Here is a 57,671-nt window from a genome sequence, read left to right as displayed (position 1 = left end):
TATTACGAGCGCTACGGCTGGATTCCTGTGATTGTCGGCAACGACGAGCGCAGCCTGTGCGGCCGTTACGCCGTGTACTACGTCATCTCCATGGAGGGGGAGGACCCCGGCTGGGTTACCGTGCGCACCGAGGTCGATCCCGCCAAGATGACGTTCCCGTCCGTGACGCCGTTCGTCCCCGCCTGCGTGTGGGGCGAGCGCGAGCTGCGCGACATGTTCGGCCTGATCCCCGAGGGTCTGCCCGACCGTCGCCGCCTGGTACTGCCCGATGACTGGCCCAGCGGCCTGTACCCGCTGCGCAAGGACTCCATGGACTACCGTTTCCGTCCCGCTCCCGCGAGCGACATGGAAAACTACGAGTTCTTGGCTGATACCAAGGGCAAGGAGACCACGCTTGTCCCCATGGGCCCGTTGCACATTACCTCCGACGAGCCCGGTCACTTCCGCCTGTTCGTCGAGGGCGAGACGATCGTCGACGCCGACTACCGTCTGTTCTACGTGCACCGCGGCATGGAGAAGGTCGCCGAGACGCGCCTGAACTATGATGCCGTGACGTTCCTCGCCGACCGCATCTGCGGCATCTGCGGCTGCGCCCACTCGGTGGCCTATGCCGAGGCCGTCGAGCGCGCCCAGGGCATCCATGTCCCGCCGCGCGCCCAGTACATCCGCGCTATCATGCTCGAGGTCGAGCGCCTGCACTCTCATCTGCTCAACATTGGCCTGGCGTCTCACTACACGGGCTTCGACTCCGGCTTCCAGCAGTTCTTCCGCGTCCGCGAGAAGTCCATGGACCTGGCCGAGAAGCTCTCCGGTCACCGCAAGACCTACGGTCTCAACGTGATCGGCGGCGTGCGTCGCGACATTTTGGCCGAGCAGAAGCTCTCCACGCTCACGACCATCCACCAGCTGCGCTCCGAGGTCCAGGAGCTCGTCGACGTCTTGCTCTCCACGCCCAACTTTATTGAGCGTACGAGCGGCATCGGCATCTTGGACCGCAAGATTGCACGTGACTTCTCGCCGGTCGGCCCGCTCATGCGTGGCTCGGGCTATGCCCGCGACGTGCGCTTTGACCATCCCTTCGACGGCTACGCCGATCCGGACATCCAAAAGATGCATGCCGCCACGGCCGACACCTGCGATGCCTTCGGCCGTACCGCCGTCCGCATTCAGGAGGTCTACGATTCGATCGACATGATCGAGACCATGCTCGAGAACTGCCCGTCGGGCCCCATCCTCACCACGGATTGGGAGTACACCCCGCACAAGTACGCCATTGGTGCCACCGAGGCGCCGCGCGGCGAGGACGTACACTGGGCCATGCTCGGCAACAACCAGAAGTGCTACCGCTGGCGCGCCAAGGCAGCTACGTACAGCAACTGGCCGGTCCTGCGCTACATGTTCCGCGGCAACACCGTGGGCGATGCGGCGCTGATCGTCGGCTCGCTCGACCCGTGCTACTCCTGCACCGACCGCGTGACGGTGACCGACGTCGCCGCCAAGCGCGACCATGTGCTCGACAAGGAGCAGTTCGAGAACGTCTGGCGCGACAAGTCGCCGCTTGCGGGCGAGGGCACCATGGCCGCTCCGCTCGATGAGGAGGCGCTCTAATATGCTGAAGCTTTGGAAGGTCAACGCCAAGGCCGGCGACGCGACGGTCAAGTACCCGTTTGTGCCGTTCCCCACCAACAAGGACATGCGCGGCAAGCCCGAGCACAACGCGGAGCTCTGCATCGCCTGCGGTGCCTGCGGCGTGGCGTGCCCGGCCGATGCCATTCGCATGGACACCGACCTTGCGGCCGATACCATCACCTGGTCGATCGACTACGGTCGCTGCATCTTCTGCGGCCGCTGCGAGGAAGCCTGCCCCATGGAGGCCATCAAGCTCACCGAGGAGTTTGAGCTGGCCGTCATGAGCAAGGATGACCTCACCAGCAAGAGCGTCTATACGCTCGAGCACTGCTCGCGCTGTGGCAAGCCGTTTGCCCCGCATAAGGAGATCGACTACGCCAAGCGCCTGCTGCAAAAGACCGGCGGCATGGAGGCCATCCAGGCCGCCCGTACTGTCGGTATGTGCCAGGAGTGTAAGCGCGAGCTCGACGCCCTGCGCGCCGCCTCGGCCGTAAAGACCGGCAACGCGCGCGGCATGGCTGCCAACGAGACGCTTGCGTCCGGCGAGCCCCAGGGCCCCGGCATGGAGTATCTGGGCGGCCACGGCGTGAACCCCGAGTATGTCGACCGCGAGCTCAACCCCGATGCGCCCGAGATTCCCGCCGGTCCTGCGCCGGTCGAGGGCATCATCATGGATTTTGATACGAAGGAGGAGTAACCATGGCCGAACCCACGCTTTTACCCGAGCGGCTTCAGTACCGCCCGACCAAGATCGAGCTCGACGAGAGCATCGAGAAGGCCAAGGCGACCCTTCTTAAGAAGATCAAGCGCTCGGTGTACGTCTACCGTGTTGACTGCGGCGGCTGCAACGGCTGCGAGATCGAGATCTTCGGTTCCATCACGCCCGTCTTCGACGTCGAGCGCTTTGGTATCAAGGTCGTGCCCTCGCCCCGTCACGCCGATGTGCTGCTGTACACCGGCGCCGTGACGCGCGCCATGCGCATGCCGGCGCTGCGCGCCTTTGAGGCCGCACCCGATCCCAAGATCGTGGTGTCCTATGGCGCGTGCGGCTGCACCGGCGGCATCTTCTACGACAACTACTGCGTCTGGGGCGGCACGGACAAGATTCTGCCGGTCGATGTCTACATCCCCGGCTGCCCGCCCAGCCCCGCGCAGACCGTCTACGGCTTTGCCATGGCACTTGGCCTGCTGGACCAAAAGCTCCATGCCGAGACCACGGTGGAGGCTACCGGCGAGCAGGCCGATATCCTGCACCCCGGCGTGCCGTACAAGCTGCGTGTTGCCATTGAGCGCGAGGCTCGCGCCATGAGCGGCTACCGTTACGGCCGCGACCTGGCCAACGAGTTTATGGATACGCTCGAGGGCGCACCCAAGGGTGATATTCGCGGTGCCATGGCGCTGCTCATCGATAAGCAGGACGATCCGCGCCGCGTCGAGGTGTACTCGGCGCTGCAAGATCTGGTGCTGGCCGGAGGCCGCTAGATGGAACTCACGGACCGCTCTGGTTACTTTGCGGGCCCCGGTATGCTCGGTGGCTCCTTTGGCGATGCCTCGCGCGCAAGCGACGAGGCCGCCGAGGGCGTCGCCGACCCCTGCCTGGGCCATGCGCCCGACCAGGTGGTCTTTTACGAGCTCACGCGTAAGTTTGTGGAGACCGAGGAAGACGTTCCCCAGGAGGCCTGCGACGTGCTGTACTACACACTCGCCGTGGGCCACCACACCGGCGTACTCGACTGCTTTGAGCCGCGCCTGTCGGTGCCGGTGGATGTGTTCTATTCGCTCGTCGACGCGCTGTCGGAGGGGGAGGCCAAGACCAAGTTCGAGGCCATCCGCTCCTTTGGCGAGTGCCAGCTCGACAAGGCGGCGGTGCCGTCGCTGCTCGAGGCCTGCGATGCGCTGCTCGACGAGCGCGGTTTTCGCGGGTCGGCCAAGGCCGGGATCTCGGTGTTCGACGACGACTTTGGCCTGCATGCCCAGCAGGTCGCGTTCTTAATGAAGTTTCGCGATCTGGTTGAGCGCGTGCGCGATGTGTCGGGCGTGTATCTGACGGGAAGGTTGCAGTAATGGGTCGCGTTGTAGACGGTCGTGTGAACGGCGCCCCGTTTGCGGGTATCGTGCTCACGGCGGGAAGCGTGCTGCGCGCCGACGATGCCGCCGGCCCCGTGCTCTCCAAAAAGATGGAGGACGCACCCATCGCCGGTTGGTACACCATCGACGGTGGCCAAACGCCCGAGGACGACATCATCGAGGTCAAGCGCGAGCGTCCGCCTCGCCTGGTCTTGGTCGATGCCGCCGACATGGCACTGCCCGTCGGGTCCATCCGCTTGCTCGACAAGCGCGATGTGGCCCGTAAGTCGATGTTCACCACGCATTCGCTTCCTTTGTCGATTCTGATCGAAGAGATTGAGCAATCGTGTGATGATATCGTCTTCGTTGGGATTCAGCCGGGCGACACGGAGTTCTACAGCCCCATGTCCCCGGAAGTCTTTGACGCCGTCGACGCCGTGTATGACGCCGTGGCCGCCAACGACTTTTCCCACTTTGTCCGCTTGGGGCAAGAGCAATAGGAGCGCTTGTCTCTGCTGATTAGGAAAGAAGTGATTGACATGGCAGATTCCAAGGTGGAGTACCCCGCTCCCGATTGCCTGGCGCCCGCTGCGATCGAGGCCAAGACCGAGGCCGCCGGCGTGACCAAGGCCAACCTGCCGGTCGCAAAGGCCTTTCTGTTGGCAATGTTCGCCGGCGCGTTCATCGCCTTCGGCGGCCTGTTCTTTACGGTGTTCTTGAGCGATAGCACGCTCGGCTGGGGCGCTCAGCGCGTCGTGGGCGGTCTGTGCTTTTGCCTGGGCCTGGTGCTGGTGCTGGTGTGCGGCGCCGAGCTGTTCACCGGCAATTCTCTTATGGTCTGCGCGCTCAAGAGCAAAAAGATCACCCTGGCTCAGATGCTCAAGGCCTGGGTCGTCGTGTGGGTCGGCAATTTTGTCGGCGCTCTGTTCATCGTCTTTTTGGTGTACATGGCCGGCATTTACAAGCTCAACGGCGAGGCGGTCGCCAATTCCATGGTGAGCGTCGCCGCCGGCAAGGTGACGATCGACTGGGTGACGATCTTCTTCCGTGGCATCCTGTGCAACATCTTTGTGTGCCTGGCCGTGTGGGTTGGTACCGCCGGCAAGACCGTGGTCGATAAGGTTGTGGGCATTCTGCTGCCGATCGCTGCCTTTGTGGCCTGCGGTTTTGAGCACTGCGTTGCCAATATGTACTTTTTGCCCATGGGCGCCGTGATGCATGCATGCGGCTATGGCGCCGACGTCGCCGGCGCCGATGCGCTCAACGCTGCGGGCATTGCGTTTAACCTGTCCGCTGCCACGCTGGGCAACATCGTGGGCGGCGCGGTTCTGGTCGCGCTCGGCTACTGGTTTATCTACGCCAAGAAGTCTGAGGCGTAAGGTATCGTCTGTTTGACGTTAGGCCTCCCGCGGGGCGTTGCCGTGCGGGGGGCTTTTTGGGTCTGGGGCTCGTTGCCGGGCTGTTGGCCTGTTGTGTTTGGCTGGTGAAAGGGGTAATCGAGATGGCATCTGCTGTGAAGCGTGACGGTCGCGTCGTGGTGACCACATGCGGGGGATGCTATGCCGATTGCGCCTTTGCGGCCCATGTTGAGGATGGGCGCGTGGTGGCCGAGTTGCCAGTGCCGGGGCATCCGTGCGCGGCGCGTGGCCTGTGCGCCCGCGGACGGCATCGCCTGGCAATGCCGTTTGACGAGCGCGACCGCATCGTGCACCCCATGCGACGTCGCCAGGATGGCTCGGGGTTCGATGCGATTTCGTGGGACGAGGCGTTCGCGCAGATCGCAGCGCGCCTTGGGGGGATTATTGACGAGTGTGGTCCGCGCGCGCTGGGTATGACGCTCGGCGTGCCCTCGTTCGACCGCTACTGGGCCTTTCGTTTTATGCATGCGCTGGGCTCGCCCAACGTATACGGAGCCGACGGTGCCTGCGAGGTAAGCCGACTTACCGGCTGGGAGCACAGCCTGGGCTACAGTCCCGCCTCCGACCTGGCACATACCGATTGCATCATGTATTTGGGGCGTTCCATTGTCGATTCGTCGACGATGGGGGCCGTTGACGCGCTCAACGATGCCCGTCGCCGTGGGGCGAAGATTATCGTGGTCGACCCCCGGCGCAGCGGCTCGGCTGCACTTGCCGACCGCTGGTTGCGCGTGCGCCCGGGCTGCGACTTGGCGCTGCTGTTGGGTATTGCCCATGTCTTGATTGCCGAGGGCCTGTATGACCACGAGTTCGTGACCCGCTATACCACGGGCTTTGACGAGCTGGCGCAGGCGGCTAGTGCTTGGACGACCGAGTGGGCCGAGTCGATGTGCGACGTGTCGGCCGCAGAGATTGCCGCCACGGCGCGCGATCTAGCTGCCGCCGCGCCCGCCGCTGTGGTGGATGCGGGCTTTCATGGTGGCATCGGTATCGCGTATGCCAATAGCACCCAGACCGCGCGCGCTATCTGCATGGTCGATGTGCTGCTGGGCTGTATTGGACATGCGGGCGGCGCGCTCAATCCGCCCACACCGCTTGTGTTGGGCGACCTCGATCCCACGCGCTTTGCGACGCCGCCGGTGCCGCGTGGGCCCAAGCTGGGGTCCGAGCGCTATCCACTGGTCGATCCGGTGCGCGGCCTGTGCACGACCATTGGTCAGTCGATACTGGCCGGCGATTTGCGTGGGCTCATCGTCTATGCCAGCAATCCCGGGGCAGGCTATGGCAACGCCGGAGCGTGGTTGGGTATTTTGCAGCAGGTCGACTTGCTCGTGACGATTGATATCCGCTGGTCCGAGACAGCGCGCGCTTCTGACTTCGTGCTGCCCGATGTGACGTATCTGGAGGCCGACCGCGGTGTGGGCACAGTCGTGGGTGCCAACGATTCGCGGGTGTTCTACCGCAACGCCGTGCTGCCTGTGCAGCATGACGACACACGTCCCGGTCGGGAGATTTTTGCCGGTCTGGCGCAGGCGTGTGGGGCTGGCGAGTACTTCCAGTTTACGTCTGACGACCTGCCGGCTGCCCAGGTGGCGCCTTTTGGGATCGATCTGGACGAGCTCAAGGAGCGCGGCTGGGCCGACACGGGTGTTGTGTTGCCGTCGCGTACGGGCGAGCCGGCGATTCCCTTGGATGGCGGCAAAATTGCGCTGGCAAGCGACGTATGGGAACGAGCCGGCCTGGGTCGTGTACCCAACTGGATCGCCCCCATGGTGGAGCCGGGCCTGGGGATGTTTCGCCTCATTAGCGGCAACCGTCCCTTTGAGTCGCATACCTCGCGAAGGCTTGCAGCCCAAGGTGCCGCCGAGGCTGGATCGGACCTGGATGCCGTGCAGATGAATGCCGATGCCGCTGCGCACATGGGTATCGCCAATGGCGAGGTCGTCGAACTCGTGAGCGACTTGGGCCGCGATCGCGTGCGCGTGGAGACGACGCCGTATCTGCATCCGGCGTGCATCTTTACGTCGGCCGCCCCCGGCGGGCGTTCGCTTGGCGCCGATGCCGGTGGCGCTCAAGCCTTGGGAGTGGGCCCGCTCGACCATACGCCGTTGCGTTGGGACCCGTTGACGGGTGCCGCGCTCACCCAGGAAAACGCCGTTCGCGTGGAAAAGATCGTCGCGCGCGGGGATAATGACGAGTAATTGACTCAGCTGATGTATTCGACTGGTCCACGTTTCTTTTGAAAGGCCGCACATGAGCGATAGCCAGAACATGTCCGATGAGGTGCGCGCCCGCCTGCGCGCCATTCCTTCCGTCAACGAGCTGCTTGCCGAGTGGCCGGTGGTGAAGGCGGCGGGGGAGACCTGCGACGCGGTGGTCCATGCTGCCGTGACGGCCGAGCTCGACGAGGAGCGCGCCGCCATTCGCGCCGGTGCCGTCCCGCGTTCCAAGCGCGAGCTGGCCTCGGCCATCGAGTGGCGTGCGCATCGCTCCGCGCTGCCGAGCCTGCGTCCCGCCGTCAACGCCACTGGTGTGGTTATCCATACCAACCTGGGCCGCGCCCCGCTCGCGGAGTCGGCCGCCAAGGCCGTGGCCGAGGTCGCGCGCGGGTATAGCACGCTCGAGTACAGCGTCGACACCTGTTCGCGCGGGTCGCGCAAGGAGCACGCCGCGCAACTGATCCGCTCGCTCACCGGTGCCGAGGACGCGCTGGTCGTCAACAACAACGCCGCTGCGGTGCTGCTGGTGCTGGCAACCCATGCCGCGGGCAAAGAGGTCATAGTCAGCCGTGGCGAGCTTGTCGAGATCGGCGGCAGCTTCCGTATTCCCGACGTCATGGAGGCCTCGGGTGCCAAGCTCGTCGAGGTCGGGGCCACCAACCGCACGCATCTGGTCGACTACGAGCGTGCCATCACGCCCGATACGGCGATGATCCTTAAGGTCCATCCTTCCAACTATCGCATCGAGGGCTTTCACGAGGAAGTGAGCTCAAGGGAGCTCGCCGCACTGGCCCATAAGCACGGCCTACTGTTCTATGAAGACCAGGGATCGGGGGCGTTGTTGCCTGACGACATCCTGGTTCGTGGCGGCGAGGAAACCACGCCGGCTTCGGTTTCGGCGGGGCTCGATCTGGTGTCGTGCTCGGGCGATAAATTGCTGGGCGCGGCACAGGCGGGTATTATCATGGGCCGCCGCGATCTTGTCCAGGCCTGCGGCGCACATCCGCTCATGCGCGCTCTGCGTCCAGGCAAACTGGCTCTGTCGGCGCTCGAGGCCACGCTGCGTATCTACATGGACGGCGCCGATGTTGCCCATCGCGATATTCCGGTGCTCAGCATGCTTACGCTGCCGCAGGCTCATCTGAAGCGTCGTGCCCGCAAGCTGCACGATCGTATGGTCGCCGGCCTCGATAAGGCGGGTTGCCCGTGCGCCGTTCAGGTGGAAATCGTCGAGGAGTCGTCGACTCCCGGCGGTGGCTCGCTGCCCACCGTGGAGCTGCCCACGATGTGCGTGGCCGTCTGCCCGGTCGACGGGCGCCTGTCCGTCGATGCGCTCAAACGCTCGCTCGTTCAAGACTTCGATACGCCGGTCGTCACGCGCGCCTCGCACGACCGCATTCTGTTTGATGTGCGCACGCTTGTGGGCGAGCGCGATATCGAGACAGCGGCATCGACGCTCGTCGCGTGCGTTGAGAAGGCGATTGTTCGATGAGTGAGGTTCAGGCGCTGGTGGAGTGTCCCGTTATCGTTGGCACGGCGGGCCACGTCGACCACGGTAAGTCGGCGCTGATCGAGGCGCTGACCGGCAAGAATCCCGACCGTCTGGAGGTTGAACGCCGTCGCGGTATGACCGTGGAGCTTGGCTTTGGCGAGCTGGCGCTGCCGAGTGGCAAGATCGTCGGCCTGGTCGACGTGCCGGGCCACGCGCATTACCTGCGCGCTATGGTGCAGGGCGCCACGGGTATCGACGTGGCCGTGCTGGTGGTTTCGGCCGTCGAGGGCGTGATGCCGCAGACCCGCGAGCACGTGCATGTGCTGGAGCTGCTGGGCGTTACGCATATGGTGGTCGCGCTGACGATGTGCGACCTGGCTGATGCCGAGATGACCGAGCTTGCCGAGCTTGATGTCGATGACTTTTTGTCGGACACCGTGTTTGCGGACGCGCCGATCGTGCCTGTGTCGTCCAAGACAGGCGAGGGGATCGAACGACTGCTCGCCGTGCTCGACGAGCAGGTGGGTGCCCGCTGGGATGCCTGTCGCGAGCGTGCCGAGCGGAGCGATGCCGCGCCGCGCCTGCCGATTGACCGCTGCTTTACGATCAAGGGCGTCGGCACCGTCGTGACGGGAACGCTGCACGATGCGCCGGTTGCGGTGGGCGACGAGCTGATGGCTTTGCCGTCGCGCACGGTCTGTCGCGTGCGCGGGATTCAGGTGCATGGCGATACGCCGCGAGCACTGCCTGGACAGCGCGTGGCACTCAACTTGGTGGGCGATGCCGTCGCCGCGCTCGATCGCGGTGAGATGCTCGGTGTGGCGGGCCGCTTTGGCCAGACGATGCGTTTTATGATGACGTTTACGTATTTGGGCCGCGAGGGCGCCAAGCCGCGCGTGCTCGAGTCGGGCGCGCGTGTGCATGTGATGGCCGGCACGGCCGAGGTCGTCGGCCGCATCATGCTTTTGGAGGGCGAGGCCCCCATGGCGGTGGGCGAGACCCGTACCGTACAGGTGCGCTTGGAGGAGCCGCTGCCGCTGCGAGCCGGGGACCATGTTGTGGTGCTGTCCTATTCGCCCGTGATGCTTATTGGCGGCGGGCGCGTGCTGCTTTCGCGCTGCCGTCGCTCGCGCGAGCTTTCGGCCGGCGAGCGCGCGCTGTTTGCGGCGCTCGAGTCCGGCAATATCGCGGGCGGTGTGGGCGCTTGGCTGGCGCTGCAGACGCTGCCGGTTACGGCGATTGATGTTGCCGAGGCTTTGGATCTTGGTGTCGGCGAGGTCGATGCCGCACTGCGCGGGTTGGTGGCGCAGGGCTCCGTTCGCAAGCTTGCCGTGGGTGATGCGGACCTCTTGGCGGACGCCGTGGTGCTCGACGCCGCGATGGATGCACTGGCGGCGACCCTGTCAGCCATGCACGCGGCGGCTCCCAAGGAGACAGGCTTTACGCCCGGCGCCGTTGCCCATGCTGCGTGGCCTGCCGCTGATGAAGGCGTTGCCGCGGCCCTGATTTACGAGGGCTGCTCGCGCGGCGTGTGCGCCGCCGAGGGCGCCGAGGTATTCGATCCGCATTCGGCCACCGCGGCGGCACGCGTGGTGCGAGAGGCTTGCGAGCGCATCGTTTCCTTGCTGGACGAAGCTGGCCTCGATGCGCCGACGTTGCCCGAGGTGGGCGAGCAGTTGCAGCTCGATCGCGACACCATGACGCGTGCCCTGCGCGAGCTTTCGCTCAACCGTTCCATCGTGAAGGTCGAGCGCGACGTTGCCTTGTCCGCCACCGTGGAGTCGAATGCGCGCGAGCTTGTCGCCGCTGCTATCGAGGCTGCCGGGGGCGCTGCCACCACGAGCGCCCTGCGCGAGGCCCTCGGTGTGTCCCGCAAACGTGCCATCAGCATCTTGGAGCACCTGGATGCCGTGCGCTTTACAGTGCTCGACAAGGAAGCCGGCGGCCTGAGGTCCCTACGCTAGCTAGCCCGCTCGGTTTGGTAAAATACCGCCGCACTTGGGAACGGATGGGCTCCGGTGGGCTCCGCGGTCCTCAAAACCGTTGCGAGGCGTGCAAAACGTCTTGGATGTGTTCGATTCACATACGTTCCCGCCATACGCTACCAGCGCTTTTGTGCTCGCGGTCTTGCTGCGTGCCGCAAAGGCGCTGTTTTGTTTTTGCACGAGCTTTTCGTAGCGCCGCTATTTCCGCGGCGGTATTTAGCTTCGTGCGCCGGGTTTTGAACGTGCCGATGGAGGTGTTTTGCCGTATGACTACCGTAAGACGTGCCGATCTTTCTTGTGTCGTCCAGGCGGGCGGGCTGTCCTCGCGCATGGGCTGCGATAAGGCGCGCATGGCGTTTTGCGGCGAGCCGCTCATCGAGCGCGTGCTGGGCCGGCTGGCGCCAGTTGCCGGCGAGTTGGTCGTGACGACTTCGCGCCCCAGCGAGCTGGTCTACCTTGAGAGATGCACGTTTGATGGCCTGTTCCCTCGCGTAGTCATGGACGTCGACGGTCCCGCCGGCGCCATGCGCGGCATCGCGAGCTCGTTGGCCGCGGCCCGATTGCCGCTCGTGGCTATCGTCGCCTGCGATATGCCGTTTGTCTCGCCGGAACTCATCGGCGCGCTTGCCGATCGTGTTGAGGCCGAGGCGCTCGATGTGTGCGTGCCGCGCGAGGAGCGGGGGATTGAGCCGCTTTGCGCCGTCTGGCGCCGTGACGCGTGCGCGCCGGTTGCCCAAGAGCTGCTCGCCTGCGACCGCCAGCGCATTCGCTGCCTGATCAATCGCGTTCAGGCTGGTTATATGGATGAGCTGCAGATCGTTAAGGCCGCGGGCTCGACGCTCTGCTTCGAGAACGTCAATACGCCCGAGGAGTTTGCGGCGGCCGAGTTACTCGCCTAGACGATGGGAGTTGCCATGTCTCACGATATTTGCCCCGATACCGGGGAACCTTGCACTTGTGACGGGTCCGAACCCTGTACCTGCGGTTGCGGTGGCTGTGGACATACCGCGGAAGAGGAAGCGGCCGCCGCGGCGTATCGTGAGGCACACCGCGGCGGCCCGTCCGGTGATGCCCTCGACCACGAACGCAAGATTATCGTGTCGTTCGACAGCACGTTTGATGTGATGGAATGCGAGCAGCTGTGCCTGGATGTCGGCGTGCCCGGGCGCATTATGCCTTTGCCAGGCTCCATTACCGCCGGCTGCGGGCTGTGCTGGGCCATGCCGTTCTCGGGCGATGCGCTCGCCGCCTTCCGTGCTGCCACCGAAGGCCGCATAACCCCCGCCGACTATCATCAGCTCATCCTCTAGCCGTCAACACCACCACAAAGGCGCCTGTCCTCAATGTGGTGGTTTGGAACACGTGGACGAAACAGGTTTGAAACACGGGTTTTGCACGTCAGGCACTCAAAAACGCCTCTACCTGCATCGTAATCAAAACGAAACATCTGCTCGTCTGCTTATGCGAAACTTTCCCGCAACAGTGCGATATTATCCATACACGATAAAGTTCGCGGCGCACAGGGTGCCGCGACCGACACTTTTCGTTTCCCATCATTGGAGGAAGCATGAGCTACACGCAGAAAGTTCTCGACGAGCTCAAGGCCCGCTATCCCGAGCAGCCTGAGTTCATCCAGGCCGCGACCGAGATCCTCGGCACCATCCAGCCGGCTCTCGACGCCCATCCCGAGTACGAGGAGGCCGCCCTGCTTGAGCGCCTCGTCGAGCCCGAGCGCATCGTTATGTTCCGTGTCCCCTGGGTCGATGACCAGGGCAAGGTCCAGGTCAACCGCGGCTACCGCGTCGAGTTCAACTCTGCTATTGGACCCTACAAGGGCGGCCTGCGCTTTAACCCGACGGTCACCCTTGGCATGCTCAAGTTCCTGGGCTTGGAGCAGATCCTCAAGAACAGCCTGACCACCCTTCCCATGGGCGGCGGCAAGGGCGGCTCCGACTTTGATCCCAAGGGCAAGTCCAACAACGAGATCATGCATTTCTGCCAGTCCTTCATGACCGAGCTCTATCGCCACATTGGCCCCAACACCGACGTTCCCGCCGGCGACCTGGGCGTTGGCGGCCGCGAGGTTGCCTACATGTTCGGTCAGTACAAGCGCCTGACCAACGAGTGGACCGGCGTCCTTACCGGCAAGGGCCTCTCCTTTGGCGGCTCGCTCGCCCGTACCGAGGCCACCGGCTACGGTCTGGTCTACTTTGTGGACGAGTACCTCAAGAGCCGCGGCGAGTCCTTCGAGGGCAAGAACGTCGTCGTTCACGGCTCCGGTAACGTCGCTATCTACGCGGTCCAGAAGGTCGCCCAGCTCGGCGGCAAAGTCCTGGCCTGCTCCGACACCCACGGCTGGGTCGAGGATCCCGACGGCATCGACTACACCGTGCTCGAGCATGTCTACAACAAGAAGCGCTCTGGCCACGACAAGGGCGTCACGCTCGCTATGTACGTCGACGAGAAGCCCAATGCCGTGTGGCACGAGGGTGACGGCCGCGGTGTGTGGCAGCTTCCCTGCGACATCGCGCTGCCCTGCGCTCGCGAGAACACGCTGCTGCTCGAGGACGCCCAGGCGCTCGTCGCCAACGGCTGCAAGGTGGTCGGCGAGGGCGCGAACATGCCCACGACCATCGAGGCCACGACCTACTTCCAGGAGAACGGCGTCGCCTTTATGCCCGGCAAGGCTGCCAACGCCGGTGGCGTGCTCGTGTCCGGCCTGGAGATGAGCCAGAACGCCGAGCACCTGTCCTGGACCTTCGAGGAGGTCGACGGCAAGCTCGAGCAGCTCATGCGCGGCATGTTCCACAACGTGGACGATACCGCCAAGGAGTACGGCGAGGAGGGCAACTTCGTCATGGGCGCCAACATCGCCGGCTTCCTGAAGGTCGCCGACGCCATGCTCGCCCAGGGCGTCTGCTAAACCCTGCCTGACATAGCATGTAATGAGGCTCTCGGCTCAACGCCGGGAGCCTTTTTTGATCCGCATGCGACGGAGGAAAACGGATCATTTCCCTCGGCCCTCTGCCGGCCGCCCCTTAAGTTGCGGTGAAATACGGACTGTTGGGCGCCCTAAGCCCGACAAACAGTCCGTATTTCACCGCAACTTATGGATGGGAGGGAGGTTTTTGTGCTGTGGAAGGTTGCGGTCCCTCGTTTGGTACACTTAAAAGTACTGGACAAGTGAAGAGATGGGGGAGAACGTGCTCAAGTTCGGTACCTACGTCCGTGTTGGAAACGCGGCCGAAGCCTATGAGCTCTTGCAGAAGAACCGCAACAACAAGATTGTGGGCGGCGGCATCTGGATGCGCCTGGGTTCGCGTCGTGTGGCGACGGCGATTGACCTTTCGGCCTGCGGACTCGATCAGATCGAGGAGACCGAGACCGAGTTTCGCATCGGTGCCATGTGCACCCTGCGCCAGCTCGAGCGCCATGCCGGGCTCAACGCGCTTGTCAACAATGTCTTTGAGTTCGCCGTCCACGACATCGTGGGCGTGCAGCTGCGCAATACCGCCACGGTGGGCGGCAGCATCTACGGCCGCTTTGGCTTCTCGGACGTTCTCTCCGCCTTCCTCGCGCTCGATTCGTACGTTGAGCTGACGGGGGCCGGCCGCGTGCCGCTCGCCGAGTTCGTGGACACGGGCTACGTGCGCGACGTGATCGAGCACGTGGTGGTCGTTAAGCACGATTACCGCGCAAGCTACGAGGCCGTGCGCAAAGCCGCGACCGACTTCCCCTCCTTAAACGTTACCGCTGCCTGGTGGGACAACAGTTGGCATGTCACCGTGGGCGCCCGTCCGCTGCGCGCGACCCTGCTGCAGGGCGAGGTATGTGGCCTTACTAGCGAGCTGCCTTCCGAGGACGAGCTGCGTGCCCTGGCCGCGTCCGTACGCGCGCTGAGCTACGGCACTAACCTCTGGGGCTCGGCCGACTACCGCCGCCGCGTCTCGGCCCCGCTTGCCGTGCAGGCCGTGCGCCGCGCCGCCGGCATCGAGCTTTCGGCCGCGCTTGCCCGCGAGCTCGAGGGCGTGCAGATCCCTAAGTTCGCCACAGACGAGTATTCCTGCCGCCGCGTGCCCGGCGTCGATTCTAGCGAGGTGCGCTAATGGCTGCCAAACTCATCGATCTTTCCTTTACGCTCAACGGCCGCAAGGTCAAGGTTCAGATTGCCCCCGACACCATGCTCTTTTCGCTTTTGCGCGAGCAGGGTTGCGCGTCGGTGCGCTGCGCCTGCGAAACCACCAACTGCGGTTTGTGCACGGTGTGGCTCGACGGCGACCCGGTGCTGAGCTGCTCGGTTCCCGCCGCCCGCGTTGAGGGCCACACCATCACCACGCTTGAGGGTCTCAAGGCCGAGTCCGAGGCACTGGCTCGCGCAATGGCTGCCGAAGGCGCCGAGCAGTGCGGTTTTTGCGCCCCCGGCCTCATCATGAACGTGCTGGCGCTCGCCCGCGCCGCCAAGGAGGACCCGAGCCTCGTCGCCACGCGCGAGGAGCTCTCGCGCCAGCTGGCCGGCAACCTCTGCCGCTGCAGCGGCTACGAGAGCCAGCTGCGCGCCATCGTGCGCTTCCTCAACGAGTCCGGCGTGCAGGTGGGCTTTGAGATGCCCGAGCTGCCGGTCAACGACACCAGCTGCGACGGTGTCTCGTACAAGCAGATCACCCATAAGCAGCCCAAGAAGGACTCGAAGGCCCTGCTCGAGGGCCGTCCCGTCTACACGGGCGATATGGTGCCCGCCGGCGCGCTCATCGTCAAACTCAAGCGCAGCCCCTATGCCCGTGCCAAGATCCGTTCCATCGACACCTCGCGCGCCCTTAAGGTGCCCGGCGTCGTGGGCGTTTACACCTACGAGGACGTGCCCAAGCGCCGCTTTACCATTGCCGGCCAGAGCTATCCGCAGCCGAGTCCCTACGACCGCCTGATCCTCGAGAACCTTGTGCGCTATCAAAACGAGGAGGTGGCGATTGTCGCTGCCGAGACCGAGGAGGCCGCCGACAAGGCGCTCAAGCTCATCAAGGTCGACTACGAGGTGCTCGAACCGCTGCTCGACTTTACCCAGGCACTCGATAACGACATCGTGGTTCACCCCGAGGGCGACGTGACCTTTATGTTCCCGCAGGGCGGCGACGTTCCGCGCAACCTGGTGTGCAGCGGTACCAGCGACTTTGGCGACTTGGACGAGGCCTTCGCTCAGAGCGACATCGTCTTCACCCGCACCTACACCAGCCAGGCCACGCAGACCGCGCCCATGGAAACCTTCCGCGCCTTCGCGACGACCGACGCGTTCGGGCGCATCTCGGTGACCTCCTCCACGCAGGTGCCCTTCCACGTGCGCCGCATGGTCGCGCAGTCGCTCGACATTCCGCAGTCTCAGGTGCAGGTCATTAAGCCGCGCATCGGTGGCGGCTTTGGCTCCAAGCAGACGGGCTGCTGCGAGATCTTCGTTGCGTTCGTGACTCAGCAGACCGGCCGTCCGAGCTACTGCTGCTACACCCGCGAGGAGACCATCACCGCGGGCAACTCGCGCCACCAGATGCAGATGACCGTTAAGCTGGGCGCCATGAACGACGGCACCATTACGGCCATCGATCTGCACACGCTGTCCAACGCCGGCGCGTACGGCGAGCACGCTACCACGACGATCGGCCTTTCGGGCCACAAGAGCCTGCCCATCTACAACCATGTGAAGGCGAGCCGCTTTAGCTGGGACGCCGTCTACACCAATACCAACCGCGGCGGCGCGTATCGCGGCTACGGTGCCACCCAGGGCCAGTTTGCCGTGGAGAGCGCCGTCAACGAGCTCGCCGACATGCTGCACATGGACCCCGCCGACCTGCGCCTTAAGAACATCGTGCGCGAGGGCGAGATCATGCCGCAGTACTACAACGAGAAGCTTAACGCCTGCGCACTCGACCGCTGCTTGCTGCGCGCGATGGACATGATCGGCTGGCGTGACAAGCCGCTGGCCGTGGACCTGGGCGACCGTGTGCGCGCCCTGGGTTGCGCGCTCACCATGCAGGGCTCGGGCATCTCCAATGTCGACATCGCCGGCATCGACATGCGCCTGGAAGAGGACGGCTTCATTACCATCGGCACCGGCGCCACCGATAACGGCATGGGCGTCGATACGATCTTGGCACAGATTGCCGCCGAGGAGCTGGGCGTGGAGAGTTCGCTGATCGTGGTGCGCGGCGTGGACACCGACGTGTCGCCGTTCGATGCCGGCTCGTACGCGAGCTCGGGCACGTACGTGACGGGCCTGGCAGCCAAGAACGCCGCGACCGAGCTGCGTGAGAAGATTTGCGCCAAGGCCGCCCAGATGTGGGACGTGGACGCCGCCGATGTGGTCTTTGATGGTCAGTATGTGCGGCTGTCCGACGAGCGTGCCGCGCGCGAGCAGAACCGCTACCTCACGCTGCGCGACTTTGCCAACTTGTGCGTCAAGAACATCGCGGGCGGCGACGCACTCACCTCGCATGCCTCTGCCTGCCTGCCCGTTTCGCCTCCGCCGTTTATGGCCGGCATTGCCGAGGTCGAGGTCGACAAGGCCACCGGCAAGGTGACCGTGGTGGACTACGTGGCGGCCGTGGACTGCGGTACCGTGATTAACGAGGCGCTCGCGCGCGTCCAGGCCGAGGGCGGCATTGCCCAGGGTATCGGCCACGCGCTTTACGAGATTGTCGAGCACGATGAGCGCGGCCGCCTGCGCACCGGCAACTTTATGAGTTACAAGCTGCCCACTCGCTTGGATATTGGTAGTATTCGCGTGGCCTTTGAGCCGAGCTACGAGCCGACGGGTCCGTTTGGCGCCAAGTCGATCGGCGAGGTCGTCATCAACACGCCGCTCGCCGCCGTGGCCTCGGCCGTGGCACACGCCACCGGCCATCAGGTTCGCTCGCTGCCCATCACGCCCGAGAAGGCCCTGCTGGGGGAGTAGCGGGTCAGCGAACAAGTCGTAATGGGCGGGGCGGGGCAACTCGTCCCGCCTTTTGCACTCGTGGTGAGGTCGTGAGCCTGTAAAACGTGTGCGTGCGCTTGTCGCTCGTATCTGCTATCATTCCTAGTCTGTGCGCTCATGCGGGCGTGGCGGAATTGGTAGACGCGCCAGATTTAGGTTCTGGTGGGATTCCCGTGAAGGTTCGAGTCCTTTCGCCCGCACCATCGCACCTGCGTCGGCCCTGGCCGTCGCGACTCTTTGTTGCATAAAGGTACCAGCACCTCAGATAAGCTGGGCAGTATGAGGAGGAACGTGTTGAACATCACCGCTTCTGACGTCAAGGACGCCAAGCTCACCGCTACGGTCACCATCCCGGCCGCCGACGTCGACGCCGCGATCAAGAAGGCCTACAAGGACACCGCCAAGAAGTACCGCTTCCCGGGCTTCCGTGCCGGTAAGGCTCCCCGTCCGGTCATCGATTCCGCTCTTGGCGCCGAGGCTACCCTCGCTCAGGCCACCAACGACCTGATTGCCGCCAACGAGCCCGCCGTCCTCAACGAGCTGGACATCGTCCCCACCAAGAACGGTGACTACAAGGAGCTCGACCTCGCCAAGGATCACGAGGACTACACCTACACCGTCGAGTTCTCCCTGCGTCCCGCCGCTGAGCTCTCCTCCTTCGACGCTGTCGAGATCGAGATGCCCCCTGCGGAGGTCACCGAGTCCGAGATCAACAACCAAGTTGAGATGCTCCTCAACTACCGTGCCACCTTCGAGGACGTCGAGGGTCGTGCCGTCGAGGCTGACGACTATGTGACCGTCGACCTTAAGGCCGTCGAGAACGCCGATAACTTCGCCGCCGAGGGCCGTATGCTCATCGCCGGTAGCGACAGCAACCCCGCAGAGTTCAACGGGGCCCTGATCGGCGCCAACGTTGACGACGTCAAGTCCGTCACCTGGACCGACGAGGCCGAGGAGGGCGAGGAGGCCGAGACCCACACCGTCGAGGTCACCGTCAAGGGCATCAAGGTCCGCAACACCCCCGAGCTCACCGACGAGCTCGTCAAGTCCGACTTTGGCTTCGACAGCATCGACGCTATGCGCGACGCCATCAAGCTCGAGATCGAGCAGGACAAGGCTTCCCGCCTCCCGGCCGAGAAGGAGAACCGTTGCGTCTCCGCTCTCGCCGAGCGCCTGCAGCTCGACGAGATGGATGCCGACTACGAGCAGTCCGTCTTTGAGGAGCTTGGCCAGAACTTCCTGTCCAACCTCGCTGCTCGCGGCATGACGCTGGACACCTGGCTGCCCGCTTCCGGCCTGACCATGGAGCAGTTCATCGGCGACCTGCACAAGCAGGCCAACGACGTTGCCCGTGAGTCCTTGGCGCTCGACGCTCTCGCTCGTGAGCTCAAGATCGAGGTCACCGAGGACGACATCAACGCCGAGTTCGAGAAGGCCGGCGTCAAGGACGTCGAGGCTTCTAAGGCCGAGTTCATCGCCGATGGCCGCATGCCTGCCGTCCGCGAGTCCATCCGTCGCTCCAAGGCCGTCGACCACCTGGTCGAGAACGCCAAGGTGACCGAGGTCGACGAGACCGCCAAGGACGCCGAGTAATTCTCGCCACCTTTCCCACGAGCGCATGTGTGCGCCCGTGATGGGGTAAAGTTATACACCGGTTATCCGGTTGCTTCGTACGGTGCCAGCCAATGCATAGCATGCGGGCACCGTACGTTTATCTAGAACCAATTTGGTCCGTAAGAGAGAAATGGAGATGCGTATGATCGCTAAGTTCGATTCCGCCCTCGTGCCATACGTTATCGAGCAGACGCCGCGCGGCGAGCGCAGCTACGATATCTATTCGCGCCTGCTCAACGACCGCATCATCTTTTTGGGCGAGGAGATCAACTCCGTCAGCGCCAACCTGGTCGTTGCCCAGCTGCTGCATCTTGAGAGCCAGGATGCCGAGAAGGATATCTCGCTCTACATCAATTCGCCCGGCGGCGAGGTCTACTCCGGCCTGGCGATTCTGGACACCATGAACTTCATCAAGCCGCAGGTCTCCACCATCTGCGTCGGTATGGCCGCGTCCATGGCCGCCGTGCTGCTTTCGGCCGGCGCCAAGGGCAAGCGCTTCTGCCTGCCACACTCCAAGGTCATGATTCATCAGCCCAGCGGCGGTGCGCAGGGCCAGCAGACCGAGATTGAGATCGTGGCCGAGGAGATCAAGAAGACCCGCCGCGAGCTCAACCAGATCCTGTCCGACGCCTCGGGCCAGCCCATCGAGAAGGTCCAGGCCGATACCGAGCGCGACAACTACCTGACCGCTGCCGAGGCCCTCGACTACGGCCTGATCGACCGTATCGTCACCTCGCGAGATCTCGCCGCGAAGGATGCCTAGGATGGCAGGTAACATGCAGGACAACTTTGACGAGAACGGCAACCCCATCCGCTGCTCCTTCTGCGGAAAAGAGCAGGGACAGGTTCGTCGCCTTGTTAAGGGTCCGACCAACATCTTTATCTGCGACGAGTGCGTTGCCGCCTGCTCCGAGATCCTTGAGGAGTCGCTGGCTTCGGACTTTATGGACGCTGCCCGCAACGGCAAGCTGCCGGGCTTCCTCAACGACCACGGCCAGGCTGCATCCCAGCCCGCCGTGGACCCCGAGACCGAGGGCTTTGAGCTCGAGGACGACCGCCAGGTCATTACGCATGTGCCGACGCCGCACGAGATCTATGACGAGCTTTCGGCCTATGTTATGGGTCAGGAGGACGCCAAGCGCGCCATGTCGGTTGCCGTGTACAACCACTATCGCCGCGTGATCGAGGGCGGCGCCGCGGTGTCTGCCTTTGACGACGGCATGGGTTCGCAGTTCAACGACGATATGGACGAGGTAGAGCTCGCCAAGTCCAACATTCTGCTGCTCGGCCCCACCGGTACCGGCAAGACCCTGCTCGCCCAGACGCTCGCGCGCATCCTCGAGGTGCCGTTTGCCATCGCCGACGCTACCGCGCTTACCGAGGCCGGCTACGTGGGCGAGGACGTGGAGAACATCCTGCTCAAGCTCATTAATGCTGCCGATGGCGACATTGAGCGCGCGCAGGTGGGCATTATCTACGTGGACGAGATCGACAAGATCGCCCGCAAGGCCGAGAACCTCTCCATTACCCGTGATGTTTCGGGCGAGGGCGTTCAGCAGGCACTGCTGAAGATCCTTGAGGGCACGGTGGCAAGCGTTCCGCCCACCGGCGGCCGCAAGCATCCCCAGCAGGAGCTGCTGCAGATCGATACGACCAACATCCTGTTCATCTGCGGCGGTGCCTTTGTGGGTCTGGATAAGATCATCGCCGATCGCGTGGGCAACAAGGGCGTGGGCTTTAACTCCGAGATCGCCGGTCCTACCTCGGTCGACGAGAACGACCTGCTGCGCCAGGTGCTCCCGCAGGACCTCAACGCCTTTGGCATGATCCCCGAGTTCGTGGGCCGTACGCCCGTCGTCACCCAGACGCAGGCGCTCGACGAGGACGACCTGGTGTCGATTCTGACCGAGCCCAAGAACGCCGTGGTGCGCCAGTACCGCAAGATGTTCCAGCTCGAGGACGTCGATCTTGAGTTTGAGGACGCGGCCCTGCACGAGATCGCCCGCATGGCGCTCGCCCGCAAGACCGGCGCCCGCGGCCTGCGTTCCATCTGCGAGGACGTGCTGCAGCAGACGATGTTCGACCTTCCCAGCGAGGAGGGCGTCGCCAAGGTCGTCGTGACCGAAGCGGCGGTTAAGGGCGAAGAGCAGCCCCAACGCATCTACGGGTAAACCAGCCTAAAACGTGCTTGCAAATAGCCTCCGGCCACCCGCGGTCGGAGGCTATTTTATATATGCGCAATAACCCCAACTACCTGTGTTATTCTGTGTGTTTGTTTAAGCCTCAGCGAAGTCATATCAGACTGAAGTAATCGATACCTAAGGGGAGGAATGCAGACCCTGGCGGGCCTACATTCCTCCCCAATGGGCAAGGGAGAGATATATGGAAGAGATGCCCAAGAATTACGATCCGTCGACCAACGAGCCGGCGATCCTACAGAAATGGCTTGACGGCGGCTACTACAAGCGCCGTGAGGGCGTGGGCGACTGCACCGTCACCATTCCGCCTCCCAACGTGACCGGCAAGCTCCATATGGGTCACGCCACCGACGACTCCATCCAGGACGCCATCGTTCGTATGGCCCGCATGCGCGGCAAGTCCACGCGCTGGGTGCTCGGCACCGACCACGCCGGTATCGCCACGCAGACTAAGGTCGACAAGAAGCTCAAGAGCGAGGGCATCAGCCGCCTGGAGATCGGTCGCGACAAGTTTGTCGACGCCTGTTGGGACTGGACCCACGAGTACGGCGGCATCATCGTCGAGCAGATCAAGCGCATGGGCTGCTCCGTCGACTTCGACAACGAGCGCTTCACCATGGACGAGGATTACGCCCAAGCCGTGCGTAAGGTCTTCTGCGACTGGTACCACGACGGCCTGATCTACCGTGGCAAGCGCATCGTCAACTGGTGCCCCAACTGCACTACCGCTATCTCGGACGACGAGGCCGAGTACAAGGACGAGAAGGGCCACCTGTGGCACCTGCGCTACCCGCTGACCGAGCCGGTCAACGGCCAGGACTATATCGTCGTCGCCACTACGCGCCCCGAGACCATGCTCGGCGACACAGGCGTCGCCGTCTCCCCGAAGGATCCCGAGAAGGCCGCCTTTGTGGGTAAGACCGTCAAGCTCCCCATCGTCGACCGCGAGATCCCCATCTTTGAGGATTGGCATGTCGACGCCAACTTCGGTTCCGGCTTTGTCAAGGTCACCCCGGCCCACGACCCCAACGATTACGCTATGGGTCAGGCCCACGACCTGCCGCAGATCAACATCTTCGACGAGCACGCTGTGGTCGTCGAGGGCTACGGCGAGTTTTCCGGCATGAACCGCGACGAGTGCCGCGAGGCCGTCATCAAGTGGTTCGAGGAGCACGACCTACTCGACCACGTCGAAGAGCTCGACCACTCCGTCATGCACTGCTACCGTTGCGACTCCGCGCTGGAGCCGTGGCTGTCCGAGCAGTGGTTTGTGGCCGTCGACAAGCTCAAGGGGCCGGCACTCGACGCCGTTAACTCCGGCAAGGTCACCTTCCACCCCGCGCGCTGGACGCAGACCTACACCACCTGGATGGAGAACCTCAAGGACTGGTGCATCAGCCGCCAGCTGTGGTGGGGCCACCGCATCCCCGTGTTCTACTGCGAGGACTGCGGCTGGGAGGACGCCCTCACCGAGGACACCGACGTGTGCCCCAAGTGCGGCGGTCATCACGTGCATCAGGACGAGAACGTGCTGGACACCTGGTTCAGCTCGCAGCTGTGGACCTTCGCCACGCAGGGCTGGCCGCAAAAGCCGGAGCTGCTCGAGGGGCATCACCCCACGACGGCGCTGGTCACCGCGCGCGACATCATCGCGCTGTGGGTCGCCCGCATGGTCATGAGCTCGCTGTACTTCCTGGACGAGGTGCCGTTTAAGGACGTCGTCATCTACCCGACGATCCTTGCCAAGGACGGCAGCCGCATGTCCAAGTCCAAGGGCAACGGCGTTGACCCCATGGACCTCATCGGTATGTACGGCGCCGATGCCATGCGTTACAACCTGCTCACGCTGTGCACCAACAACCAGGATGTCAAGTTCGACGCGAACATCGATAAGAAGACCAAGAAGCTCATCGACAGCCCGCGCACCGACCAGGCCAAGTCGTTTGTGACCAAGATCTGGAACGCCAGCCGCTTCCTGCTTATGAACATGGAGGGCTACACGCCCGGCGAGCCCGTCGTGGAGACGCCGGCCGACGCCTGGATGTTCAGCCGCTTGGCCAAGGCCGTCAAGATGGTCACCGAGGGTATTGAGAACTACACCTTTGGCGACATGGCCCGCGGCGTGCAGCAGTTCTTCTGGAACGAGGTCTGCGACTGGTACGTTGAGGTCACCAAGGCCCGCCTGAAGGGCGAGGACCGTCTGCAGGCCCAGCGCAACCTGATCTTTGTGCTCGACACCTCCATTCGCCTGATGCACCCGCTCATGCCGTTTGTCACTGAGGAGATCTGGGACAACATGCCGGCGAGCGTGCTCGACCTGGATGCCGAGGGTAACGTGAATCGCGCCGAGGCGCTCATGATTGCCAAGTGGCCCGAGCCCGCCGACTACGCCAAGTACGTTGACGAGCCTGCCGAGCGCGCGTTTGAGCTGTGCCGTACCGTCGTTTCCGCCGCCCGCGCCACGCGTTCGCGCTATCGTTTGAGCCCCAAGGCCGAGCTCGACGTGGTCGTGCGCGCCGGTGCCGAGGACGTCGAGAAGCTCGAGAGCCTGCGCTCGACCATCGAGCCGCTGGCCAACACGGCTTCGCTGGTCATGGGTACCGACGTCGAGAAGCCGGCTGCGAGCATCGCCGTGGTCGATAGCGGCGTCGAGGTCTTTGTGGTGCTCGAGGGCAAGGTCGATCTTTCGGCCGAGAAGGCACGCCTGGAGAAGGAGATTGCCGCGACGCAGAAGGAGCTCGCTGGCTGCGAGAAGACGCTCGCCAACGAGGGCTTTGTGGCCAAGGCCGCGCCCGCGGTGGTCCAGAAGAAGAGGGACCGTGCAGCTGAGCTCAAGGAGATCCTGGCGGCTTTGACTGCTCAGGTTGCTGACTTCTCGTAGACCTAACTTGGGGGCGCGTCCCGATGCTTTGCTCTCCGCTGCGGACAGTCCTGCGCAAGACGGACAGCACATTAAGTGCTGTCCTTTGCGTGCGGAACTTGCGGCGAGCAAAGCATCGGGCCGCTCCCAGTTTGTTTACGTGGTTGTTTGCATCTGGCATGTAAGGGCCGCTTGGTTGTGGCCTTGATCTCGCTGCAAAGCGGTGTTTGGCTGATATTTTGAATGGGAGGGGCTCGTTGTTTGTTACGGGCCTCTTTTTATGTTGAGGGGACTTTGGGTTATGGCTAAGCGTTCTGGGTCGTATTCTGTGCCGTTCTCGTTTGAGCTTCTTTCGTTTGATGAGGCTGTGGGGCTTGCTGCTGATACGGGGCGGATTTCTGGGGATGCCGGGCCTCTGCTTGAGACGGTTGTCGATATGCTCGATGAGTTGGGGCGTCCGGACGAATATTTTGATTGCATTCAGGTTGCCGGTACCAATGGCAAGACTTCGACTACGCGTTTTTCGGCTGCCATTCTTCGTGGTGAGGGGCTCAAGACCGCGCTGTATACGTCGCCACAGCTGGTACGCTATCCTGAGCGCATGGAAGTCGATGGATGCGTCGTGAGCGATGAGGCATTCGCCCGTGGCGTTTCGGCCGCTGTTGAGGCGGGGCATCGAGTGAATGCCCGTCGTGTGGCGGCGGGGGAGCGCGCCTATACCATCACGCCGTTTGACCTGCTGACGGCTGCTGCACTTGTGGTGTTTGCCGAGGCTTGCGTGGATGTTGCCGTGCTTGAGGTTGGCATGGGCGGACGCTGGGATGCTACGAGTGCGACTGATCCCGTGGCCGTCGCCATTACGGGTATTGGGCTCGATCACACACGTATTTTGGGCGATACGCTCGAGGCCATTGCGGGGGAGAAGGCTGCGGTTATTAAGCCTGGGCGATTGGTTGTTTTGGGCGAGGGCACGCATGAGCCGAGCGTTCAGCGCGTAATGGATACGCGCTGCCGCGAGTGCGGTGTGGTGCCGCTGGTGGTGAGCCATTCCACGACCAAGGTACCGGCGCATGTAGGCGATACCGTGGAGTTTAGCTGTACTACGCCGCGTGCCATCTATACGTCGAGTATGGTTAAGCCGGCGTATCAGCCGCAGAATGCTGCGTGCGCGATTATGCTGTGCGAGGGCTATCTTGGCCGCGAGCTCGACCACGATGCGCTCGACGCTTCGCTTATGGGCTGCCCCACGCCGGGTCGCTTTGATGTGCTGGGAACCAATCCGCTCAAGCTGATCGACGCCTGTCATAACCCTCAGAGCTGCGAGAACTTTGTGAGCGCACTGGACGAGATCGATTCGTGCGTAGAGAATCGCCCCACGCTGCTGTGCGCCGCGCTGGCCGATAAGGACGTGGCGGGTATCGTTGACGTTCTGGTTCCGGCGTTCCCCCACGTGGTCGTAACCCAGACCGATTCCGATCGCGCCTTGCCCGCACAGGAGCTTGCCTCCCTGGTGGACGCCGACAAGCTCGCGGGCGTGTACCCCAGCGTATCCGAGGCCCTCGCGGCTTTCGATGCCGCGGGCGAGCCTTTCGTAGCAGCCGGTACCATCACCCTAGCCGGCGAAGTAGCGGGGCTGCTCCGTTAACCCATCCCCTCATCAGTTGCGGTGAAATACGGACTGTTTTACAAGCCAGAAGCCTCAAACGGTCCGTATATCACCGCAACTCAAAAGCAGTCAATTTGGGACGGGGCTTTTTTGGCTGCCCTGCGCCTCGAGTTGACTTGCTCGCCACGAAATGGGCCTATTTACTACGTTTGACCGGTAACCCTCGACCATACCGAGAATTGCGAAATCAAAACCGCAGGTAAAGGGCTTGCCAGTTTTGCGAAAACACGGGTATGGTCGACCCACGCGGGCTAAACGTAGTAGATAGGCCGTTTTTGTGGCGGCATTCATGTGATGCGGCAAAGGGACAGCCCCTTTGCCGCATTGCCTAGTCTAAGCGGACCGGATCGTGGGGGTAGGCGTTAAGAATCTCGACGCCGGACTTGGTAACTAGGGCCAAGTCCTCGATGCGGACGCCGGTGCGGCCGGGGAGATAGATGCCCGGTTCGATGGAGAACGTCATGCCCGGCTCCACGACCTGCTCGTTGACCAGCGAGACGTCGCCCGGCTCGTGGTCCTGCAGACCGATCGAGTGGCCCAGGCGATGCGTAAAGTATTTGCCGTAGCCCGCGTCTTCAATCACATCGCGTGCGGCGCGGTCCAGGTCGCACATGCGCACGCCCGGTTCGATGAGAGCCTCGGCGGCCTCGTTGGCGCGGCGCACGATGTCGTAGACGTGCGCGGTCTCCTCGTCCGGCTCGCCCCAAAAGAACGTGCGTGTCATGTCCGAGCAGTAGTTGCGATGGCGTCCGCCAATGTCGAACAGCACCACGTCGCCATGCTTGAGCACGGTATCGTCGGGTTCGTGATGCGGGTCGCCGGCGTTGGCGCCAAAGCTCACGATCGGAGGAAAGCTAAAGCCCTCGCAGCCGTGCTTGCGGTACAGGCCGAGCATTTGGTCGGCGATTTCGCGCTCCGTCACGCCCTCGTGGACGAGTTTGATCGCGTCGGCCATCACGGCGTCGTTGGCTGCCGAGGACACGCGCATGAGCTCCTGCTCGGCGGCGTCTTTGTAGGTGCGCGCGGCGGTGACGGCAAAGTCGCCCAGGAAAAACTCGCTCGCAGCATGGCGCTCCATGAGCGGCATCAAAAAGCCAGAGCGCATGACGGTGTCGATACCGAGTGGTTTGGTCGGGTCGATCTCACTCGCGATGGCGTCGGCCACGACATCGGTATCGGTGTGGTAGGCAACGCGGGCGTTGTCATACTCGGGCAGCTGATGCAGCGCGTTGACCAAGATCAAGGGCTCGCAATCGCGCGCGAGCAGCACGCCGCAAAAACGCTCGAACATATCGGCATAAAAGCCGGTCAGATAGTAGATCGACCACGGGTCGTTTACGAGCAGCTGCGCGCCGGGGTGCTGAGCCTCGAGCGCATCGAGCACGCGCGCCACACGCTGGTCATCGACATGTGCCATGAAACATCCTTTCGCTAGGGTGCCACCATGGTATCCCAAGCCCGGCACATAGGGACGTTCCTTTTATGCCGGCACTTCGGGACACCCCTTTGCATCCCATGCGCGCCCTCATAAGTTGCGGTGAAATACGGACTGTTTAGCGGCCTGAAGCCATAAAACAGTCCGTATTTCACCGCAACTGCGGAGGAGGACCGGGCGGATGGTGGGGTAGCTAAAAGAGCCCCGTCCCTAATTAGTTACTTAGGCTGGGTCGATGTCCATGCTGGCGATGAGGTCGATGTTGGTGTCTAGGAGGTTCTCTAGCACGACGTCGCCCATGCGGATGGGGACGTCGACGACCACGCCGCGGATGAGGTCCATGGCTTGGGTGTGGAGTGCCAGCGGGATGGCTTCGGCCGTGCGCACGGGGAGCAGGGCTTCGTTGCCGCCGGAGACGGCCACGGTCGTCGTGAGCAAGCGCATGGGGCAGGTGAGCTCCTGATGCGCGAACGTATCGCCGCGCGGGCAGTTGTTGCCGATTACGGAGCGCACTTTCACCACGGCGCCATTGGCGTCGCGCTCCACCTCCACGGTCAGGAGGCACTCGGACGGGCAGGTGGTGCAGTTGAACTGCAATGTCTCGGTCACATTCGTGCTCATGGCCTTACGCCTCCTCAACGGGGTCGACGGACAGAATAAGCTCGCTGGCACCCATGTCGAGCGCCTGCTGAAGCACCTTTGCCGGCAGCGGGTAGCTTTCCATGACGCTCGGCTTAAACGCGCGAACCTTGCCGGCGAACAGTTCCTCGCCGTCGGCCAAGATTCTCACGCGGGCGGCATCGACCGGTCGGCGCACGCGGAAGTTGAGCTTGGTGAGCGCCACAGCCGTAATGCGTCCCGGCAGCGTGTATCCCGCAATGCCGGCAGGGGAGACGGTGAGCTCGCAGTCCGGAACGAGGCCCGCGCCGGTTTCCAGCGCGTACGCCGCTGCAGCTGCGCCAGCCCTCTCGGACTCAGCCGTCACATTGTCTGCCAGGTCGTGCACGTGCAGCACGTTGCCGCAGGCAAAGATGCCTGGTACGCCCGTCTGCAGGCTCTGGTCCACCACGGCGCCTCGCGTGCGCGGGTCAAGCTCCACGCCCGCGGCAACCGAAAGCTCGTTCTCGGGAATCAATCCCACCGAAAGTAGCAGTGTGTCGCACGGAACAACGCGCTCGGTCCCCGGAATGGGTGCCAGGCGCTCGTCGACTTGGCTCACCTCGACGGCCTCCACGCGGTCGTGCCCGAACACGCGCGTGACGGTGGTGGACAGATGTAGCGGAATGGCAAAGTCGTCCAGGCAGTTCTTCACATTGCGGCGCAGACCGTTGGCGTACGGCATAAGCTCGTACACACCCTCGACCGAAATTCCCTCGAGCGTGCAGCGACGTGCCATGATCAGCCCGATATCGCCCGAGCCCAAAATGACGGCGCGCGAGCCGGGTTTGAGGTTCTTGATATTGATGTATCGCTGCGCCAAGCCGGCCGTAAACACGCCGGCGGGACGACTGCCGGGGATCTTGATCTCGCTGCGGGTGCGCTCACGGCAACCCATGGCAAGGACGACTGCCCGTCCGGTGAGCTGCAGCATGCCGGCAGGGCTCATGAGCGTGACGGTGTGGACCGCGGTGTCTTCCGTAGGCTCGCCTGAATCAATCCCAATCACCATGCTGTTCAGGAACAGCGCAATGTCGGTTGCGCGCACCTGGTCGATAAAGCGCTGCGCGTACTCGGGACCGGTGAGCTCCTGCTTAAAGTGTGACAGCCCAAAGCCGGGGTGGATGCACTGGCGCAGGATGCCGCCCAGGTGCTGCTCGCGCTCCACGATGGCCACGCACGCTCCGGCCTTATGAGCGGCTAGCGCGGCCGCCATGCCGGCAGGTCCGCCGCCGATAACGACCACGTCGAAGGCTTGCGTTTGTACGGCTTCTACGACGCCGTAATCAATCGCGCTCGATCCGAATTCCGCCATCCTAGCGCACCCCCTTCAGCGGTCCCTCGACCAGCCAAGAACCTGAGTCCTCTAGCAGCACCTCGCTGGGGTCGCAGTCCAGCTCGCGGGCAAGGATCGCAACCACGCGGCTCTGGCAAAAGCCGCTTTGGCACCGACCCATGCCGGCACGACAACGGCGCTTGGCGCCCTCGACCGAAACCGCGCCCGGGCGGCGTCGAATCGCGGCCACGATCTCGGCCTCGGGCACCGTCTCGCAGCGGCAGACAATCTGGCCCCACGCGGGATCGGACTCAATGAGTTCTTCCTTGCGCGCCAGCGGTGCGCGGTCAAAGTCGTCCGGCGCGCGGCGAATTGGGTTCCAGTCCGCCCGCTCGTGCAGCTCCACGCCCGCCTCACGCATCACAAGCTCCATGCGCTCGGCAATGGCCGGCGCGCTTGCCACGCCCGGCGACTGAATGCCCGCCGCCTGGAACAGCCCCGGCACCACGGCCGACTGCCCAATAAAAAAGTCGTTCGTCCCCTTAATGACCGGACGCCCGCCGGCAAATGCACGCACCACGCGGCGCGTCTCCAGGTCGGGCACCAGCTTGCGCGCGCCGTTCAGGAGCGCGTTTACATCGCTCGCATAGGTCTGCGTGTCGCCCGGCTCGCGCACGGCGGCCGTCGCGGTAATCACGGTGTTGCCGTGTACGGTTCCCGTGACGATGACAACCTTCGATATCGGCGTCGGCACCGGGTAGAGCGGCATGAGCGTGCGCGGTTCCTTGTCCAGCACCACGATGTTGCCCTGACGCCAGACCATCTGAAACTCCTCGGCGCCCGCCATATGCGAGATGTCGGCGGCGCCGTTGCCCGCGGCGTTGATCAGATAGTGGCAGCGCACGTCTCCGGCGGGCGTCGCCAGCGTAAAGCGCGCGTCGTCGCCCGAGCCCGCAACTTCAATCGCTTCCACCGGCGCGGACCGCATAAACGTCACCCCGTTGGCCACGGCGTTCTCCAGCGCGGCGATGGCAACCTCAAACGGGTCGACAAAGCCCGTCGAGGGGCACCACAACGCGCACGTAGCGTCGGCACTGGCGCGCGGCTCTAATTCGTGGATGCGGTCGGGTCCGATGATCGACAGCTCGGGCACACCGTTGGCCAGGCCGTTGCACCGCAGCTGCTCAAGATGCGCGCGGTCCTCGTCGTTAAAGCCCAACACCATCGACCCGGTGCGGCGGAACAGAAAGCCCAGCTCCTGCGCCCACGTACCGTACAACTCGCAGCCACGGGCGTTGACCTGCGCCTTTACCGTGCCCGGCGCCGGGTCGTAGCCGGCGTGCACCAGGCCGCCATTGGCCTTCGACGCGCCCAGCGCAATATCGTTAGCCGCCTCGACCACGCAAATGGACAGGTCAAACCGCGCGAGCTGCCGCGCGATGGCGCACCCGGTGATGCCCGCGCCCACGATAGCGATATCAAACGTTTCTGTCACAGTGCCTCCCAGACGAGTTGACAGGCTGTCAATAAGACTATCCTACGGTCTACACATCCCCAGCGCGGCGGCAATGCGGCGAACAGCCCCGCAACACCCGCCAACGGCAGGCGAGGGGAGACCCAGCAACGTCGACAAGCTCGTCTGCCGACAGCTACGGCAACCGTTTGTCTCGACCTGTAACAGTTAGACGAGGATTTGGGTTCTAGATGTTACAGATCGAGACAAACCTTCCGGTGGATTTTGAATGTCTCGATCTGTAACAGTAAGAGGAGTTTTGCGGCCCAAGATGTTACAGATCGAGATTGAAGTCGGGGAGGGACCCCTGTGTCTCGATCTGTAACATCTAGACCCGAATTCCGCTCCCACCTGTTACAGATTGAGATGTTTGTGTCCGCGCCAGCCCCACCCCTAGCCGTGGTCCCATATAAACAAACCCCGTGGTAAACTTGACCGGACTGTTAATATCCCGAAAGGTACCCGTAATGTCCAAGTACATCTCCGAGCTCATGTCGCCGCAGCTTATGGGCGTCGTCTATGCCTTCGTTGGCTTTATCATCGCCCTGTACGTGCTGTCGGTCGTCTATGTGTTCATCGACGCTCGCCGCCGCGGCGCCAGCGCCTACGTGGCATGGGGCATCATCGCCCTCATCCCGTTTGTAGGCCTCATCGCCTACCTGGTCCTGCGCCCGCATTCCTACGCGTCCGACCGCGAGGAGCAGGAGCTGGACATGGCTCTGCGCGAGCGTCAGCTTGCCCAGTACGGCACCTGCCCGCAGTGCGGCGCGCCCATCGAGAAGGACTTCGTCGTCTGCCCGGTGTGCGATACCCAGGTTCGCAACGTGTGCCCCAGCTGCCATCGCCCGCTCGATGCGCACTGGAAGGTCTGCCCCTACTGCCGAACTCGCATCCAGTAACGCATCCATCGCCGGGCCGGCCGCAAGCCACGGGCACGCCGCAAGCCACGCGCGCCCCATACCCCGCCCACACGATGAAGCATGCGTAGAAAATCGCCCGCCGTGCCATTAAGGTGCGGCGGGCGCTTGTATACCAAGGCAACCTGCCTATAATGATGCAAGTTAAAACGCCGAGCGCATCGCACGCACTTGCATCAGGCATCCGAGAGGAGAAAACATACCCATGAAGGCACTCTACAATGACGGTTCGGTGGCCGAGCTCCCGCAGGACGAGGTCACGCACGTCATCCGCCACTCCGCCGCGCACATCATGGCGCAGGCCATCAAGCGCCTGTACCCCCAGGCCGACTTTGCCTACGGCCCCGCGACCGACAACGGCTTCTACTACGACGTCGACCTGCCCGAGGGCGTCAAGATCAGCGAGGACGACTTCCCCGCGATCGAGGCCGAGATGAAAAAGATCGTCAAGGAGAACCTCAAGTTCACCGTGTTCGAGAAGCCCCGCGCTGAGGCCATCGCCCTTATGGAGGAGCGCGGCGAGAAGTACAAGGTCGAGCACATCGGCGACCTGGACGACGACGCCCGCATCACCTTCTACCAGCAGGGCGACTACATCGACATGTGCGTCGGCCCCCACATCTGCTACACCAAGGCGCTGAAGGCCTTTAAGCTCACCGGCGTCTCGGGCGCCTACTGGAAGGGCGACAAGGACAACAAGATGCTCACCCGCATCAACGGCGTCGCCTTTGCCACCAAGGAAGAGCTCGACGAGCACATGCACATGCTCGAGGAGGCCAAGAAGCGCGACCACCGCAAGATCGGCCGCGAGATGGATCTCTTTATGATGCGCGACGAGGCCCCCGGCTTCCCGTTCTTCCTGCCCAATGGCATGATCCTTAAGAACACGCTGCTGGACTACTGGCGCGAGATCCACCACAAGGCCGGCTACGTGGAGATCTCTACGCCGCTCATCATGAACAAGCAGCTGTGGAAGACCTCGGGCCACTGGGACCACTACAAGGACAACATGTATTCCACCGTCATCGACGACGAAGAGTACTGCATTAAGCCCATGAACTGCCCGGGCGGCGTGCTGGTGTACGCCTCCAAGCCGCACTCCTATCGCGAGCTGCCCATTCGCGCCGGCGAGATTGGCCTGGTACACCGCCACGAGCTGCGCGGCGCCCTGCACGGTCTGTTCCGCGTGCGCTGCTTTAACCAGGACGACGCCCACCTGTTTGTGCGTCCCGACCAGCTGACCGACGAGATCGTGGGCGTGGTCAACCTCATCGACTCCGTGTACCAGAAGTTTGGCTTTAAGTACCACGTTGAGCTTTCCACCCGCCCCGAGGACTCTATGGGCTCGGACGAGGATTGGGCGCGTGCTGAGGAGGGCCTGCGTACCGCTCTGGAGAAGCTGGGCATGGACTACGAGGTCAACGAGGGCGACGGCGCCTTCTACGGCCCCAAGATCGACTTCCACCTGGAGGACTCGCTCGGCCGTACCTGGCAGTGCGGCACCGTCCAGCTCGACTTCCAGATGCCGCTCAACTTTGATCTGGAGTACGTGGACGCCGACGGCACCAAGAAGCGCCCCATCATGCTACACCGCGTATGCTTTGGCTCCATCGAGCGCTTCATCGGTATTCTGATTGAGCATTTTGCGGGCAAGTTCCCCACCTGGCTGGCTCCCGTGCAGGTCAAGGCACTTCCGGTTTCCGAGAAGAGCCGCGACTACGCCCACGAGGTGTGCGCCAAGCTGGAGGAGGCCGGCATTCGCGTGGTCTGCGACGACCGCGACGAGAAGATCGGCTACAAGATCCGCGAGGCTCGCAGCATCGACCGCGTGCCCTACATGCTCATCCTTGGCGAGAAGGAGGTCGAGGCCGGCAACATCTCCGTTCGCGATCGCTCCAATGAGACCGTTCAGATGAGCGTTGACGAGTTTGTTGCCAAGGTGCTCGAGGAGATCAAGACCCGCGCCTAAGGCAAACTTCACAACAATTAACAAAGGCGACCGTCCTCAAAGGGCGGTCGCCTTTTTTCATGCCCAAATAAGAAAAGCCGCTGGTTAAGCGGCTTTTTTTGTTGCACAAAAAGGTACAGGTTTTTATAGAGGGGTATGGAGATGTACCTACTAGCAGTACATTTTGCGTAATCTGGGCAAACGCTGATTAATTGCTCGTATAATGTCGTCTGTCGAAAGATACAAAAACCTGTACTTTTGCGACTGCGCCTAGCTGTGAGCGAGAAGCCTGTTCTAAACGCCCCTGCATTTGCGTGCATCGCAAAGCCAAAAGATGGGGCGAGAACATGGAGCAGACGGCACGGTGCCAAGAGCAGCTGCCGGGCGCATTTAACGGCGCCATCACCAACAGCCAGCACGGCCGAGTCCGCTGGTATCTGGTCCACACCCCCAATGGAAAAGAGCGCGAGATCTGCGAAAAGGTCCGCCGCATTATCCCGCACGAGCTGATGCAGGACGCTTTTGTAATGCAAAAGGAGTTCTGGTTTAAGCGGGACGGCGCCTGGTCGCTCCAAACCAAACCCATGTACAAGGAATACTTCTTCGTCGCCACGCGCGATGCCGCTGCGCTCGATAGGGCTTTGGCTCAGTTGAGCTTTGGCTGCCGCATCGCCGGCAGTAGGGAGCGGGCGTACATGCCCATGCCGGACGATGCGCAGGACTGGTACCGCAGTGTGCTCGACGACGACGGCGTGGTGCGCAACAGCGTGGCGCGCATAGAAGACGGCGTGTTGCACATAGAGCAGGGTCCCTTGGTGGGGCAAGAGGCCCGCGTGAAGAAGATCGACCGTCATAAGCGCTGGTGCCTGGTGGACGTGGGCGATGGCGACTCCACATTTAGGGAGCTACTACCGCTCGACGTTCCCAGCAAAACGTAAGGGAGACGTTGCATCAGCTATTTGTTCGCATTTCTTGAATTTACCGATTGGGGGATCCCTGGGGAATGGGGACGTAAGTTTGACTGTGGCTGCTAAGGAAATGACAGAGAGCAATGCGCCCGTGGTGGCGTCGCTAACCTTTCAGAAGATACAACCGAGCGGTACGCTGGCTTACCGTTTTTTGAAGAGGCTGTTTGATTTTGTTTTTAGCCTTTGCGTGAGCGTGGTGCTGGTAATTCCAGTGGCCATTGTCTGTGCGTTCATCTGTCTGGAATCGCCCGGAAACCCGCTGTACGCACAGGAGCGCGTCGGCAAGGGCGGTAAGACTATCAAGATTCTTAAGCTTCGCAGCATGGTCGTCGACGCTGGCAATGTACAGAAGTATCTGAGCCCCGAGCAGCTACATCAGTGGGAAGTCGAGCGCAAGGTCGACGATGATCCACGTATTACCAAAGTCGGTCAGATCATCCGCAAGTGCTCCATCGATGAGATGCCTCAGTTTCTCAATGTGCTGAACGGCGATCTTTCAGTCATTGGCCCCCGTCCCATTACAAGGGATGAGCTTGAGCAGCATTTTTCGGATGAAGAAAAGGCTGAACTGCTCTCAGTTCAGCCTGGAATTACTGGACTTTGGCAAGCGACTGATCGCAATGAAGCGACCTTTGAGAGTGGTCTGAGGCAAAAGATAGAACTTCGCTACGTTCAGAATCGCTGCTTCCGTATGGACTGGAAATGCTTCGCTGGCACTTTTGGTGCCATGTTTGGAAAACGTAAAAGTGGAAGGTAGACAATTGTCTTCACAGAAGGATATTACGGTTGCTGTTGCAGCTCATAAGCCGTATTGCATGCCGAATGATAAGTGTTATCTCCCTCTTCACGTTGGGGCAGATTTGCATCCGGAAGTTTGTTTGGACATGCAGCAGGATAACCTGGGGGATAATATCTCTCAAAAAAACGCTTCTTATTCTGAGCTTACTGGGATGTACTGGCTTTGGAAGAATTGTAGTTCCCTTTATAAGGGCTTGGTACACTACAGGCGGCATTTTAAAACCATTGATCCGTCAAAGGCAAAATCCAAAAATCCTTTTGATCTAATTGCGGGTAGCGAGGATTTTAAGGAAGTATTTGACTCAACAAATTCACAGGTAATCGTTCCCAAAGCTCGTAACTATTATATCGATACCGTTGAGGCGCACTATCGTCATACTCTTCCGGGTGAACAGCTAGATGCAACGCGAGCGGCACTTAATTGTTATTGCCCCAAATATATTCCCGCCTTCGAACGTGAAATGTCTGGCACCAAAGCTCATATGTTTAACATGTTCGTTGCTGAAGGCGTTGTATTTAACGCTTATTGCGAGTGGCTCTTCTTTGTGCTCGAGAAAATAGAAAGTTCTTTGGATTCAACAGAATACGATGCGTTCAATGCTCGATGGCCTGGTCGCATCAGCGAGATGTTACTAGATACCTGGTTGTCGACAAATGACATCAAGTTGGCAGAAATGCCTACCATCAGCCCGGAACCAGTTGACTGGATTGCTAAGGGTAGCGGTTTTTTGGCAGCCAAGTTTTTTGGCAAAAAATATAAACGTAGTTTTTAGGTCGGATAATTAATAATGGGTTTATCAACTTTTGAATTGTTTAAACATATAAAGAACACAAGCTCAACAATCGAGCTGACGGGAGATTCACTCTGCTCGCTTCAAAATGTTCTTAAAATGATGCTTCAAGATTTTCAGGTTGCTGCAAATAAAGCTGAAGCTCGATGGACCTTAAGTGGCGGCACCTGCCTCGGGTCTCTTCGCCATCATGGATTTATTCCATGGGACGATGATATTGACATTAATTTGATTCATGATGATTTGACAAAGTTTGTTGATGCCATCAATTCTTTATTCCCAGGTAAATACACCATTCAAATTCCTGGTTTGACCGATGGTTATGATTTGGGCTTTGCGAGAATGCGTCTTAACGGAACCATTGTCCGAAACAGAGATGATATCGGTCTTCCTAGTTCGAGTTGCGGTGCTTATATCGATATTTTTCTACTCGAAAGTGTTCCAGATAATTTTATTTGCCGCGGAATTCATGGCTTTGTATCTATGGCTCTGGGGTTCTGCTATTCGTGTCGTCGCTTTGAGGCGCATGCAGATTTATATAACTCTTTGGTTGCCGGCAACGAATCTGCCTTAAAAGTCTTTAAGCGTAAGGAAATGATCGGGAAGTTGTTTTCTTTCTACACCCCTGAAAAATGGGTGGCGCTTTGGAATCGATGGAATTCCAAGTATCGCAATAGTAGCAGTAAGTACATTTCAATACCGACTGGACGCAAACACTATTTTGGTGAGCTATATAGTCGCGATGCATTTTTTCCAACAGAGCCGGGTGAGTTTGAAGGACTTCTGCTTCCAGTGCCCAATGATTTCAAGGTTTATATGGAAGCGCTTTATGGGCCCGATTACATGACGCCACCGCCATTAGAGGACCGAGAAGTACATGTTGTCTATGAGTTTGATTTAGGAAAGTACTCAAATATCGAGAGTGAGGATTTGTAAAAATGAACGTTGCAATTGTAATCGCTGGCGGCGTCGGTTCTCGTATGGGCCAGCAAATCCCCAAACAGTTTATTAATGTGCGCGATAAGCCTGTTTTAATATATACACTTGAGGCATTCCAGGCGCATCCGCAGGTCGAGGCTATTGAAGTTGTTTGTATCGATGGCTGGGAAGACATTCTCAAAGCATATGCAAAGCAGTTCGGTATTTCTAAATTAAAATGGGTTGTTAAAGGTGGAAAGACTGGTCAGGAGTCTATTCGCAATGGCGTATATGGGCTCGAGGGAATTCTGTCTAATGATGACATTGCTATTATTCACGATGGCGTGAGACCGATGTTGGATTCGGACGTGATTACCGACGTGATTCGTGTTTGCCAAAAATATGGTAATGCTGTTACAAGCTTGCCTTATAACGAACAAATATTTGTTGTTAATCAAGACGATGAATCAACTACCGACAAATTTATTCCGAGAGAGACTCTTCGTCGTGTTTCTACTCCGCAGGCATATCGCTACGGTAATTTATTGAAATCCTATAAGAAGGCTTTTGCTGAGGGTATTGGTATTTACGATTCGCATTACACCAATACGATGATGGTTGAGCTTGGCGAAACTCTACATTTTGCTGCTGGTTCGGATAAGAATATTAAGCTAACTACCCCTGAGAACCTCGACACTTTCCGCGCTTATTTAGCCACTTCAGGATGTAGGGATTAAAAGTAGGGTATTTCTAATGAATAGACTCGAATCTAACATATACATCTCAGAGCTAGATTCAATTTGTAGCCAAGATCTCCCATGGGAAAAACTTGCAGGGAAGACCCTTTCTCTTTCTGGCGCTACTGGAATGATAGGCTCATTTCTCATAGACGTTATTATGAGGAAAAATAGAATTAATCACCTTGGTTGTCGCATCCTTGCTATCGGTAGAAGTGAGGAGAAAGCTCGTGCCAGGTTGCCTTATTTTGATAATGCTTTATTTAAATTTGAGGAGATGGATATTACCGAAAGAGGGGTAATGCCGTCAGGTCCTTCAGATTTTGTTATCCACCTTGCTAGCTCTACGCATCCACGTCAATATGCGAGTAACCCTGTCGGCACTATTTGCTCAAATGTTGACGGACTTCATAATTTGCTTGAGTATTCCTCAGAACACGGTGCAAGATTGCTTTTCGCCTCTTCTGTTGAGGTGTATGGAGAAAACCGTGGAGATGTTGAACGATTTGACGAGGAGTATTGTGGATATATTGACTGCAATACTCTTCGCGCCTGCTATACAGAGTCGAAACGTCTTGGCGAGACTATGTGCCAGGCTTACCGTTCACAGAAATCTGTTGAAACTGTTATTGCTCGCATAGCCCGAGTATACGGACCAACTCTACTTCCCGATGATTCTAAGGCGCTCTCTCAGTTTATGCATAAGGCGCTTTGTCACCAAAATGTGGTACTTAAGAGTAGTGGAACTCAACACTTTTCATATTTACATGTTGCAGATGCTGTTTCCGGATTGCTTTACGCGCTGCTACTTGGTGTAGATGGCGAAGCATATAACCTTGCTGACCCTTCTTCGGATGTCACCTTACGTGATCTGGCAATGATGGTTGCTTCAGCTGGAAACGTTGAAGTTGTTTTTGATTTGCCAGATGCTGAGGAAGCAGCAGGGTACTCAAAAGCTTCGATTGCGCTCATGGACGGTAGCAAAATGAGAGAACTTGGATGGATTCCATTTAAGGGAATAAAAGATGGTGTGGCTGAGACGCTTTCCGTTCTCCAAAACTTGGAGGCGGAATGAGGAGCGCAAAGCTCGATATACAATCTAATCTAAATGGAGATGACAAAGATCCTCTTGTTTCGATTGTTGTTCCCGTCTTTAACGCCCCGGTTAAAGCGCTTGAGAGATGCCTCTTGTCGTTATTTAATCAAAGTTACTCCAATGTTGAATTCATCATCGTTGATGATGGAAGCGATGATGAGTGTTTAACCGTTGAGCAGAGACTTGTATCGGGGGAGGCTCGTGCGCGAATTGTTAAGGGAGGCCATAAAGGCGTATCACACGCTAGAAACATCGGAATCCGCGAAGCTCAGGGTGAATGGGTTGCTTTCTCTGATTCTGATGATGAATTGAATCCTTCGTTTATTAATCAGGCTCTCCAGATTGCATTGGGAGAGAATGTAGATCTTGTCTGTGGTGGAGTCGCCCATCTATTTTTCGGTGATTCTCCGACCGACTGCTGCGATGCATGCGACTATTGCATCCTTGATGAGTCTCGTGAATTGATGGCAGCAAAATTTCAAATGCTTGGACATGCGAAGTATTGCTTCGACTCTTTGCCTGATTTTAATGGTCGTGGACCTGTTGCAAAGCTTTATCGTGCTGATATTCTTGAGACCCTGCGTTTTGAAGAGGATATTCCTATCGGCGAAGATACGCTCTTTAATTACAGGTTTATTGAAAAATGCAAAACGATGGCAATTGCTTCTAATGTCTGGTATTGGTATTACCAATACCAAGGGTCTGCTGTTCATTCGATTGAGGTTGACCCATGGGAGCGCTCCATTAAGGGAATCATGTCAACATGTTCTTTAGAAGATGAACAGGTGTCATTTATTTCACGATGCGCTTTTTTAACTGCCCAGGGTATTGAGACTTTTGTTCGAAACTCAGGTCTGATTGGGGCAAAAAAATCGAGCGTGCGGCTTCTTTCCTTTGCTTCCGATCAAGGGTGTTTTTCTGAGCATTGTTTCGAAGGTTACTGTCTTTCTCTCTGGCTTCAAGTATTCACGATTCTTTGTAAAAAAGGTTTCTTTACCTTTGCCTATCTATTTTGGGGATTAAGAACTGTGGTCAAAGACCACCTAGCGGGGAAAGTTCTAATTGATAAGGACACGCATTAATGAGTGATATTGGAATAAATGGAAAAACAGGCAATGCTGCCTCCGTTATTGGATGCATGAGCATAGGGGAGTTTGTATTCTACCTCGCTTACGCCTTGTATTTTTTCAGCTGTATTCTCGATCGAACGACATTCGTTGAATTTCTCTTTATTCCGGTTTCACTTTTGTCAAATATTCTCAGCCTGGCAATTCTTTGCCTTTTGATTTTTAAATTTATTCTTCAAAAGGCTTCTGTAAATGGCTGGCTAATGGCAGCACTTGTCGTTCTTGTTGGCTTTGTTTCATGGAGGAATTCGCAGGAAGGATGGTTATTTTGGCTTGCTCTCTTTATTGTCTGCTCTGAGGGCGTCGAATTGAATAAACTTGCGATTATTTCACTTGTCCTGTCGATCATGATCCTAGTCATTGCGCCATTGTTTGCTGTCTCGGGTATTATTGAAAATCTAATTCTAATTCGCTCAGGTATTGCTCGTCAGTCGTTGGGCTTTACTCACCCTAATATTTTCGGCATGTATGTTATTCTCGCGTGCACATCAATTTCTGTTCTGCGATTTGGAAAAACCCCTTTGTTCCAATCAATGCTGCTTATATCTGCTGCCATTCTTATTTTGGTTGTGTCGGATTCAAGATCAACAGCAATTCTTGCTGTTTTCCAAGTTTTACTATTGCTTGTTTTCTACAAAGTGGAAAACAAACGTTTAAGAAGAATCATTTCGATAGGTTTTGTTATCGCCGTTGTTTTGATTGTTTTCATTAGCTTTTATTTTATGGTTAACTATAACCCAGCTCGCTCAATAGATTCAGTTTTGAATAACCTTTTATCGGGAAGATTGAGATTGGCTCATGGCTATTATCAGATGAAGGGCCTCTCGCTATTTGGTACAAATTATATTGATAGTCCTGTAATCTATTGGGAAAATGGAAAACCGTATCATTTCGTCGTTGATAACGCGTACTGCCATTTGATTTTGCGTTACGGTATTATTCCGTCTGCCTTATTTATATTTGGACTATTTTCACTTTTGATTAAAATGGTTCGCCAAAATCAATGGGACTCACTCTTGTTCGGTATTGTTTTAATGTCGGTATACGGTCTTACCGAAACTTTGGGTGTTCGCATCGAATGTAATTATTTTCTTTTTGCGATCGGATCCGAGCTTCTCTTTTCTCTATCCAAAATCGATAAGAGGGAAGTCGGTTTTCAAAAATATGCTGGAGTGCCACATGAGTAGTATCGTGACGCGAAAAACCGATGTGATATGGAATTACATTGGGACAATAGTTTCGATGGCAAGTGGTTTCATCCTTCTTCCGTTGCTTATGCGCTTTCTCTCTGATGAGGAATTGGGACTTTGGTATGTTTACATTGCTCTCTCTAATTTTGCCATGCTCTTTGAGTTTGGTTTCAATCCAACCTTTGCTCGAAATATCGTATATGTGGTGAGCGGTGCCCGTCGTCTTTCCGTTAAAGGGTGTGATAAAGAGTCAGTTGAAGATGGTATTGATTGGCATCTTTTGAATACGGTAATTAAGGCTTCCAAGGTTATATACGCGATTCTTGCTGTCGTTGTGTTGCTTCTGCTTGCCACGGCTGGCTCGGTATATATTTTCTACGTTGCTTCTAATATGAATTTCGCTGATGTTTGGCTTTCATGGGCTCTCTTCTGTTTTTCTATATTTCTCAATCTCTATTTTCTTTGGTCGATCACGGTATTAAGAGGATATGGGGATATTGCCGGAGAAAATAAGGCGGTCGTAATTGGTAGAGTAAGTCAGCTCTTTATTAGTGGCGTAATGCTCGTTGCGGGCTTTGGGCTTGTTGGCGCATCCATTGGGTTTCTTATGAATGCTGTACTTCTTAGGGTTTCCGCTTTGATTATACTAAGTAAACATCGAGAGATTGAAGAGGGCCGGCGTTTGGATAAGCTGCCGGTTAACTTCTCTTCAATTCAGGAGATTTTTTCTACCATTTTCCATGTCGCATGGCGTGATGGCTTGGTTCAGCTTTCTCTTTATGCTTCCACTCAAGCCATGAGTATTTTGAGTTCTATCTTTCTCGGACTATCTGAGACTGGTACTTATTCCATTCTCCTGCAGTTCGCTAATGCAATTTACAATTTTGCATCTACGTATCCAAAGTCTTTTTATCCTGCTATGCAGTCAGCTTATGCGGAGGGTGAATCTGGTAAACAGAGGAAATTTGTATCGTCTGGGATTGTAGGTTATTGGATTCTCTTTATTCTTGGCACTGCTGGTGTCTGTGTTGTTATTTTTCCTCTCTTACCATTATTCAAGCCTGGCATTGATATTGACTATGCTTTGTTTCTTGTAATGTGTTTATATGTCGGGCTTCTTCAGCAGCATTCTATTTTTTGCAATTACATTATCAGCATGAACGAGATTCCTTATATGTGGGGATATATTATTGCATCTATTTTTGGCTGCGTTCTTGTTTGTCTGTTTTCTGGTTCTTTTGGCTTGGGGGCTTGGGGTATTATATTAGGTCAGGCAATTTCTCAGTTAGCCTATAATAATTGGAAATGGCCCGTGTACCTATGTAAGAAACTGGGAAGCTCTTATCGAGAGGTTGTTATAGAGGGCGTTCAATTGTGGATTGCTAAATTTGTTAGCCGTTTTACTCGATTGCGGGCATGACGAAACTCTATTAGACTCAGTTCGGCTTTTGTCATCTTCATATTTTATTTCACTCCATTTGCATGAATGGGTTTGGGCATCGGCGAAAGTCGGTGCCCCACTTTTGTAGAACAGAAACGTTGACGCAACTGTTGTAAATAATGGGGATGCAGATCTGTTGTAGCATCCCCATAAATTAATTTTTATTGATTGACGCGTTGACTCTCAAATGGTTAACTACGCCTCCGTGGGCTCCACGCCCAGCTCGTTGCGGACGAGCTCGAAGGCCGCGGCGATGGCCTTGTCCATGTCGTAGTACTTGTAACCGCCCAGGCGACCGGCAAAGACCACGTCGCCCTCCTGCGTAGCCAGCTCCTCGTACTGCCTGTAGAGGGCCTCGTTCTTGGCATCATTGATGGGGTAGTAGGGCTCGTCGCCGGGCTTCCAGTCCGCCGGGTACTCGCGCGTGATGACGGTCTTATCCTGCGTGCCGAACTCAAAGTGCTTGTGCTCGATGATGCGGGTGTAGGGGATCTCGCGCTCGGTGTAATTGACCACGGCCACGCCCTGGTGGTCCTGCTCGTCGAGCGTCTCGGTCTCAAAGCGCAGGCTGCGGTACTCGAGCGTGCCCAGCTTGAAGTCGTAGAACGCGTCGATGGGGCCGCAGTAGATCGTCTTGGCGGCGATGCCGGGCTCGGCGGCGACCAGCTCCTTGTACTCCACGCCGCAGCGCACCTCGACGCCCTCGAGCATGTTGGCGACCATCTTGGTGTAGCCGCCCATGGGGATGCCCTGGTAGCGGTCGTTGAAGTAGTTGTTGTCGTAGGTGAAGCGGCAGGGGAGGCGCTTGATGATGCTCGCGGGCAGGTCGCGGCAGTCGCGGCCCCACTGCTTCTCGGTATAGCCCTTCACGAGCGTCTCGAAGATGTCGCGGCCGACGAGCGACAGCGCCTGCTCCTCGAGGTTTGCCGGCTCTCCGATGTTCTCGGCGGCCACCTGCTCGGCGATCTTGGCCTTGGCGTCTGCCGGCGTGACGACGCCCGGCCACATCTTGGCGAAGGTGTTCATGTTGAAGGGCATGTTGTACATGCTGCCGTGGAAGTTTGCGACCGGCGAGTTGACGTAGTTGTTGAACTCGGCGAAGCGGTTGACGTAGTCCCAGACGTCCCTCATGGAGGTGTGGAAGATATGCGCGCCGTAGCGGTGGACCTGGATGCCCTCGACGTCCTCGGTGTAGACGTTGCCGGCGATGTGATCGCGGCGGTCGATGACCAGGACCGACTTGCCGGCGCGCTTGGCGGCGTTGGCGAAGACGGCGCCCGAGAGGCCGGCGCCGACGACGAGGTAATCGTACTGGGACATGGATAAGCTCCTTTTGATTTGGTGTTGGGTGGTGTTGCGGAACAAGCGCAGCAGGTTGAGTTGTGCTGGTGAATTAGTTCCAATTAGCAGTGTAGCAGATAAGGCAGAAAATAATTCAATTTGAGGCTGTGTACGATTGCTGTATGGGGCCTCAAATCGCTATTGTCAGCCACTCCTGGGCGGGGGTGCCGTTGGGCTCGTAGAGCCAAACCTCGTTGCCCTCGTCCGTGCCGCGGCCGCGGTCGTCGAGCGCCAGCCCCGAGGCGGACGTCACCGCGTGGCCGCCTCCGCTGGCCGAGACGCGCCACAGCTGCGAGGCCGACCCGTCGGGGGAGGCCAGGACGGCCTGGTCGCCCGACTCGGTCAGCAGCATGCCGCCCGAGTAGATCCTGTACAGGCCCGTGGCCGCGTCGCGCTCGAAGGAGAGGGAGCCGGCGCGGGCCGACAGGGAGCAGCCGGAGGCGGAGGCCGAGACGGCCATCCCCCCGTCGAGGGAGGACGCGACTCGGTAGCGGCCGTCGTCAATGACCCTTTCCAAAGCTGCTATTTTGTATTCAGCTTTCAGGTCGTACTTAGCGCTCCATTTGTTGTTCGATTCCTTGGTGACGTTTGATGTCACGCTAAGCCCAACTTTGGCATCGTCGGTCTTCCGCTCTCTCTGATTCATCGCATAAGCAACAATCCCGTTCTGAATCCTCGAGATGCTCGGCGGGAAGGACTGGTTGTCGGCATCGATTGAAAAGTTCTCTTCTTTGGCATCCAGGTGCTGCTGAATGCGGTCGGCATACTTCTCGGCCCATTCATCGGCCTTGCCGTTTCGCACAAAGTAATTGTTGGACAGGTCGGTTGAGCGATAGGCATAGCTGCCCTTTTGGTAGTTTGCCGCATGGTCGGAGTGGGCGATTGCCATGAGCTCGTCTGTCAGGCCAAAGTACAGATGGCGCTGGTCCAGGTCTCCGTACCAGTTGTCGCTAGTGTCGTCCCAGGTTAGGTCCATCTGGCACCATTTGCCGTCGATCTTTACGGCGTTCCAGGTGTGACCGTTTCCGGTGATGTGGCCGTTGGCGATGCCCGCTGCGTTAAGGAGCTTGGAGTAGATGCGCTGGTAGCTCTCGCAGGTGCCCTGGTGGCGCGTGAGGCCGCTTTCGGCCGAGCACCAGTTGAGGTTGTGGTCGTACTCAAGCTGGTCGAGCGTCCAGTCGTGGAGCCACAGCGCCATGTCGTATTCCGAGCCGTTTGTCTCTTGCCTGCACTGGGTCACGGCGTTGTTGACGATCTGCGTGACGCTTGGGTGGGCGGCGTCGTTTACGGTCACCTCCGCCGTGGTGCGCAGGTAGTAGACCCCCTTGTCGTTTTGGGGGTCGTTTCCGTCGTGGTCCATAAAGTAGAAGTGGATGCGGTACGTGCCCGATGCCGTGAAGTCAAAGGTGAAGTCGTGGCCTGTGGTGCCCAGGTTGTAGTAGCTGGCCCATGCCGGGCGCGACGCGTCGCAGACGCTTTCCTGGCTACCGCCGTCCCAATAGGTGGGCACGTCCATGCGCGCCTTGGCCTGGGACGAGCCGTTGGTCTGGGTTACGTGGAAGGTCGTCGCGGTGCCCGCGGGGGCGTCGTTCCACGAAACGGTGAAGGTGACGCCGTTTTGGGTTGCCGTGGCGGAGTGGGCGTAGCCGGTTTGTGACGTGACGGAGATTGCGGCGGGCGTGGGGTTTGCTTGGGTGCGGAGGGATGGGGTGGGGGCTGTGGTGGCCGTGCCGGTTGCGGCGGCGGTGTCGTCGGCGCTTTCCGTGTTGACGGCGCTGGTGCCAGTGGATGTTGCGGTGCTGTCCTCTACGGTATCTGCTGTCGTATTTGCGTTGGTGCCGTCTTCAGCCTTGCCTGTGTCGCTGTTCGTGGCGTCGGCTTGCGCCTGCTGCTCGGCTGTTTCTTGAGGCCGAATCGCCTCCGCAATGGCTGCCATAGGCATCGTCGCGCCGACCATGGACGTGCACGCGATCGCGCAGAGCAGGTAGTAAAGGGGTCGTTTCATAGCGGAGCCTCTCGGTGAGCAGCCAATAGGGTCCGAAGGCAGCTCCAGGCCAGCACTCCGCACATATTTAGTTGGGGATTATTTTACGGGAACCCCAATCAACATCAGCGAACTTTCTGGGGAATGTTGGGGAGGGGGAGGGAGCGGGCCTGTTTTAGTCCTCGACGGCGCTCTGACCCGAGCTGGGTTGACTACACGCGATGCGGCAGCTTCAACATGAGGCCGTCTTCCGCTTCTTCGAGACTCGGCACTGAGGCCTTTCAGGAAAAGTCAGCGAGGCTGCTGCCTAGTTTATTGCGGCTTACGACCGGGCAATAAGCAGGCGTCTCAACATGTTGGTCAAGCAAAATCTTTTGTTAATTTCGAACAGGTATTCGATGTGGATGACTTTGTACCGGGCGAAAGCGATTGAGTCTAATTATGTTTTCATGCAGGTCAAGGGTGCTGTCTACAAGGGGATGAGCTGACTCGTAATTTCGCGTGAATAAGTTCCGCATTATTTTAGCTGCGTTTACCTGTTAAAACACAACATCTTGTGCTCATCATCAAAAAAGAAAACAGGATATGGAACTGGCGAAGGGCTACAATTGAAACAACGAGAAGCGTCGTTTCCCCATTACAACCTAATTGTTCGGAAGGAGTCGGATGGAATAGTTGTCAAAATCGAGGCCATATTGATGGTCCATTAAATTTCTTTAGGGGCGTGTGCGCTTATTGGTCAACAGCAGTATGCGCCCCCGTTTGTTCAAATCATTTCCAAATAGCTCTTCTTCAAGAACCTGACACTTGCGTGGCGGGGTGGGTTAGTTTGTAAAAAATGCGAAGGATGGCTTTTGGATTCTTGGAGGTGCGTAATTATTGGCCAATAACTATCTAGATGATTTGCTTGGAAAAATCTCTGCTTACGATCTGTTCAATGTGCTCTTACCGGGTGCACTCGTAACATATTCCGTCAGTCAGATGCCGTTGGGCAGTTGTATCGACTGCTCTAACTGGCTGGCACTATTTGTGATGAGTTATGTTCTCGGTCTTATTGCGTCGCGGATTGGCTCTCTTTGCATTGAACCGTTGGTCCGCAAACTACAACCGACCGGAAAGCGGGACTATTCTGCCTTTGCATATGCTCAGAAACGCGATCCAAAGGTCGAGCAGCTCTTAATGATTTCAAATATGTATCGCAGCCTGGCGGGGGCCGGTGTCCTGCTCGTAATTATTCTGCTTGCATCATTGTTGCCGGAATCTCATCGGCTTCCAGCGGCGCTGTGCTCTTTTATCGCCTTATTTGTTGCCTCCTGGATCAAGCAGGAACGGTATGTAGAAAAACGAATCAACTTCAATCTTGAGGAGTGTGATAACCATGAGCGAGATTAAGTCTCTGTCCGTTGATAACGGCGACATGTTTTATATCAATCACAATACTGATAACTTCAGCATGATTGACTGTAATATTACCGATGAGCGTAAGTCGGAAATCCTTGATGAGGTCAAAAACCTTGCAGGGAAAAAGGGCGTCGTTCGTTTTATCAGTACGCATCCGGACCAAGATCATATTCAGGGTATTGAGTATCTTGATGAGCTCGGGCTTATTAAAAATTTCTATTACGTTGACAATAATGTCTCCAAGTCCACGGAGACTGAGAGTTTCAAAAAGTATAAAGATCTGAAGGAGTCGTCGTGCGCTTACAAAATATACAAGGGGTGTAAGCGCAAATGGATGAACGTTTCTGATGGTGAGCGCGGTTCTGCTGGGATTAGCGTCCTCTGGCCCGATGTGAATAATGAGACCTTCCGGGATGCTTTGCGGGATGCCGAAAGCTCTGATAAACCCAATAATATTAGTCCTGCGATTGTCTACTCTCTTGATGAAGGGGTCCGTGCGCTTTGGCTTGGTGACATGGAGAATGACTACATGGAGGCGATCGAAGATGACATTGCGCTTTCGCCTGTGGACATTCTTTTTGCGCCGCATCATGGACGGAAGTCCGGTCGCGTTCCTAAGACATGGCTGGATAAGCTGGACCCTCGGTTGATCGTTGTGGGAAAAGCTCCGTCAGACGAGCTTGAGTATTACTCGAATTACAACACTCTGACACAGAACAGCGCTGGCGATATTTTGTTCTGTTGCGAGGCCGGTAAGACTCACGTTTACGTTGGATCTCCTTCTTACAGCGTCAATTTCTTAGACCGAGACCCTAATGCTTCGGTTGTGAAGGGTTCGCTGTATTATTTGGGCTCTTTTGATTGCGGTGATCGCTAGTCCTGCTGTTGCCTCGTTCAATCATGGCCTGTCTGTGCTTTTGCCTTACAGGCCATGATACGACCTTCAGTCTCCTTGAGATAGTGTAGAATGTCGTCCTGATATACAAAAGCTTTTTGGGAGCTTTAAGGGTGACGCTTTCTGTTGGAGAGTGTCGCCCTTTTTTCATGCATGTAATGCGACGTGTTAGCTGAACGCCATTCCGGCAATGGGATGGTCGAGTAAGGGCGGTTTGCACCTTGCGCTTGCTTTCATTGATGTAGCAAGCACTTGATTTAGCATACTTAAAGTCTATAATCAAAGAAAAACTCTGATATACCTTTTCAAAACAATGAAAGGAATGTTGAGTAACATGCTTTGCCAGTTCACCTTTAAGAACTATCGGTCCTATCGCGACGAGGCGGAGCTTTCCATGCAGGCGACGCCGATGAAGGAGTTTGAGCGTTCCCTCATAGAGTGTTCTGACGGGCAGAGTTTCCTTCCGGTGGCTGCGGTGTACGGGCCCAATGCCGGCGGCAAGTCTAATCTGCTCGAGGCTCTTGACTACGTTCGTTCGGCGGTGGCCAGACCAATTAGATTGCTGTCTGCCGGCTCTGATGCGCCAGAGGGTGATCGCCCTTTGATAGCCCGTTGTTCGGCGTTTGAGTTCGATGACGTGTCTGCTGCCGAGCCCACCGAGTTCGAGCTCTATTACCGCGCGGGTGAGCATGAGTACCGCTATGTTCTGTCTGTACACGCCGATGAGATCGTGTCCGAAGGGCTGTGGCGGCGTAAATTGGGAGCGTCGCGTACGGCGATGCTGTTCGAGCGCGAGGATACAAAGGTTGAACTCGGCCCCACACTGCGTAAGCTTGTGACGGCTGCGAGGTTCAACCCGAGCCTGCCGTACCTATCGTTCCTTTGCATCAACTTCGATGCGCCGGTGGTCCAGGAGGCGGCCAGCTGGTTTCTCGACACTGTGTTTCTCAACTACAACAGTTCCTACCTGGAGCGGATGCTCGAGCAAATGCTCGACGAGGGCGACTCGCGCGAGGTCACGCGTTTTTTGCGCGCCGTTGATGTGCGTATTGATGGCTTCAGAGTGGAGAGGGCGCCGGAGTGGCGCGGCCAGCGCGTCTTCGTGAGGCACAAGGTAAGCGGCAAGGCGTACGAGCTGCGTTTATCCGAGGAATCTGCCGGAACCCAGAAGCTCATGGGGTTGGCTGCGTATCTGATGACAGCGCTTGGGCGTGGTGGCACCGTTGTGGTAGACGAGCTCGACGCCAAACTGCACCCGAAACTTCTTCGCTATGTGATTCTGCTGTTTAAGGATCCTGAGGTCAACAAGAGTGGCGCGCAGCTCATCTTCTCGTCCCAGGATGTGTCAACCATGCGAAACGATGTGTTCCGCCGTGACGAGATATGGTTCGCTGCGCGCGGCGAGGGGGAGGCGAGTCAACTGTGGTCTCTCGCCGACATCCACGAGGCAAACGGTAACCTGGTAAGCAAGAACGCGGCTTTCGACAAGCAATACCTGTCCGGTCGCTACGGCGCCGATCCGTACCTCACCCGCATCGAGGAGTGGTATTAGCATGGTGGCGAAGAAGTCGAAGGGCTGGCGTAGCGGCAAGCGAGAGGGCCGCTCGCGCATGGTTCAGATGACGCGTCATCTTGTGGTGAGCGAGGGCAAGGAGACCGAGCCTCGCTACTTTGAGGGTGTGCGTGCGGCGCTGGGCGCGGCGAACGAGCGTAAGGTTGCCATTGTCGTTAAGGGGACCGGCAAACACACGCTTGACCTACTTGACTTCGCCGTCGAACACTGCCGCTATGCGCCCGAGACATTCGACCATGTGTGGCTCGTGTATGACAAGGATGACTTTCCTGCGTCCGACTTTGACGCGATGGAGCGCAAATGCGACGAGCTCTCCGATGGTTCGAGGACCTTCCATGCGTTGTGGTCGAACCCCTGCTTCGAGCTGTGGCCGCTTCTGCACTTTCGCTACACGACCGCGCATATGTCCGCTTCCGACTGCCAGCATGCCCTCGCGCAGGAGATGTCGAGAGACCTGGGCATCGAGTACCGCAAGAACTTGGACGGGCTGTTCGAGGTGGTGGACGGCAAACGAGGCGAGGCTTTGCAGCGTGTTGGGCGCCTCGTCACATACCATAGGGGACTGGGTAACGTTAAGCCATCCGCGCAAAACCCTGCAACTAAGGTGGGCGAAATTTTCGATGTAATCGGGCCGTATCTGGTTGGCTAGTCGAGTCTGTGGATTGGCTTTCCGTTTAGGGCGATTGACGGATTGTACTGCGCTATTGCAAGTCCGGTGCGTAAGAGAAGTGTGGGGAAAAATCTAAACTCGTCGAGCACACCCCGTTTTCGGCAACAAAACCGCAGGTCGCGGATGCCCAAAACAGGGGCCTAGTCGACAGATCTCGGTTTTTCACCGCACTTCCGGAATCGCTCGACGGAAGTATGCGGCAAATTTCGGAACCCTCGAGCACATCGCCCTTTTCATGTAAAGAAACCGCAGGTAAAAACGTTGTCACTATCTAGTGTGGTCGGCATGTCAAGAATTTGCCGCATACTTCCGGATTGGGCGCGCATTTAGCACCCTCGATGTCCCCATATCTTCTAAAAAAGTTCTTAAAACAGCCTTAAAGGCGTTCCAACTCGCGTTGACAGCGTAAAATACGCATGTTTGACTATGACTAAAGTGGATTTTAGGGGAGGGGTGCGCCATGGAGGTGCTGGTTGTTGGCAACACCGCATATGTTGACGATGACTTTTGCGCCAAGGCATTCCCCGGGGACCACGTTAAGGTCGTAGCCGCGCAGGAAGCGCGCCGCGACGAGTCGTCGCTCCATGCCTCGTGGAAAGAGCTCCTCCAGCACTTGGATCAGGCCTACGAGTTCGATCGCGTGGTCTACCTGTCTAATTACCTTACCCCGCATACCGATACCGTGGGCGAAATCGAGCTGCTGCGCTCGGTCTTTCGTACGTGCGCGGGTCGCCGGGTCCAACTACTGTATGTAGCGGGGCCCGCGGGTGCCGAGGGTGCCGCCGATGCCGCGGGGCGAACGGGCAAGGGCATTATCGCGCACGCAGCCAACGACCTGTGCCGCTACTACGCTGCTCGCGAGGGCGTTCAGACCAAGATCCTGCGCGTGCCGTTCCTGTATACCGCGTCTGCCGCGCTGGAGGACCCGTTTTTGGTGCCGCTGTTCGACGCATGCTCAACCGGATCGGCCGCTCTGCAGGGCGCGCAGGATGCGGCGTTTCCCCTGCTGTGTGCCGAGGAGCTTTCGGTGCTGGTACGCCGTATCTTCGACAGCTGGAATGGTAACTTTGAGACGCTCGACGTAGCCGATACCTTCCATCACACGGTGGGTGAGTTGGGTGACGCCCTCAAGGCACTGTTCCCAGGGCTCTCAGTTGCCTATGGCGATTCTGCCGGCTACGCCCTGCCCGCCAGCGACGTCGCTCGCGTGCGCTATGGCTGGTTTCAGCGCTACGACTTGCTGCGCGACCTCTCGACCATTCAAGCGCGTTGGGATGCTGGTCGCTTAAAGAAGGTCAACCCCTTGCGCGCCGCCATCGACCGCATTCAAATGCGCACGCTGCCTATTAAATGCTTGGAGACGGGCGTTGCCTGGGTTCTGTTCGAGGTACTGGAGCGCTTGTTCTCCCAATCGACCCAGCTCAACGTGCTCGATTATCGCCTGCTCTACGTGGTGCTCATCGGCACGCTGTATGGCTTGGACTTTGGCCTGGTTGCGGCGCTGCTGGCGTCGGTGGGTTTGGCTGCGAGCTACTTTACTCTGTACGGCTATACCTTCCAGGGCCTGTTCTACGAGCCGTCCAACTGGCTGCCGTTTATGTGTACTTTTGTTGTGGGTGCCGTGTGCGGCTATGTGCAGCTGCGCAACAGCGAAGCCATTAGGGCGGAGCGCGATCAAAACGAGCTCGTGCGCAACCGCAATACGTTCCTTACGCAGCTCTACCACGACGCGATCGAGGACAAGCGCGCGTACAGGCGCCAGATCGTGGGTCGCCACGACAGCTTTGGCAAGATCTTTGCCGTGACGCAGGAGCTCGACGTGTTCAACCCACGAGACATCTATCGCAAGTGCTGCGAGCTTCTGGGCGAGATCCTCGAGAACGATTCGGTGGCGATCTACCATGTTTCGGGCGGGGCATTTGCACGCCTGGTGGCAGCAAGTCCCGCGATTGCCGAAGATGCCGCACGCTCGCTCACGCTTGAGCAGCTTGCACCTCTTTTGGGCGACGGGGGTCGTTCGAATCTGTGGGTGAACCGCGAGCTGACGCCGGGGCTTCCCATGTTTGGATACACGATCGAGCGCGACGGGGCACCCGCCGTGTTGATCTTTGTACGTCGCGCGGCCGAAAACCAAATGACCCTCTATTATCAAAACTTGTTCCGCATCTTGTGCGGCCTGGTCGAAAGCGCGCTGGGCCGTGCCTTTGACTATGAGGCGGTGGCACAGGATAAGCGTTGCGTTGACGGTACTTGCGTGCTCAAGCAGGCTGCCTTTGGCCAAGAGCTCGCGGCCGAGCAGGCGCTGGCAGATGGCAAGATGGGCAGCTTTTTGCTCCTGCGCGTGGTACCGGGCATGGAGCCTGTCGACGAGCTGGTGGGCGCAATTGGGTCGGCAATCCGCGAGAGCGATGCGGCGGGCCTGGTCGATGGTGACATGCTCTACCTGCTTATGCGCCAGGCAAGGGCGTGCGATCTGCCCATTATCCGCGAGCGCCTGAGCGCAAAGCAGATTGCGGTGGAGCCCGTCGACGGCGAGGACATCGTGGCGCTGCTGCAGCACATCGCTTACACCGGTGACGGTGAGGGGGGTGCCGCTTGATCTCGCTTGTCGTTGCCGCCGTCTTGTTGCTGATTCATGCTCTGGTTTGTCTGATGCTGTGGACGCTCATGAAGTTGGGCCTGCTGCCGGTGCGCGGGCATATGCTGGCTGTGATAGTGCTGGTGCCGCTGTGGGGCCCGTTGCTGGTGGTTCTGCTATCGGTCCGCGGCGCGGTGTTTGGCGAGGGGCTGAAAGAGTCTGCGCTGGAGTCGCTGCGCTTCAACGACGACCTGCATCGCAGCATCCTAGTGCACGAACGTGATGCCGATGCAGGCGTAGTGCCGCTCGAGGAGGCGCTCATCGTCAACGACCCGGCAGAACGGCGCCGCCTAATGCTCTCCATGCTCACCGAGGAGCCCGACGCGTACCTGGCGAACCTGCAGGCGGCTAAGCTTAACGACGACGTTGAGGTGGCTCACTATGCCGCGACGGCGGTGGCGCAGATCTCCAAGGAGTCCGACCTTAAACTGCAGCAGCTGGAGCGTGCCTTTAAGACGGACCCGAGCGTGCAAAACCTCAACGAATACTGCGATTTTCTTGGTGAATACTTGGGCTCGGGCCTGGCCGAGGGGCGCGTGGCTCAGATTCAGCGCCAACAGTACGCGCGCCTGCTTGCGCGTCGCTGCGAGCGCGAGGACACCCTTGAGCTGCGCATTCGATACGCGACGGCGCTGGCCGATGCCGGACAGATCGACGAGGCGCAGGCCGTGACCGACCAGCTGGTGCTCGACGTGCCCGAGGAGCAGGAGGTTTGGATGCTTTGCCTGCGCCTGGCGGTGATGCGCCGCGACGGTGACGAGGTCCACCGCGTGATCGATGCGATTGACAAACAGCATGTATACTTGAGCGCCGCCAACCGCGAGGAACTGGCGTTTTGGCGCAACGGAGAGGAGGCCCGATGAGCGTGGTACAGCATATCCGCGACCGTGCGGGCCATTTTCGCTGGATGGGGCTGCTTGTGGTGTGGGCGGTCTTTATTGCCATGGCGGCCGTGCTGCTGGTGGAGCGCGCCGGCGTACAGTACAGTGCGGGCCAGCATAAGCTGGGGATGATTGCCGCCAACGATGCGCTGCCGGCTTCCTCGGCAATATTTGGCCAAAAGCCCACGTGCCTGGTCATTACCGATTCCGATCAAGCTGGCGTCGAGGACGTAAAGGAGCAGTTCGACCAGATTCTGCTCGACATGAAGATCGCGCACCGCGACGTGGACCTTGCCCTGGACGGCGCGGATGCCATTCCCTCGCTGACCTCCTACGATCGCGTGATTTTGCTCATGCCGTCGCTCGATGGGCTCGGTACGCACCTGAGCGACATTATGAGTTGGGTGAGTGCCGGCGGTTCGCTTATGCTCGCCATGCCTCCGGATAACTCGGGCTATCTGCAAGTGATTGCTCCCAAGCTTGGCATTGAATCTGCCGGATATGACTATGTAAAAGCCGAAAGCATTGTGCCGAGCGAGGACTTTATGCTGGGCGGGGGAGAGCGCTACGAGCTCTCGGACCCCTTTGATTCGTCGCTTTCGGTTTCGCTGCGCGAGACAGCTCGTGTGTGGGCTAAGACCGGCGATGCGGGCGCCCCGCTCATTTGGTCGAATGACTGCGGTAGCGGTCGCACCGTGGTGTGCAATATCGGTATCTATGACAAGGTCATGCGCGGTTTTTATGCCGCGGCGATCAGCCTGCTGGGCGATGCCACGGCCTACCCCGTCATCAACAGCGCCGTCTTCTATCTGGACGACTTTCCCAGCCCCGTGCCCTCGGGCGACGGCACCTACATCAAGCGCGACTACGGGCTTTCCATCGCCGACTTTTATGCCAAGGTCTGGTGGCCCGATCTGCAAAAGCTCGCGCAAAAATATGGCGTTCGCTTTACTGGCGTGATGATCGAAAATTACGAGGACGCGGTCAACCAGACCGAGCCCGCGCGCCAGGCCGATACCACGCAGTTCCGCTACTTTGGCGGCATGCTGCTGCAGATGGGCGGAGAGCTGGGCTTTCACGGCTACAACCATCAGCCGCTGGCGCTCTGGGACACCGACTATGGCACGTTGTACGACTACAAGACGTGGAAGAACAAGGAGACGCTCGTCGCGTCTCTCAACGAGCTTATCGCCTTTCAGGACGAGGTGCTGCCCAATGCGCACGGCTCGGTCTATGTGCCACCGTCGAATATCCTTTCGGCCCGTGCGCGCAAGCTTATCGGCACCGACGTTCCGCGCATTAAGACCATCGCCAGTACGTATTTTGAGGATGGCACCGACCTGCCGTACGTGCAGGAGTTTGGCGTGGCGAGCGATGGCATTGTGGAGCAGCCGCGCATTGTCTCGGGCGGCATGGTCGACGATTCCTACATGCGCCTGGCTGCCGTGTCCGAGCTCAACATGCACTACGTGAGCACGCACTTTATGCATCCGGACGACCTGCTGGATCCCGATCGCGGCGCCAAGGAGGGCTGGGAGGTCTACAAGGGCGGCCTGACTGACTACCTGGACTGGCTTTCCAAGTCTGCGCCCGACCTGCGGCGCCAGACCGGCTCGGAATGCTCGGGCGCCATCCAGCGTTTTTCGTCCGTGACGGTGAGCGTGGATACAGACGCGAATGCCTGGACGCTCAGCCTGGGCAATTTCCACGACGAGGCGTGGCTCATGTTCCGCGCCAACAACGGCGAGCCGGGTGCAGTCACGGGTGGCGAGATTACGCATCTGACGGGCGATTTGTACCTGGTTAAAGCCACGGACAAGACGGTGACCATTGCACGCAAGGAGGGTGGCGATAAATGAGAATCTGCTTGGTACTCGAGGGCTGCTACCCCTATGTGCACGGCGGCGTGTCCACCTGGATGCACGGCTACATACAGGCCATGCCCGAGCACGAGTTTGTGCTGTGGGTGATTGGCGCGCATGCTGCCGACCGCGGCAAGTTTGTCTACGAGCTGCCCGGCAACGTGGTCGAGGTGCACGAGGTATTTCTGGACGATGCCCTGCGGCTTTCGGGCGAGCAAGAAGAGGCCGACTTTAACGCCCGCGAGCGCGAGGCGCTGCGTCGCCTGGTGTCGCTCTCCAATCCGGACTGGGACGTGTTGTTCGATATCTTCCAGCGCCGTCGCGTGCATCCGCTCTCGTTTTTGCAGAGCCGCACGTTTATGGATATCTTTCGCGACGTGTGCCTGGCCGAGTACCCCTACACGCCTTTTGCCGACGCATTCCACACTATGCGCTCCATGTTGCTGCCCGTGCTCTACCTTCTGGGCAGCGAGGTGCCGGTGGCCGATGTGTACCACGCCATCTCGACCGGCTACGGCGGCCTGCTCGCCTGCCTGGGCTCAAGCGTTCACCAGGCTCCGGTGCTGCTGACCGAGCACGGCATTTATACCCGCGAGCGCGAGGAAGAGATCATTCGCGCCGACTGGGTCGTGCCGTCGTTTAAGGACCGCTGGATTCGCTTTTTCTACCTGCTTTCGGAGGAGATCTACCGCCGCGCCTTCCGCGTGACGAGCTTGTTTCATAACGCCCGCAAGACGCAGATCGATATGGGCTGCGATGCGGACAAATGCCTGGTCATCCCCAACGGCATTCAGTTCGACCGCTTTAAGGACATTCCCTTAAAGCCCGATGACGGCTGGGTGGACATTGGCGCGGTGGTGCGTCTGGCGCCCATCAAGGACGTCAAGACCATGATCTATGCCTTCTTTGAACTGCACGAGCGCCTGCCTAAGGTGCGCCTGCATATTATGGGCGGCGTGGACGATGAGGAGTACGGCGCCGAGTGTCATGCGCTGGTGGAGACATTGGGCGTGCGTGACTTGATCTTTACCGGCCGCGTCAACGTGGTCGAGTACATGGAAAAGCTCGACTTTACCATTCTGACGAGCATCTCCGAGGGCCAGCCGCTCAGCGTGCTGGAGTCGCTTGCAGCGCGCCGTCCCTGCGTGACGACCGAGGTGGGCTGCTGCCGCGAGCTGCTCGAAGGCGCTCCGGGCGATGACTTTGGCGTGGCAGGTTTTGTGACGCCGCCCATGTATCGCAAGGGCTTGGCCGATGCCATGGAGCGCATGTGCACAAGCCGCGCCCGCCGCATTGAGATGGGGGAGCGCGGCCAGCGTCGCGTCGCCACGTACTTTTTGCACGAGCAGATGCTCGCCAACTATCGCGCGCTGTACGACGAGACAGCGCGTGCGTTTGACCTGCCCAGAGAGGGGGAGTAGCCGGTGGCCGGAATCGGTTTTGAGCTCAAACGCCTGTTTAGGCGCAAGGGTCTGTTTGCCACGATGCGCGCCTATGGCTACGCCGGC

The 57,671-nt window shown here is 59.0% G+C and carries 45 protein-coding genes and 2 tRNA genes (2 of these 47 only partly in view); 41 read left to right on the top strand and 6 right to left on the bottom strand.

Annotation, left to right across the window (positions count from 1 at the left end; genetic code table 11):
• From ACEG18_RS02335 to ACEG18_RS02235, 21 genes are all read left to right on the top strand, one after another.
• A protein-coding gene (locus tag ACEG18_RS02335; protein WP_372541103.1) for a hydrogenase large subunit crosses the window boundary here: on the top strand, positions 1-1,608 show its 3' portion. Its footprint begins 165 nt before the window's first position; 1,608 of the gene's 1,773 nt are visible here — the last part of the coding sequence; the start codon falls outside the window, past its left edge; it ends in the stop codon at positions 1,606-1,608.
• Between the two features lies 1 nt (position 1,609).
• Positions 1,610-2,326 carry a formate hydrogenlyase complex iron-sulfur subunit gene (locus tag ACEG18_RS02330; RefSeq protein WP_372541102.1) on the top strand — a complete coding sequence of 239 codons (717 nt, stop codon included), beginning with the start codon at positions 1,610-1,612 and terminating at the stop codon, positions 2,324-2,326.
• 2 nt (positions 2,327-2,328) lie between these two features.
• Positions 2,329-3,111, top strand: coding sequence for an NADH-quinone oxidoreductase subunit B family protein (locus ACEG18_RS02325; RefSeq protein ID WP_349106739.1), 783 nt, complete (start codon positions 2,329-2,331; stop codon positions 3,109-3,111).
• The gene (locus tag ACEG18_RS02320) at positions 3,112-3,693 is read left to right on the top strand and encodes a formate hydrogenlyase maturation HycH family protein (RefSeq protein ID WP_349114476.1); all 582 of its coding nucleotides are present in this window, start codon (positions 3,112-3,114) and stop codon (positions 3,691-3,693) included.
• A complete protein-coding gene (gene hycI, locus ACEG18_RS02315) occupies positions 3,693-4,196 on the top strand; it encodes a hydrogenase maturation peptidase HycI (protein ID WP_372541101.1) in 504 nt (167 codons plus the stop codon). The genes ACEG18_RS02320 and hycI overlap by 1 nt, the downstream gene beginning before the upstream one ends.
• Before the next feature lie 39 nt (positions 4,197-4,235).
• The gene (locus ACEG18_RS02310; RefSeq protein ID WP_372541100.1) at positions 4,236-5,075 is read left to right on the top strand and encodes a formate/nitrite transporter family protein; all 840 of its coding nucleotides are present in this window, start codon (positions 4,236-4,238) and stop codon (positions 5,073-5,075) included.
• Positions 5,076-5,197: 122 nt separating this feature from the next.
• Positions 5,198-7,315: a molybdopterin-containing oxidoreductase family protein gene (locus tag ACEG18_RS02305; RefSeq protein ID WP_372541099.1), complete on the top strand. Its 2,118-nt coding sequence runs from the start codon at positions 5,198-5,200 to the stop codon at positions 7,313-7,315.
• Positions 7,316-7,367: 52 nt separating this feature from the next.
• Complete coding sequence (gene selA, locus ACEG18_RS02300) at positions 7,368-8,825, top strand: L-seryl-tRNA(Sec) selenium transferase (RefSeq protein WP_372541098.1); 1,458 nt, start codon at positions 7,368-7,370, stop codon at positions 8,823-8,825.
• Positions 8,822-10,789: a selenocysteine-specific translation elongation factor gene (gene selB, locus ACEG18_RS02295; protein ID WP_372541097.1), complete on the top strand. Its 1,968-nt coding sequence runs from the start codon at positions 8,822-8,824 to the stop codon at positions 10,787-10,789. The genes selA and selB overlap by 4 nt, the downstream gene beginning before the upstream one ends.
• A 36-nt stretch (positions 10,790-10,825) precedes the next feature.
• Positions 10,826-10,922: transfer RNA gene (locus tag ACEG18_RS02290), tRNA-Sec, on the top strand.
• A 154-nt stretch (positions 10,923-11,076) separates the two neighbouring features.
• Complete coding sequence (gene mobA / locus ACEG18_RS02285; protein WP_372541096.1) at positions 11,077-11,709, top strand: molybdenum cofactor guanylyltransferase; 633 nt, start codon at positions 11,077-11,079, stop codon at positions 11,707-11,709.
• Positions 11,710-11,724: 15 nt separating this feature from the next.
• A complete protein-coding gene (locus ACEG18_RS02280) occupies positions 11,725-12,120 on the top strand; it encodes a putative Se/S carrier protein (RefSeq protein WP_372541095.1) in 396 nt (131 codons plus the stop codon).
• 257 nt (positions 12,121-12,377) lie between these two features.
• A complete protein-coding gene (gdhA, locus tag ACEG18_RS02275) occupies positions 12,378-13,733 on the top strand; it encodes an NADP-specific glutamate dehydrogenase (RefSeq protein ID WP_148332129.1) in 1,356 nt (451 codons plus the stop codon).
• A gap of 280 nt (positions 13,734-14,013) precedes the next feature.
• A complete protein-coding gene (locus tag ACEG18_RS02270) occupies positions 14,014-14,916 on the top strand; it encodes an FAD binding domain-containing protein (RefSeq protein WP_372541094.1) in 903 nt (300 codons plus the stop codon).
• Complete coding sequence (locus ACEG18_RS02265; protein ID WP_372541093.1) at positions 14,916-17,747, top strand: molybdopterin-dependent oxidoreductase; 2,832 nt, start codon at positions 14,916-14,918, stop codon at positions 17,745-17,747. Before ACEG18_RS02270 ends, ACEG18_RS02265 begins: the two co-directional genes overlap by 1 nt.
• A 140-nt stretch (positions 17,748-17,887) precedes the next feature.
• Positions 17,888-17,971, top strand: a tRNA-Leu gene (locus tag ACEG18_RS02260).
• A gap of 88 nt (positions 17,972-18,059) precedes the next feature.
• Positions 18,060-19,361 (top strand): trigger factor, encoded by a 1,302-nt coding sequence (gene tig, locus ACEG18_RS02255; RefSeq protein ID WP_372541092.1) that lies wholly within the window; start codon positions 18,060-18,062, stop codon positions 19,359-19,361.
• A gap of 163 nt (positions 19,362-19,524) precedes the next feature.
• Entirely contained in the window at positions 19,525-20,145 is a 621-nt protein-coding gene (locus ACEG18_RS02250; RefSeq protein WP_022095182.1) for an ATP-dependent Clp protease proteolytic subunit, read from the top strand.
• Between the two features lies 1 nt (position 20,146).
• Entirely contained in the window at positions 20,147-21,553 is a 1,407-nt protein-coding gene (gene clpX, locus ACEG18_RS02245; RefSeq protein ID WP_372541091.1) for an ATP-dependent Clp protease ATP-binding subunit ClpX, read from the top strand.
• A 211-nt stretch (positions 21,554-21,764) separates the two neighbouring features.
• Positions 21,765-24,461: a valine--tRNA ligase gene (locus ACEG18_RS02240; protein ID WP_372541090.1), complete on the top strand. Its 2,697-nt coding sequence runs from the start codon at positions 21,765-21,767 to the stop codon at positions 24,459-24,461.
• A gap of 280 nt (positions 24,462-24,741) precedes the next feature.
• Positions 24,742-26,085 (top strand): bifunctional folylpolyglutamate synthase/dihydrofolate synthase, encoded by a 1,344-nt coding sequence (locus tag ACEG18_RS02235; RefSeq protein ID WP_372541089.1) that lies wholly within the window; start codon positions 24,742-24,744, stop codon positions 26,083-26,085.
• Between the two features lie 349 nt (positions 26,086-26,434).
• Here the strand turns inward: ACEG18_RS02235 and ACEG18_RS02230 are convergent, their stop codons facing one another.
• From ACEG18_RS02230 to ACEG18_RS02215, 4 genes are all read right to left on the bottom strand, one after another.
• Positions 26,435-27,523: a M24 family metallopeptidase gene (locus ACEG18_RS02230; protein WP_372541088.1), complete on the bottom strand. Its 1,089-nt coding sequence runs from the start codon at positions 27,521-27,523 to the stop codon at positions 26,435-26,437.
• 240 nt (positions 27,524-27,763) lie between these two features.
• On the bottom strand, positions 27,764-28,162 hold the full coding sequence (locus ACEG18_RS02225) for a DUF1667 domain-containing protein (protein ID WP_372541087.1): 399 nt from the start codon (positions 28,160-28,162) through the stop codon (positions 27,764-27,766).
• 4 nt (positions 28,163-28,166) lie between these two features.
• A complete protein-coding gene (locus ACEG18_RS02220) occupies positions 28,167-29,513 on the bottom strand; it encodes an NAD(P)/FAD-dependent oxidoreductase (RefSeq protein WP_372541086.1) in 1,347 nt (448 codons plus the stop codon).
• 1 nt (position 29,514) lies between these two features.
• Positions 29,515-30,969 (bottom strand): NAD(P)/FAD-dependent oxidoreductase, encoded by a 1,455-nt coding sequence (locus tag ACEG18_RS02215; protein WP_372541085.1) that lies wholly within the window; start codon positions 30,967-30,969, stop codon positions 29,515-29,517.
• Positions 30,970-31,454: 485 nt separating this feature from the next.
• On the opposite strand from ACEG18_RS02215, the gene ACEG18_RS02210 reads away from it, so the two are divergent.
• From ACEG18_RS02210 to wzx, 11 genes are all read left to right on the top strand, one after another.
• Positions 31,455-31,886 carry a double zinc ribbon domain-containing protein gene (locus tag ACEG18_RS02210; protein WP_055251579.1) on the top strand — a complete coding sequence of 144 codons (432 nt, stop codon included), beginning with the start codon at positions 31,455-31,457 and terminating at the stop codon, positions 31,884-31,886.
• A 223-nt stretch (positions 31,887-32,109) separates the two neighbouring features.
• Positions 32,110-33,873, top strand: a complete 1,764-nt coding sequence (gene thrS, locus ACEG18_RS02205) for a threonine--tRNA ligase (RefSeq protein WP_117564580.1) — start codon at positions 32,110-32,112, stop codon at positions 33,871-33,873.
• 326 nt (positions 33,874-34,199) lie between these two features.
• Positions 34,200-34,790, top strand: coding sequence for a hypothetical protein (locus ACEG18_RS02200; protein WP_372541084.1), 591 nt, complete (start codon positions 34,200-34,202; stop codon positions 34,788-34,790).
• A gap of 100 nt (positions 34,791-34,890) precedes the next feature.
• Positions 34,891-35,577 carry a sugar transferase gene (locus tag ACEG18_RS02195; protein WP_372541083.1) on the top strand — a complete coding sequence of 229 codons (687 nt, stop codon included), beginning with the start codon at positions 34,891-34,893 and terminating at the stop codon, positions 35,575-35,577.
• Between the two features lie 4 nt (positions 35,578-35,581).
• Positions 35,582-36,391: a DUF4422 domain-containing protein gene (locus ACEG18_RS02190; RefSeq protein ID WP_372541082.1), complete on the top strand. Its 810-nt coding sequence runs from the start codon at positions 35,582-35,584 to the stop codon at positions 36,389-36,391.
• A gap of 15 nt (positions 36,392-36,406) precedes the next feature.
• Positions 36,407-37,345, top strand: a complete 939-nt coding sequence (locus ACEG18_RS02185; RefSeq protein WP_372541081.1) for a LicD family protein — start codon at positions 36,407-36,409, stop codon at positions 37,343-37,345.
• Between the two features lie 2 nt (positions 37,346-37,347).
• Positions 37,348-38,064 carry an IspD/TarI family cytidylyltransferase gene (locus ACEG18_RS02180; protein ID WP_372541080.1) on the top strand — a complete coding sequence of 239 codons (717 nt, stop codon included), beginning with the start codon at positions 37,348-37,350 and terminating at the stop codon, positions 38,062-38,064.
• 16 nt (positions 38,065-38,080) lie between these two features.
• Positions 38,081-39,139 carry an NAD-dependent epimerase/dehydratase family protein gene (locus tag ACEG18_RS02175; RefSeq protein ID WP_372541079.1) on the top strand — a complete coding sequence of 353 codons (1,059 nt, stop codon included), beginning with the start codon at positions 38,081-38,083 and terminating at the stop codon, positions 39,137-39,139.
• The gene (locus ACEG18_RS02170) at positions 39,136-40,242 is read left to right on the top strand and encodes a glycosyltransferase family 2 protein (protein WP_372541078.1); all 1,107 of its coding nucleotides are present in this window, start codon (positions 39,136-39,138) and stop codon (positions 40,240-40,242) included. Before ACEG18_RS02175 ends, ACEG18_RS02170 begins: the two co-directional genes overlap by 4 nt.
• Positions 40,242-41,474, top strand: coding sequence for an O-antigen ligase family protein (locus ACEG18_RS02165; RefSeq protein WP_372541077.1), 1,233 nt, complete (start codon positions 40,242-40,244; stop codon positions 41,472-41,474). The genes ACEG18_RS02170 and ACEG18_RS02165 overlap by 1 nt, the downstream gene beginning before the upstream one ends.
• The gene (wzx, locus tag ACEG18_RS02160; RefSeq protein WP_372541076.1) at positions 41,467-42,897 is read left to right on the top strand and encodes an O-unit flippase-like protein; all 1,431 of its coding nucleotides are present in this window, start codon (positions 41,467-41,469) and stop codon (positions 42,895-42,897) included. The genes ACEG18_RS02165 and wzx overlap by 8 nt, the downstream gene beginning before the upstream one ends.
• 216 nt (positions 42,898-43,113) lie before the next feature.
• Here wzx and glf read toward each other — a convergent pair whose 3' ends face one another.
• Both glf and ACEG18_RS02150 read right to left on the bottom strand, forming a co-directional pair.
• Entirely contained in the window at positions 43,114-44,238 is a 1,125-nt protein-coding gene (glf, locus tag ACEG18_RS02155; RefSeq protein WP_372541075.1) for a UDP-galactopyranose mutase, read from the bottom strand.
• Positions 44,239-44,389: 151 nt separating this feature from the next.
• The gene (locus ACEG18_RS02150) at positions 44,390-46,264 is read right to left on the bottom strand and encodes a transglutaminase domain-containing protein (protein ID WP_372541074.1); all 1,875 of its coding nucleotides are present in this window, start codon (positions 46,262-46,264) and stop codon (positions 44,390-44,392) included.
• 858 nt (positions 46,265-47,122) lie between these two features.
• Here ACEG18_RS02150 and ACEG18_RS02145 point away from each other — a divergent pair.
• The 9 genes from ACEG18_RS02145 to pelG all read left to right on the top strand — a co-directional run.
• Complete coding sequence (locus ACEG18_RS02145) at positions 47,123-47,635, top strand: hypothetical protein (RefSeq protein ID WP_117776309.1); 513 nt, start codon at positions 47,123-47,125, stop codon at positions 47,633-47,635.
• Entirely contained in the window at positions 47,622-48,521 is a 900-nt protein-coding gene (locus tag ACEG18_RS02140) for a ComEC/Rec2 family competence protein (RefSeq protein WP_196031795.1), read from the top strand. The genes ACEG18_RS02145 and ACEG18_RS02140 overlap by 14 nt, the downstream gene beginning before the upstream one ends.
• A gap of 352 nt (positions 48,522-48,873) precedes the next feature.
• Positions 48,874-50,091, top strand: coding sequence for an AAA family ATPase (locus ACEG18_RS02135; RefSeq protein ID WP_372541073.1), 1,218 nt, complete (start codon positions 48,874-48,876; stop codon positions 50,089-50,091).
• Position 50,092: 1 nt separating this feature from the next.
• Positions 50,093-50,761, top strand: a complete 669-nt coding sequence (locus ACEG18_RS02130; protein WP_372541072.1) for an RloB family protein — start codon at positions 50,093-50,095, stop codon at positions 50,759-50,761.
• Between the two features lie 481 nt (positions 50,762-51,242).
• Entirely contained in the window at positions 51,243-53,381 is a 2,139-nt protein-coding gene (locus ACEG18_RS02125) for a hypothetical protein (protein WP_372541071.1), read from the top strand.
• Positions 53,378-54,283 carry a tetratricopeptide repeat protein gene (locus tag ACEG18_RS02120; RefSeq protein ID WP_372541070.1) on the top strand — a complete coding sequence of 302 codons (906 nt, stop codon included), beginning with the start codon at positions 53,378-53,380 and terminating at the stop codon, positions 54,281-54,283. Before ACEG18_RS02125 ends, ACEG18_RS02120 begins: the two co-directional genes overlap by 4 nt.
• Entirely contained in the window at positions 54,280-56,160 is a 1,881-nt protein-coding gene (locus ACEG18_RS02115; RefSeq protein WP_372541069.1) for a DUF2194 domain-containing protein, read from the top strand. Before ACEG18_RS02120 ends, ACEG18_RS02115 begins: the two co-directional genes overlap by 4 nt.
• Positions 56,157-57,584: a GT4 family glycosyltransferase PelF gene (gene pelF, locus ACEG18_RS02110; protein ID WP_349077067.1), complete on the top strand. Its 1,428-nt coding sequence runs from the start codon at positions 56,157-56,159 to the stop codon at positions 57,582-57,584. The genes ACEG18_RS02115 and pelF overlap by 4 nt, the downstream gene beginning before the upstream one ends.
• A gap of 3 nt (positions 57,585-57,587) precedes the next feature.
• Positions 57,588-57,671, top strand: partial view of an exopolysaccharide Pel transporter PelG gene (gene pelG, locus ACEG18_RS02105; RefSeq protein WP_372541068.1) — the 5' end (the start) only. It continues 1,461 nt past the right edge of the window; only the first 84 of its 1,545 coding nucleotides appear in the window; it begins with the start codon at positions 57,588-57,590; its stop codon lies off the right edge, out of view.

The sequence above is a fragment of the Collinsella aerofaciens genome (genome assembly GCF_041537385.1).
In the GTDB taxonomy this organism is placed as follows: Bacteria; Actinomycetota; Coriobacteriia; order Coriobacteriales; family Coriobacteriaceae; genus Collinsella; species Collinsella aerofaciens_BV.
The sequence above is the reverse complement of the archived record's forward strand: the minus strand, read 5'-3'. Positions and strand labels throughout refer to the sequence as shown.

What these genes read in the sequence shown, in the direction of transcription:
- clpX (WP_372541091.1), top strand. Translation starts at nt 20,147, where the DNA reads ATGGCAGGTAACATGCAGGACAACTTTGACGAGAACGGCAACCCCATC.
- ACEG18_RS02220 (WP_372541086.1), bottom strand. Translation starts at nt 29,513, where the DNA reads ATGGCGGAATTCGGATCGAGCGCGATTGATTACGGCGTCGTAGAAGCC.
- selA (WP_372541098.1), top strand. Translation starts at nt 7,368, where the DNA reads ATGAGCGATAGCCAGAACATGTCCGATGAGGTGCGCGCCCGCCTGCGC.
- ACEG18_RS02250 (WP_022095182.1), top strand. Translation starts at nt 19,525, where the DNA reads ATGATCGCTAAGTTCGATTCCGCCCTCGTGCCATACGTTATCGAGCAG.
- ACEG18_RS02210 (WP_055251579.1), top strand. Translation starts at nt 31,455, where the DNA reads ATGTCCAAGTACATCTCCGAGCTCATGTCGCCGCAGCTTATGGGCGTC.
- ACEG18_RS02180 (WP_372541080.1), top strand. Translation starts at nt 37,348, where the DNA reads ATGAACGTTGCAATTGTAATCGCTGGCGGCGTCGGTTCTCGTATGGGC.
- thrS (WP_117564580.1), top strand. Translation starts at nt 32,110, where the DNA reads ATGAAGGCACTCTACAATGACGGTTCGGTGGCCGAGCTCCCGCAGGAC.
- ACEG18_RS02325 (WP_349106739.1), top strand. Translation starts at nt 2,329, where the DNA reads ATGGCCGAACCCACGCTTTTACCCGAGCGGCTTCAGTACCGCCCGACC.
- ACEG18_RS02265 (WP_372541093.1), top strand. Translation starts at nt 14,916, where the DNA reads ATGGCTGCCAAACTCATCGATCTTTCCTTTACGCTCAACGGCCGCAAG.
- wzx (WP_372541076.1), top strand. Translation starts at nt 41,467, where the DNA reads ATGAGTAGTATCGTGACGCGAAAAACCGATGTGATATGGAATTACATT.
- glf (WP_372541075.1), bottom strand. Translation starts at nt 44,238, where the DNA reads ATGTCCCAGTACGATTACCTCGTCGTCGGCGCCGGCCTCTCGGGCGCC.
- ACEG18_RS02235 (WP_372541089.1), top strand. Translation starts at nt 24,742, where the DNA reads ATGGCTAAGCGTTCTGGGTCGTATTCTGTGCCGTTCTCGTTTGAGCTT.
- ACEG18_RS02330 (WP_372541102.1), top strand. Translation starts at nt 1,610, where the DNA reads ATGCTGAAGCTTTGGAAGGTCAACGCCAAGGCCGGCGACGCGACGGTC.
- ACEG18_RS02115 (WP_372541069.1), top strand. Translation starts at nt 54,280, where the DNA reads ATGAGCGTGGTACAGCATATCCGCGACCGTGCGGGCCATTTTCGCTGG.
- ACEG18_RS02135 (WP_372541073.1), top strand. Translation starts at nt 48,874, where the DNA reads ATGCTTTGCCAGTTCACCTTTAAGAACTATCGGTCCTATCGCGACGAG.
- ACEG18_RS02140 (WP_196031795.1), top strand. Translation starts at nt 47,622, where the DNA reads ATGAGCGAGATTAAGTCTCTGTCCGTTGATAACGGCGACATGTTTTAT.
- pelF (WP_349077067.1), top strand. Translation starts at nt 56,157, where the DNA reads ATGAGAATCTGCTTGGTACTCGAGGGCTGCTACCCCTATGTGCACGGC.
- ACEG18_RS02150 (WP_372541074.1), bottom strand. Translation starts at nt 46,264, where the DNA reads ATGAAACGACCCCTTTACTACCTGCTCTGCGCGATCGCGTGCACGTCC.
- ACEG18_RS02320 (WP_349114476.1), top strand. Translation starts at nt 3,112, where the DNA reads ATGGAACTCACGGACCGCTCTGGTTACTTTGCGGGCCCCGGTATGCTC.
- ACEG18_RS02165 (WP_372541077.1), top strand. Translation starts at nt 40,242, where the DNA reads ATGAGTGATATTGGAATAAATGGAAAAACAGGCAATGCTGCCTCCGTT.
- hycI (WP_372541101.1), top strand. Translation starts at nt 3,693, where the DNA reads ATGGGTCGCGTTGTAGACGGTCGTGTGAACGGCGCCCCGTTTGCGGGT.
- ACEG18_RS02175 (WP_372541079.1), top strand. Translation starts at nt 38,081, where the DNA reads ATGAATAGACTCGAATCTAACATATACATCTCAGAGCTAGATTCAATT.
- ACEG18_RS02280 (WP_372541095.1), top strand. Translation starts at nt 11,725, where the DNA reads ATGTCTCACGATATTTGCCCCGATACCGGGGAACCTTGCACTTGTGAC.
- ACEG18_RS02225 (WP_372541087.1), bottom strand. Translation starts at nt 28,162, where the DNA reads ATGAGCACGAATGTGACCGAGACATTGCAGTTCAACTGCACCACCTGC.
- ACEG18_RS02230 (WP_372541088.1), bottom strand. Translation starts at nt 27,523, where the DNA reads ATGGCACATGTCGATGACCAGCGTGTGGCGCGCGTGCTCGATGCGCTC.
- ACEG18_RS02305 (WP_372541099.1), top strand. Translation starts at nt 5,198, where the DNA reads ATGGCATCTGCTGTGAAGCGTGACGGTCGCGTCGTGGTGACCACATGC.
- mobA (WP_372541096.1), top strand. Translation starts at nt 11,077, where the DNA reads ATGACTACCGTAAGACGTGCCGATCTTTCTTGTGTCGTCCAGGCGGGC.
- ACEG18_RS02310 (WP_372541100.1), top strand. Translation starts at nt 4,236, where the DNA reads ATGGCAGATTCCAAGGTGGAGTACCCCGCTCCCGATTGCCTGGCGCCC.
- ACEG18_RS02130 (WP_372541072.1), top strand. Translation starts at nt 50,093, where the DNA reads ATGGTGGCGAAGAAGTCGAAGGGCTGGCGTAGCGGCAAGCGAGAGGGC.
- ACEG18_RS02240 (WP_372541090.1), top strand. Translation starts at nt 21,765, where the DNA reads ATGGAAGAGATGCCCAAGAATTACGATCCGTCGACCAACGAGCCGGCG.
- ACEG18_RS02125 (WP_372541071.1), top strand. Translation starts at nt 51,243, where the DNA reads ATGGAGGTGCTGGTTGTTGGCAACACCGCATATGTTGACGATGACTTT.
- gdhA (WP_148332129.1), top strand. Translation starts at nt 12,378, where the DNA reads ATGAGCTACACGCAGAAAGTTCTCGACGAGCTCAAGGCCCGCTATCCC.
- ACEG18_RS02170 (WP_372541078.1), top strand. Translation starts at nt 39,136, where the DNA reads ATGAGGAGCGCAAAGCTCGATATACAATCTAATCTAAATGGAGATGAC.
- ACEG18_RS02195 (WP_372541083.1), top strand. Translation starts at nt 34,891, where the DNA reads ATGACAGAGAGCAATGCGCCCGTGGTGGCGTCGCTAACCTTTCAGAAG.
- selB (WP_372541097.1), top strand. Translation starts at nt 8,822, where the DNA reads ATGAGTGAGGTTCAGGCGCTGGTGGAGTGTCCCGTTATCGTTGGCACG.
- ACEG18_RS02185 (WP_372541081.1), top strand. Translation starts at nt 36,407, where the DNA reads ATGGGTTTATCAACTTTTGAATTGTTTAAACATATAAAGAACACAAGC.
- ACEG18_RS02200 (WP_372541084.1), top strand. Translation starts at nt 34,200, where the DNA reads ATGGAGCAGACGGCACGGTGCCAAGAGCAGCTGCCGGGCGCATTTAAC.